The following is a 57,472-nucleotide window of genomic DNA, read 5'->3' as shown; positions in this document are numbered from 1 at the left end:
GCGGCGTCCAGCCGTTCGGACGCGCTGCGCAGCCCGCCGAACGCGTAGTCGCGGTAGGTCTTGAGGAACGTGCTGAGCGCACTGTCCGCAGAGGACAGTCGCACGATGTTCTCGCGAATGGACTCCAGGTCGTCGAACGACGTCGCGAGCTGCTCGACCATCGTCTGGTCCAGCGGCGGCAGGGCGTCGCTGAGGATCTGCTCCAGCTGGCCTTCCAACACCTTCAGGCCGACGTCCGGGTTGCGCAGCGTCCGCTGGAGGTGCAGCAGGTCGCCATACCGCGCCGCGGGCACGCCGTAGACGGCATCGGCGATCTTCGCGCGGAACGCCGGCTCCTCGAACATGCAGTCCGCGCCGATGAGATCACGCAGCTGCGCCGGGCCGTGCGGCACGCGTTCCGGGCCCGCGAGCTGCAGTTCCGTGCCGACGCGCATGGGCGTGACGAACCGCCACGAGTCCGTGATCGCCTGCGAGGTCTTCGACGCCTTCACGCCCAGGCCGCAGGTCAGGTACTCGTTGCCCGAGTGGTCGGCGGCTTCGCGGATCAGCTCGACCCACGCGTAACCGATGCGGTTCGGGCCGCCGTCGTAGTCGTCCAGCATCAGGCGCCGGATGCTGACCGTGTCGAAGCCCTTCGAGCCGAGCTGGCGCAGGTCGCCGTCCAGGCACAGCGGCAGCAGCAGCTCCAGCGTGCGGGACTTGCCGGAACCGTTGGTGCCCTGGAAGATCGCGCGGCCACCGGAGAAGTCGAACGTCTGCTCGGTGTACTGCCAGATGTTGACCACGCCGCCGCGGTGCAGCCGCCACCTGCTCATGAAACGTTCTCCTCGTCGAACAGGGACCAACTCGGTACTTCGGGCACCACAACGGGTTCCGGTTGTTCTCGCTCGGGATCGCCGTCGGGCGACGGCAGCCAGCGGTGCGCGGCCGCGCTGATGGACCACGCGCCGTCTTCGGCCGGGACAGCCAAACCCATGCGGCGAAGGAGTTCCGTCACCTCGGCGACCAGCCGGTCGAGGTCGTCGGTGAACTGCTTCGACCACGCGGCAGGGTAGTCCTCGACCAGCCCGGCGCAGACCTCGCGGATCCGTTCGGTCGCCACGACGTGCCGTGCGGGTGGGTCTTCGTCCTCGCTGTCGAGCAGGTCGGGCAGCGCGAGCAACGTGATGCGCGCGACCGTCGAGACGCCGGGGAACGACAGGTCGGTCAGGAAGTCCTCGGGGTCGGCGGCCAGCACGCCCTCGACGCGGCACTCGGTGTAGAGGCCGAACGCCTGCTCCAGCAACGCGGTTTCCTTGCGCTGGTTGCGGCGCAGCCACTCCGCCTGCTCGTCCGGCAGGTCCGCGTACAGCACCAGCGGCGTCTCGACGAGCTTGCGCCGCACGGCGTGCTCGATGCCGCGCGGGCCGGGGCGGGCGGCCAGTTCGATGAGGTGGGCCGGGTCCTGGGCCTCGCCGACCGGGCCCGTGACGAGCTGGCCCAGCAGGTCGGTGTCGATCGTGATCAGGGCTTCCTGGGGGAGCAGGTCCTGGGCGACCGAACCCTCGGTTTCTTGAAGTACGCCAAGGGAAACGAGGTGCCGCAGAGCTGCGGTGAGCGCACGCCGTTCGGTGACGTCGTCCGGTGCGTCGATGCCTGCTTCCACCGCGGCGGAACGGATGTCGGCGACCAGCCTGGAGAGCAGCGTTTGGCGGCCGATGCCGGTGAGGACCGCGAGGGTGAGGGCGAGATAGGCGTAGCCGCGCGGGGACATGCTGAGCACGCCGCGCGTGTCGTCGTTGCCGGGGCCGGACTTGTAGAGGCGCGCGAACCGGCGTTCCACGACCAGGCGGTAGCCGAGCAGGCCCGCGAACAGGTCCTGGAGCGTTGCCCGGTGCCGGTAGACGAGGCTGAGCAGCTCGCCGTCCGGTCCGTCCTGGCGGAGCAGGGGCCTGCGCAGCAACGTCCGGGCGCACCGCACCACGTTGGCGGCGTCGATGTCGGAGAGGTTGTCCAAGTGGTTCATTGCTTCAGGGCCACCGTCGCGTCGTGCAGGGTGAGCGTCCCGGCGGCCGACTTGATCTGCGTCGTCGTGCCGTGGGCGATCTCGAGTTTGAGGCCGCGCACGGGGTCGCTGGCCGATCCGCTGTCATTCGGCGAGTCGCGCTGGGCCATCGCGAGCGTGAGCAGTTCGCAGAAGACCTCCAACGCGCCGTGCGTCAGCGTCGTGTTCTCCAGGTTTCCGGCGGCCTTGGTCAGTTCCGCGACGTGCCGGGCGCGGATCTCGTCCGCCTCACGGGCTTCCGCCAGCAACGACTGCTCGGTCATCGGGTCGTCGAGGATCCGTGACGGCCGACCGCGCCCGCCGCGGTCGCCTCGGGATCGGACGCTGACCGTCACGTCGCAGACCGGGCCGTCGCGCCACGGCGTGCGCTCGTTGTCGGAGTCGTGTTCCGGCGCGGGGGAGAGGTGGCGGGCGCTGTAGAGACCGAACGCCGACGCGTAGATCTCGTGCGCTTCTTCTCTGGTCGAGTTGTCGAACCAGCTCGCGAGCTTCAGCAACTCGGCGCGTCGTCCGGGGAGCAGGCCGCCGCCGGAGGTCGCTCTCTTGACGCTCGCCAGGAGGCTGCCGATCGCGCGGGCCGTTGCTTCTCGCAGCGCCGTGACCTGGCTCGGGCGGCCGGGGCGGTCGACGAACCAGTCCGTGAGCTCCTGCCAGTCCTCGGGCGTGCGGCCGCGGGCGCGTTCGACGTTGAGGCCGAGGTCGGTGCCGAGGAGCCGCAGGAGTTCGGTGCGGGCTCTGGTGAGTGCGGCGAGGGCTTCCGCGATCGGGGGCGTGAACTTCAGGACGTCCTCGACGACCCGCTGGATGTACTCGACCAGCAGGTTCCGGAAGCCCGCGATCTCCTCGGGCGCCAGGTGGTTCCGCGTGACGACCTGGCCGAGGTAGGCGTAGAAGTCGCGGACGGTCGCCGCGAGCTCGGCGTGCTGCAGGAACAGCGTGGTGACGCGCTCGGCCAGGAGTTCCTTGGTCTTGTCGCCTTCGTTGAGCAGTGCGACGGAGAGGCTGCCGCCCAGCTCGTTGAGGCCGCGTTCGATGGCGGGGAGCAGTTCGCGGGAGACCTCGCGGGCGCCTTCGGGGACCCTGAGCAGCTCGTCGACGTCTCGCTGGACGCGGACGGCGAGCTTGGACACCTGGTACCGGACGCTGCCGTGCTGGAACTCGGCGATGCTCGCCGCGACGACCTCTCGGCGGCCCTGGACGAGGTTGCCCCACTCGACCAGCTGCTTGAGGCGGTTGATGACGTTCTCGATGCGGCTCTCGCCCTGGTCGACCTTGCCTTCGCGCTCCTGACCCGCGAGCGCCCCGGCGACCTCGCCCGCGGACAGGTCGGCGAGCAGCGTGGAGGTGAACAGCCGCATGATCGCCAGGTACGTGCGCTGGTGATCGCGCGCGTCCAGATAGGCGTACAGCTTCAGCCGCTTGTGCTCCACGACCGGCCACCCTAATGCGCGCGCTGGTGTGATGCGGCGCTACCGTGCCTTCGACGAGCTGGGGAGGATGCCGTGGGCGCGGGTCGCGCGTTGGGGTTGTTGCTGGGCGTGGCGGCGGACGCGGTGTTCGGTGATCCACGCCGATTTCACCCGGTAGCGGCATTCGGAAGCTCGGCCGCGGCCCTCGAGAAGCGCGTTTACGCCGATTCGCAGGCTGCCGGTGTGGCTTACACGGCCGTGCTGGTCGGTGGCACCGTGGCCGCTGGTGTGGCCGTTGAACGTCTCGCGCGCCGGCACTGGCTGGCACAGACGGTCACCACGGCGCTGGCGACCTGGGCGGTGCTCGGCGGCCGTTCGCTCGCTACCGAGGGCACCGCGATGGGCCGAGAGCTCGACTCCGGTGACGTCGAGGCCGCTCGGGCCCGGCTGCCGCACCTGTGCGGCCGTGACGCCTCCCGGCTGGACACGTTCGGCCTGGCCCGCGCGACCGTCGAGTCCGTGGCCGAGAACACGTCGGACGCGGTCGTGGCGCCGTTGGTGTGGGGTGCGGTTTTCGGCGTGCCCGGTTTGTTGGGATATCGCGCCGCCAACACGTTGGACGCGATGGTCGGGCACAAGTCTGCGCGTTACCGGCGCTTCGGCTGGGCTTCGGCGCGGTTGGACGATCTTCTGAACCTGCTGCCGTCGCGACTGGCGGCGTTGCTGACCGTGGGTGGCGCGCCGGTCGTGGGCGGGTCCGCCAGCCAGGCGCTGGAGACGTGGCGCCGTGATGCCTCCGCGCACCCGTCACCCAACGCCGGCCAGGTGGAAGCGGCGTTCGCGGGCGCGCTGGAGATCCGTCTGGGCGGCCGCACGGTGTACTCGCACGGCGTCGAGGAGCGGCCGGTGCTCGGTCACGGCCGCAACCCGGACTCAGGTCACGTGACGCGTGCGGTGGAGCTGTCCCGCGTCGTCGGCTTCGGGGCCGGCCTCATCAGCGCTTTCGTCGCTCTCTTCCGCAAGTAGCTCGGCGATCGACTTCTTGCGCTTGGTGCCCTCGTACAGCACGCCACCCGGCCGTGCCTCGCGGATCGTGAAGTACAGCCAGCCGCCGACCGCCATGACGCCGAACGCGATCCACTGCAGCGCGTAGGAGAAGAACGGCCCGGACTCGATCCGGGGCAGCGGCAACGTGTCGAGCGCCCCCGGCTGCTTCTCGATCAGCTGGTAGTAGCCGGGCTCGATGTTCGGGCCGACGGCGTTGTTGTTGATCGAGTAGATCTGCCTGCGGCCGTCCTGCTCGAAGGCGGGCTGCACGTTGGACTCGTTCGGCCTGGCCAGCCCGATGAGGGTGACTTCGTCCGTCGGCGGTGCGTCGAAGTTCGGCGGCTTGATGCCGTTGACGGGCCGCACGTAACCGCGGTCGATGAGCACCGTCTGGCCGTTGGTGGTCTGGAACGGCGTGATGACCTCGAAGGCGGCCTCGCCCTGGACGGTGCGCAGTCTGGCGAGCGCTTCGAGTTCGGGCAGGTAGCGACCCTTGATCTCGACCTTCTGCCACTCGTCGTGCTGGGCGCCGAAGGGGACCGGGTCGCTCTTGAGCGACTTGGTGATGGCGGAGTTCTGCGCCTGGCGTTCGTCGTTGCGGCCGAACTGCCACGGGGACAGGAAGTAGATGCAGGCACCCGCGAACACCCAGACGGCCAGGGTCAGCGCCAGCCAGCCCGGCTTGAGGAGGAACTTGAACCGCACCTCTTCACGGTAGATGCGTGAGCTGGACCTCGTGGAACTGGGTCACGAACCCCGCACCCTCGGGGCTCGCGGCCATGATCCCGACCTTGACCTCCTGCTCGGGCGGGAAGAACGCCTGACGCAGCACGTTCGTGGCCCCCTCGCCATCGACCCCGTACCGCACCCACACCGCGTCGCCCTTGCGTTCCGCGCTGATCGTGAACCGCTCGAACTCCCTGACCTCCGCCAGGTTCCAGTCCGAGAAACCCCTGGTCACGACCGTGCTGGCGCGCCGCTTCCCGTCGAACAGCTCGACCCCGGCCTTGATCCAGGTCTCGTCGTCGATCAGCAGCCCGACGCCCGCGTGGTCGTACTGGGCCGCGTAGGCGCCGCTGAAGGTCGCGGTGATGGTGAAGTCGCCGGTCAGGGTCACGCCGTAGAGGTGACCGCTGTCGCGGACGATGCCGTTGCCGGTGAGGCGCCAGAAGTCGCTGTTCGGGTCGGCGTGCACGGTCAGGGGATCGGTCGACCACTTCCGCGGCTCGTTCAGCCACGTCCACCCGGTGAGGTCCATGAACGTCATCCTCGCAAAGCAGCGGTCATCGCGGCCAAGGCTTCCGACCGATATCCACCGCCGAACATCACGGTGTGCGCCAGCAGCGGGAACAGTTGATGCAACGGCACGCGTGCCTGCCAGCCGTCGGCCAGTGGCGCTATCTCCTGGTAGGCACCGAGTACGTGGTCGAGGAACGGGCAGCCGAAGAGCTGGAGCATCGCGAGGTCGCTCTCCCGGTGTCCACCGTGGGCCGCGGGGTCGATCAGCCACACCTGGCCGTCGGCTCCCCACAGCACGTTGCCGCTCCACAGGTCGCCGTGCAGCCGCGCGGGAGGTTCCGCGGGGCCGGCCAGCTCGGCGATCCGGGCGCAGACCTCGGTCACGTCGATGTCGACGCGACGTGCGTACGGCTCGATTCGCTGTGATGCGAACCACCCGGGCCACGACGGCGCGGGCTCGTTGACCATCGGGGCCGTGCCGATGGTCGCCACGCGTGGGCCGCCAGGCGGTGGGGCACCGAACGCGGAAGCGCCGGCGAGGTGCAGGGCGGCCAGGCGACGGCCGAAGGTCACGGCTGCCTGAAGATTCGGCGTGCCGTGCGGGATCTCGTCGATCACCAACCGGCCCTCGGTCGCCTCGTGCACGAACGGGATCGGCGGGCCGCCGTCGACGCGCAGCCAGCGCAGGCCGGCCGCCTCGGCCGCGGTCGCCTCCGGTGACTGGTGTTTCGTCCTCAGAGCTGCTCGCGGACCCACGCGATCAACCCCGGCATCGCCGCCTCCGTCATCACGAGCACCTCGTCGAACCCCGCATCGTCGCCGTAGTAAGGATCCGGCACGTCCACGCCGTCGGCGTCCGGATCGAACGAACGGAGCAGCCGGACGCGGTCGGGATCGGCCATCCGGCGCAACGCGCGGGCATGTCCGGAGTCCAGCGCCACCAGCAGATCCGCGTCCAGATGAAGCGAGGACACCTGCGCCGCCACGTGGTCGGTGGGATATCCGTTGGCAGCCAACGTCTTCAGCGCGCGCGGGTCCGCGGGGTCGCCGACATGCCATCCACCGGTTCCGGCACTGGACACGGTGACGAAAGACGACAATCCTTCCCGGGACAGCCACTCTCGGAAAACGAGCGCTGCCACGGGGGACCGGCAGATGTTGCCGGTGCAGACGAAACTGACGTGGACCTGCATGTCGCGCAGCCTATGGGGTGCCGCCGCACGGTAACGCTCAACCGCTGTCACAAGATGTACGGACAAACGACATGGAGGCCGCCCATGCAGACAGGTACCGACGTGCCCCCGCAACGGGAGATCATCGGGTGTACCGACGCCCTCGGGCGCCGTCGTGCGTTCGAGGTGTACCTCAACGAGAAGGGTCGCGTCTGCTTCCGCACCCCGCCCGGTGAGTCGGCGCAGCTCGACGCCTTCCAGCTGGACGAGCTGATCAGCCACCTCACCGAGCTCCGCCGCTACATGCAATGACGCGGGGCTCTGCGCTGGTCGCCTAGAATCCGGGCGATGACCAGCCCAGACCTGCGCCACCACGGTGACGTCGACGCCGCACCAGGCCTTGCCGACTTCGCCGTCAACGTGCGGGTGCCGCACCCGCCCGATTGGCTGCGCGAACGGCTGGCCGCGGCGCTCGACGGCCTTGGCACCTATCCCTCGAAACTGGCAGAAGAGCGCGCCCGTGAGGCCGTCGCACGCCGTCACGGGCGCTCGCCGGACGAGGTTCTGCTGCTCAACGGTGCCGCTGAGGGCTTCGCGCTGCTGCCGAAGCTCGCGCCGCGCCGTGCCGCGATCGTGCATCCGGGCTTCACCGAGCCCGAAGTGGCGTTCCGCGACGCCGGAATTCCGGTGGAGCACGTGCTGCTCGACGGTGACTTCCAGCTCAAAAGCACGCACGCCGACGCCGATCTGACCGTCATCGGCAACCCGACGAACCCGACGTCGGTGCTGCACGAGGCCGTGAAGCTCAAGACTTTGCCCGGCCGGCTCGTCGTCGACGAGGCGTTCATGGACGCCGTGCCCGGCGAGCCGGAGTCGCTCGCGCACGATCCCGAGGTGCTCGTGCTGCGCAGCCTCACCAAGACGTGGGGCCTCGCCGGACTGCGGGCCGGCTACTTCCTCGGTGATCCCGAGACCCTGCAACGGCTCGCGCACGGCCGTCCGCACTGGCCTGTCGGCAGCCTGACGCTGGAGGCGATCACGGCGTGCTGCGAGCCGGAGGCGCTGGAGGCTTCGGCACGGTTCGCGCGAGAAGCGGAAGAACACGCCGCGTTCGCCTTGGAGCAGCTCCAAGACCTGGTCGTGGTTGCGCCGAAAGCGCCGTTCGTGCTGATCAGGGCGCCGAGGGGCACGCGGGAGGCGTTGCGGGACAAGGGGATCGCGGTACGCCGTTGCGACACCTTTCCCGGACTCGACGACACGTACCTGCGCGTGGCGATCAGGCCGCCGAAGGAGTTCGCGGTGTTCGTGGACGCGCTGCGGGTAGCGATGGAGGAACTGGCGTGAAGCTCGCCGACGTGATCGCGGTGCTGGAGTCCGCGTATCCGCCGAAGACCGCCGAGAAGTGGGACGCGGTCGGCCTGGTCTGCGGTGACCCGGACGAAGAGGTCACCAGGGTCCTGGTCTGCGTGGACCCGACGCAGTCCACTGTGGACGAGGCGGTCGAGGTCGGGGCGCAGCTCGTGCTCGCTCATCACCCGTTGCTCTTGAGAGGCGTCAACGGTGTTCCAGCCGACGACCCCAAGGGTTCGTTGGTGCACAAGCTGATCCGGAACCGCGCCGCCTTGTATTGCGCGCACACCAACGCCGACAACGCCTCGCCAGGAGTGTCGGACGCGCTCGCGGACGCCATCGGGCTCGCCGTCACCGGTCCGCTGGAGGTGTCCGACGACGTCGGCTCGGGCCGCATCGGCGAGCTGCCGGAGGCCGAACCGCTGCGGGTCTTCGTCCAGCGCGTGGCCGACGCGCTGCCGGCCACGGTGCAGGGCGTCCGCGCGGCGGGCGACCCGGAAAGCCTGATCAAACGGGTCGCTGTGTGCGGCGGAGCGGGCGACAGCTTCCTCGGCACGGTGCAGCGCGCCGGCGTCGACGCCTACGTGACGGCCGACCTGCGGCACCACCCGGCGAGCGAGCACCTGGAGTCCGGCGGACCCGCGTTGGTGGACGTGGCGCACTGGGCCAGTGAGTGGCCGTGGTGCGAGCAGGCGGCGGAGATTCTGCGGACGGCCTTCGGCGGTAGGGTCGACGTACTCGTCTCCACCCGCCGGACCGATCCGTGGACAGTTGGTGCGACGAGCGAAGCAGCAGGAGGACCTGAGTGAAAGCCGATCCCGCAGTGCAGCGCAGGCTGCTCGACCTCGCCGAGGTCGACGCCGAACTGGCGCGTGTCACCCACCGTCGCCGCACGCTGCCCGAGATCGCGGAGATCGCCGAGGCCGAGCAGCAGGTCCGCGCGAAGCAGGACGCGCTGGTGGCCGTCGAGACGACCCTCGGCGACCTCGACCGCGAGGTGAAGCGCCAGGAAACCGAGATCGACCAGGTCCGCGCCCGCGAGGAGCGCGACCGCAAGCTGATGCAGTCCGGCTCGGTCGGCGCCAAGCAGCTCACCGACCTGGAGCACGAGCTCGCCACGCTCGAGCGCCGCCAGGGCGTCCTCGAGGACGACCTGCTGGAGCTGATGGAACGCCGTGAGGCCGTGGAGGCCGACGTGTCGTTCGCCCGCGTGGAGCTCGACAAGGCACGTTCGACCCTGGAGGACGCCGCCAGTCGCCGCGACGCCGCTCTCGCCGACCTGGAGTCGACCGAGACCAGGCGCACCGCGGACCGCTCGGTGATGGCCAAGGGCTTCCCGGACGACCTGCTGAAGCTCTACGACCGCCAGCGCGAGCAGCGCGGCATCGGCGCCGCGGCGTTCCAGTCGCGCCGGTGTGGCGCGTGCCGGATCGAGCTGGACCGCGGCGCGGTGTCGAAGCTGCAGGAGGCGGCGGCGGACGAGGTCGTGCGCTGCGAGGAGTGCGGCGCCATCCTGGTCAGGATCGCGCAGCCGAAGGCCTGACCCGGCTCACCCGCGTGCGCCGCCCAGCTTGACGGTCACCGTGTCGACCTGGGGCAGGCCGAGTTGACGGTAGAGCACCAGCGCTCGCTGCCAGTGCTCAGCGGCCAGGTCGTGCTCTCCGGAGGCGGCGTGTGCGTCGCCGATGCCCTCGTGTGCTTGGGCGCGCTCGTGGAGGAGCCTGTCACCGTTCTTGTCGGAGAGCGTTTCGCGATAGACGCGGAGCGCTTCCGTCAGGTTTCCCGCGGCCGCGTGTGCGGCAGCCAGTTCGTTCAGCGTGGCGATGAACTGCTCGGTGTCGCCGACGGAGCGTGCTGTGTGCGCCGCCGAGTCGAGGTAGCGGATCGCCAGTTCGTGCTCGCCGGCATGGCGGTGAGCGACACCGATCGTGCGCATGGCGGCGCACTCCATGGGGCGGTGACTGGCCTGCCACGCGACGTTCAGGGCGAGGTGCGCGTAGCCCAGCGCCTGCTGCGGCTTGCCCTGCTCCGCGCAGATGTCCGCCATGCCGCACAAGGTGTTCGCCTCGACGGTCCGGTCTCCGCTGTCCCGTGAGATGGCCAACGACTGTTCCAACAGTGCGAACGCCTCGTCGCGTCGTCCCAATATGTGCAGGAGTCGTCCGTAGTTGAGGGTGGCCGACGCCATCAGGCGGTGGTTGCCGAGCTCCTCGTAGAGGTCCAACGCGCGGCGGGTGTACTCCGCGGCCTCGGCCTGATTCCCTTGTCGCCCGGTCACGACGCCGAGGTTGTTCAGCGTGGCCGCCTCCAGAGACCGATCGCCGACCTGCACGAACAGGGTCAGTGCGCGCTCGAGGTGATCGACGGTCTCCTCGATGAGGCCCGCGCGGAGCGTTGCGGCGGCCAGCACGCGCCGCGCGTTGGCTTCCGCAGCGGCGTCACCGAGTGTCTGGGCGGCGTGCAGGGCACGGGTGTGGAGTGCGAAGGCGTCGTCGTAGTACCCGCCCATGTGGAGGTAGCGCCACAAGGTGTTCGACACCTTGACCACGTGGTCGGGCTCGCCGTGCTGGGGGGTCGCGAGCAGGTTGACCCGCTCGCGGTCGAGCCAGCCGAACGCCGTGTCGTAGCTGTCGAACACCGGTGACTCGGCGTCCAGTGAGGCGACCTTCGGCCTGCGCTCGGTCTCGAACGGGGCGACGAGGTCCATGGCCGCGGACGCGGTGACGAGGTAGTAGTCGGACAGCCGGGTCAGTGCCGCGGCGCGATCGGGTGCGTCGTCGGTGGTGCCGGCCAGCTCCGCGGCATAGGCGCGCAGCAGGTCGTGCGGCTGGTACCGCCCGGCGGAGGGCTGGTCCACGAGGTGGGCGCGCACCAGCACGTCGAGCGCCCGGCGGGTCTCGCGCAGCCCGGTTCCGGCCATCGCCGCCAGCGCGTAGGTGTCGACGTCGTGCCCGTGGTGCACCCCGAGCAACCGGAACAGCCGGGCAACGGCGGGGTCGAGCCGTTGGTACGACCAGGAGAACACCGCACGGATCGCGGTGTGCGGGTCGTCGTCCGCGGCCAGCAGGTCCAGTGCGTCCTGGTGGTCGGCGAGTTCACCGGCCAGTTCGCGGATGGCCTGACCCGGCCGAGATCGCACAATCTCGGCCGCGATCCGCAGGGCCAGCGGCAACCGCGCGCATCGTTCTGCCAGCGCACCGACGGCCTCCGGTTCGCCGTCGGCGCGTGCGCCGAGCAGTTCGCGCAACAGCTCCGCCGCGTCGGCGGCGGGCAGCCGGTCCAGATCGATCCGATGCGCGCCGTACCGGGCGACGAGTCCCGCCAGCGAGTCGCGACTGGTCACCAGCGTGCGGCAGGACGAGCCGGCCGGCAGCAACGGGCGGACCTGGTCGACGGTGCGGGCGTTGTCCAGCAGGAGGAGGATCCTGCGCTGGTCGAGGAGGGTGCGGAAGCGAGCCGCCCGTTCGTCGAGATCGTCGGGAATCGCCGCCCCGTCGAGACCGAGCGCGCGCAGGAAACCCGCGAGCGCGTCCGCAGGTGCCACGGGTTCGTCGGGACCGTAGCCACGCAGGTCCACGTAGAGCTGGCCGTCCGGGAACCGGTCGCGGACCCGGTGCGCCCAGTGCACGGCGAGCGCCGTCTTGCCCACCCCCGCGGTGCCGGCCACCGTCGTGATCACCACCGGCGCCCCGGCGGACAGCACCTCCTCCAGCTCCGCGAGTTCGGCTTCCCGGCCGACGAACCCGCGGACGTCCACCGGGAGCTGGGCGGGGATCTCCTGGCGATGCGGGACGGGCTCGGGTGCGGACTCCGGTGTGGGCTCCGGTTCGGCGAGGATGCGGCGTTGCAGCTCGCGCAGTTCCGGCCCGGGCTCCAGACCGAGTTCGGCTACCAGCACCTGTCGCGCCCGGCGGTAGACCTCCAGCGCGTCGGACCGGCGTCCGGCCCGGTGCAGCCCGGTCATCAGCAGGCCGTGCAACCGCTCCCGCAACGGGTGTTCCCGCACCAGCTCGGTGAGCTCACCGAGGACCGCCTCGTGCAGGCCGCAGGCGAGCTCGGCCTCGTACAGCGCCTCGACGGCGGCGAGGCGACGTTCGGTGAGCCGGCGTGCCCAGTCGGCGAGCACCGGTGTCTCCACGTCCGCGAACGGGTTGCCCCGCCACAACGCCAGCGCCGCGCGCAGCGACTCGATCGCGCGCTGCGGCTCCTGGTCCGAGGCAGCCTTGACCAGAGCTTCGAACCGGACGGCGTCGACCTCGTCCTGCCCGGCCCGCAACCGGTAGCCAGCCGCGCCGAACGTCAGCCGCTCCGGGCTGTCCAGCACACCGCGCAGCCGATGCACGTGCAGCTGCAGCTTCTGCGCCGCCCGCGAATCCGGTCGATCACCCCACAACGCGTCGGTCAGCACGTCCACCGGCACCGGCTGGTTCGCCCGTGCGAGCAGCACACCGAGCAGGATTCGCTGGAGTCGTCCCGACAACACCTCCACCCGGTCGTCGCGCCGCACTTCCACCGGCCCCATCACCCGAAACTCCATGCGCCCCCTGTCGTCCGGTCATCCTCCCGGTCGCGAGTGTGACAGTTCGGGGAGAGCGCTTTCCGGCGTTCCGGACGTTCAGGGCGTGGCGGGGCGGCCCTTCCGCGCGCATCATCGTGCGATGGGTGCACGGTTCCGGCACCGCACCGTCCCCCTGGCCGTCACCCTCGTGGGCTGCCTGGCGATCTTCCACGTGCCGGTGCTCCAGACGAGCCGCACCGCGCCCGAGGTGATCTACCACGGCGGCGTCGTGCTCACGATGCAGGCGACCCAGCCGCGTGCCGAGGCGATCGCGATCCGGAACGGCCGGATCACGGCGGTCGGCACCGACGAACAGGTGCTGCCGCTGGCGGACCGGGTGACCCGTCTCGTGGACCTCGGTGGCCGGACGGTGCTGCCGGGTTTCATCGACTCGCACGCCCATTGGATCGGCGACGGCGAAATGGTCGGCCTCACGCCCGAGTTGGCGATCGAGGCGGCGTTGCGGCGCGGCTGGACCAGCATCAGCGAACAGTTCGTCAACGTGCAGCGACTGGACCGCCTGCGCGAGCTCGACACGTCCGGCAGCCTCCGGTTGCGGGTCAACGCCTACCTGCCGCTCAACTTCGAGGACGACAAGTTCTCCTGGTTCCTCGACCACGAGCCGCGGCACGTCTACAGCCCGCACCTGCGGCTGGCCGGCGTCAAGCTGTTCGTCGACCACGACTGGGGCACCCGCTTCCACTGGAGCCAGGTCGAGCTCGACAACTACGTCCTGACCGCCCACCGCAACGGCTGGCAGGTGACCGCGCACGCGATCAGCGCCGAGGCCCACGACCAGTACCTCACGGCGGTGAGCAGAGCGTTGGCCGCGCATCCCGCCCCGGACGCGCGCCACCGGGCGGAGCACGTGATCCAGCTGCGCGACGACCAGCTCGCCAGGATGCGCGAGCTGGGCATGATCGCGTCGATCCAGCCGGCCCTGCCAGGTGACGCTCCGGCGGAAGCAGGCTTCCCGGAACTGGTGGCGCGCGGCGAGATCGGGTGGATCACCCGCTGGCGGGACCTCGTGGACAGCGGCGTCCGCACGATCGGCAGCACGGACATGCCGTGGATCGTGCTCGTGCTGGGCGACCACGCCACCGACCTGCCGCACGGGTCACCGTTGGAGGCGGTGTTCCAGGCGGTGACCCGGCCGAGCTATCTCGGCCGCACTCCCGAGGACTGGCAACTGCGGCAGCGCCTGACGGTTGATCAGGCACTGCGGCTGTTCACCGCCGACGCCGCGTTCGGCACCTTCGAGGAGGACGTGAAGGGCACTCTCGCGCCCGGCAAGTACGCCGACCTCGTGATCCTGTCCGCGAATCCCACCGCGGTCGCCGTCGACTCGTTGCGGGACATCGAGGCGCTCGTGACCGTCGTCGGTGGCAAGGTCGAACACTGCGCCGACCCGGCGACCGGGCTCTGTTAGACGTCCAACGCCGAGCGCACGTACCGGGCGCAGGGGGTGACCGCCTGAGCAAGAGCTGCGCGTTCTGCACGTGTCGCCGGTTGGGAACCGCCGAACGTGCCCGTCCAACGGTCGTTGGTCTACCGCCGTTCGCTCGACTTCGATTACTCCTTTCTCCGGTATCGGCGCGAGTCTCGGTAATTATCATTCTCCGGTGTCTGTCCCATATCGGGAATTTCAAGGAGATATATTTTGTCGCGATTAGCTGCATTGGTGTGCACGACTCTGGCATTCGTCTGCGTTGCACCGCAGGCAAACGCCGCCCCGGACTTCCGGGAAGAGGTGGTCGCGCTCACCAACGCCGAACGCGCCAAGGTCGGCTGCGGCGCACTGGTGCGCCACGAGTCCTTGGACAAGGCAGCGCAGGGACACAGCGCGGACATGGCGGAGAAGAACTACTTCAGCCACACCGGCCAGGACGGCAGCAGCCCGTTCGACCGAATCGCGCGCGCGGGTTATCCGAAGAACACCGGTCAGGCCGAGAACATCGCGGCCGGGTATCCGACCCCGAGTGGAGTCGTGGTCGGGTGGATGAACTCCGCAGGGCACAAGAAGAACATGCTGAACTGCTCGTACAAGTCCATCGGCGTGGGCTACTCCCACAACGCGGGCGCGCAGTGGCGGCACTACTGGGTGCAGACCTTCGGCACCCGATGACAGCAGCCCCGAGCCGTTAATTCGCTGGCGGTAGGCGGCGAGTGGCTCGATGATCCCGTAGCAGTGCCGATGTGCCAGCGGGAGGTGACCGGTGATGTACCTCGCCGAGGGCGCCGAGGCCGAAGTGGTCCCCGGCGGCCATCTGCGCGAGCCGGCCCTGCTGGCCCTGGACGATCTCGTGGTGACCGCCTGGGCCGCCAGCGGCCCAGGCGGCTACGAGGACTACATGTTGCGGACGCACGGCAATTCGTGGTGGCTGTGGGCCGGAGGCGACGACTTCCGCTTCGACAACGCGACCGGGCTGCTCGAGAGCGTGTCGATGCACCTGCCCGAGACCAATCTTGCCGATCCCGGCGTCATCGGGCCGTGGCTGGAACTGACGCCAATGGCCGGCGTACTACACCGTGAAGACAAGAAGTTGTTCAGTTCCGAGGTGGCCGACGTGCGATGGTGTGCCGAGGACGGCGGCGTGCTCGTGGGTTTGTACGCCTCGGCCATGGCAACGGCGGCCGAGCCTCTGCGCCTTCGGGTGACCGACGAATTCGACCTGTTGTTCGCCAACGGCCGGCTGGCCGGTTGGCTGCTGGAGAACCCGGAGCAGCACCTCGTCGGCCCGGAGGACGACACGGTCGACGCACAACCGCCCGATCCCGAATTCGCGGTTCTGCTCAAGCATTACTTCGATCTCATCGACGATCCGCACATGGAGGAGCTCTTCGAAAAGGAGGACCCCGTGGGACGGCAACTGCTGGCAAGCCTGCGGGAACGCATCGCCCTCGACCGCGGGGCCACCCATCGCCGATCGGTGCTGTCGGAGAAGATCAGATCTCACGATGCCATGTGGTACGGCCCGCCCGGCGCGTGGTGATCGTCGGAGTCAGGTCTGGAGTGGACAGCGCGTCTCGCCCAGGGCTCGGCCCGCACAAGCAAAAAACCCCATGGGTTTGATGTCTCCATCAAACCCATGGGGTGATTAACGCTCGTGTCCGAGGGGGGACTTGAACCCCCACCCCCTTTCGGGGACTAGCACCTCAAGCTAGCGCGTCTGCCATTCCGCCACCCAGACTGATGGGATCATCGTACACGGCCCTCAGAGGCCCCCGAACGCGGGGCTACGATCGCCCGGTGAAGGTGATCGTCGAGGCTGATGGCGGGTCGCGGGGCAACCCCGGGCCGGCTGGGTACGGCGCGGTGGTGCGGGACAGGCTCAGCGGCGAGACCTTGGCCGAGCGCAAGGGTTTCATCGGGGTGGCGACCAACAACGTCGCCGAGTACCAGGGGCTCATCGCTGGGCTCAGGGCCGCGCAGGAACTCGGGGCCGCGGCCGTCGAGGTGCGGATGGACTCCAAGCTGGTCGTCGAGCAGATGTCCGGGCGCTGGAAGATCAAGCACCCGTCTATGCAGCCGCTCGCGCGGGAGGCGCAGGCCCTGGCGCGCCACTTCGGGGCCATCACGTACGAGTGGATTCCCCGCGAGCGCAACCGGCAGGCGGACCGGTTGGCGAACGAGGCCATGGACGACGAAAAAGCCGAGAAAGCCGAAAAAACCGAGGAAGGGGCCAAGCAGCCGCACTGGAGTGGTGCGGTGGGCGAGCCCACGCGGTTGATCCTGTTGCGGCACGGGCAGACCAGGCTGTCGGTGGACCGTCGCTACTCCGGGCGGGGTGATCACCCGCTCACGGAGTTCGGGCTGGAGCAGGCGGAGAAGGCCGCGGCCCGGTTGTCCAAAGTAGACGGGATCGAGGGCATCATCTCGTCACCGCTGGGCAGGGCGCAGCAGACGGCGGGCAAGCTCGCCGAGAAGACGGGGCTCGAGGTCGTCACCCACCAGGGGCTCATCGAGACCGACTTCGGCACGTGGGAAGGGCTGACGTTCGCGGAGGCGGCGAAGCAGGACCCGGAGATCCATCGGCGGTGGCTCGGCGACACGAGCGTGCAGCCACCGAACGGCGAGAGCTTCGACGAGGTCAACGCGCGGGTGCGCAAGGCGCGCAGCGAGATCATCGCGAAGTACGGCGGCAAGACGCTGGTGCTGGTGAGTCACGTCACGCCGATCAAGACGTTGCTGCGGCAGGCGCTCGACGTCGGGCCGCAGTTCCTGTTCCGGATGCACCTCGACCTGACCGGGGTGTCCATCGCGGAGTTCTATCCGGACGGGCACGCTTCGGTGAAGCTCGTGAACGACACCTCACATCTCAGCTGACCTTTCGCAGGCGTGGGGTCAGCGCCGAGGTGAACCGGTCGGCCGCCGCGTCCAACAAGGCGGCCGCGCCGGGGGTACCCACGTTCCGGTCCAGCACGAACTCACCGCGCACCACCTGGTCCGCGCCCTTCGTGGCGAGCAACGGGTGCAGCGCGTAGTCCATCGCCACCAGGAAGCCCTGGCTGCCACCCGTCGCCAACGGCAGGACCGCGCGGCCGCGCAACGCCTTCTTCGGCAGCAGGTCCAGCAACGCCTTCACCAGGCCGCTGTACGCGGCGCGGTACACCGGCGAGGCGACCACGACGCCGTCGGCGGAGAGCAGGCTGCTCACGGCGGCGCTGATCTCCGGATCGCGCAGGTCCTCGGTGAGCAGCGACAACGTCGGCAACGCGCGCACGTCGAGCAACGACACGTGGTGTCCGGCGGCTTGCAGCACCGCGGACACGTGTGAAACCACCAAGCCGGTCGGCGCGGCCGGGGACGGCGCGCCGGAGATGATCAGCAGGTTGGACATGACTGGGCACTCCCTGAGGTCGCGGTTGTGAGCAACTCAGCGGAGGCAACACAGGCTGGCTGCCACGCGGCCGTAGTCGACGTGGCGACGTCGTGTCATGGTGTGAGTCAAGCAACGTCCGGACCGGTGAACAACCGGTCTCAGCGGCTGGGATATCCTGGTGGGCGCGGATGAGTCGGCAGGGCGGCCGCGGCAGCCAGTGTCATTTGATGTTGGTAGTCGAGGAAAGTCCGGACTCCACAGGGCAGGGTGGTTGTTAACGGCAACCAGGGGTGACCCTCGGGACAGTGCCACAGAAAGCAGACCGCCCCGGCGAAAGCCGGGGTAAGGGTGAAACGGTGGTGTAAGAGACCACCAGCGCCCCAGGTGACTGGGACGGCTAGGTAAACCCCACCCGGAGCAAGGCCAAGAGGGCACGCGAGTGCCTGCGCGAGCGTTCGAGGACTGCCCGTCCGATGCTCGCGGGTAGGCCGCTAGAGCCTGCCGGCGACGGCAGGCCCAGATGGATGGCCGCCAAGTGGGACGCGAGTCCCATGAACAGGATCCGGCTTACATGCCGGCTCATCCGCCTTGATCGTTACATCGTCTGGCCCACCCTGACCGTACGTGTGCGGTACAACCGCGGCCTCGAAAGCGCGGTCATCGAGACGTTCGACGTCACCGGAGTCGTGGGCGACTACATGCCCATGCAGCAGTGCGCGGCCGATCCGAACTGCGGAACGGCGTGAGGGAGAGGTTCATGCCTGAGCAACCGTCACCGCACCGGCAGAAACATCGGCAGATGCAGTGGAGCATCGGGGTCCTCGGCGACTTCGTCTGGATGAACCTGCCGGAGGCCCGCCCGTTCCTCGCGGAACGGATCGCGGCCGAGGTCGAGGAAGCGATCGACCACGACCGGGAACTGCAGCCCATCCAGCCGATGGACACCGCCCGTGACGTCCTGTGGTACCCGCTGATCCAGCCGGCGCTCGACGCCGAACCGATGGACGAGGAGTGGGTGACGAGGCTGCTGCGGATCGTGCGCGAGGCGTGGGAGCTGGAGCCTCCTCCGTGGGAGGACACCAGGTACGGCCTGCGCGTGTACGTGCTGGAGAACCTCGACGTGCCGGACTACCTCCCGATCGTCGAGCGGCTTGATCCCGCTCTGCACGCCGTGATCAGGAACGTGATCGGTTCATAGCCTCACCGCACAACGGTGCCCCGGGCGGATCTCCGCTCGGGGCACCGTTGTGTGGTGAAGACGATCAGAACGTCGCGACGTTCAACAGCCGCTCGTGCGTGCTGTCGGGATCGGTCGTGGAGTTCCAGTTGGTCGTTCCCGCCGCCTGCAGGGCGGACTTCACGGCCGACGGGGACGCGCTCGGGTGGGTCGACTTGAACAGCGCCGCCGCGCCCGCGACGTGCGGGCTGGCCATGGACGTGCCCGAGATCGTGTTGTAGCCGCCGCCCTTCCAGGACGACAGGATGCACACGCCGGGCGCGATGATGTCCACGTCGGCGCCGTAGTTGGAGAAGTCGGCGAAGGTGTCGTCGACGTCCGCGCGGCACGTCGACGCCGCGCCGCCGCCCGGCTGGCCGTTGAAGTCGGCCAGCGCGCTGACCGTGATGACCTCTTCGTAGGTGGCCGGCACGAAGGTCGACGAGTTCTTCGCGCTGTTGCCCGCGGCCACCACGTAGGTCACGCCGGCGGACACCGAACGGCAGATCGCCTCGTGCATCGCGTCCTTGTTGGACCCGCAGGCGCTGTCGCTGCCGGACCCGCCGAGGCTCATGTTCGCGACCTCGATCTCGCTCGCGTGCGCGGTGACGTAGTCGATGCCGCAGATGATGGCCGAGAACGAGCCGCTGCCCTGGTTGTTCAGCACGCGGACCGGCCAGATGCGGGCGCCGGGAGCGACGCCGACGACGCCGGTTCCGTTGTCGAGCGCGCCGATGGTGCCGGCGACGTGGGTGCCGTGGCCGTTGCCGTCGTCAGCGCTGCGGCCGGTGGAGCAGTTCTTCGCTCCCGCGGTGTTGACGTTGAGGTCCGGGTGGTCGAGGTCGACGCCGGTGTCGATCACGGCGACGTCCACGTTCACGCGTTCGTCGGTGCCGTTGATCCGGGCGGTCGGACTCTGTTCGGCGTCGACGCGGTCGATGCCGGTCGGCTGGGTCTGCGCGGCGATCGACGCCACGCCGTCCGGCTGCACCAGCGCGACCCGCGGGTCACGAGCGAGTCGTGCGGCCGTGCCGGCGGTCATGCGGCCCGAGTAACCGCGCACCGCGGACTCGTACACGTTGTCGACCGTGACGCCGAGCAGGTTGGTCAGGCTGGACACGCTCGTGCCGTCCTTCAGCAGCACGATGTATCCGCTGGTAGCGGTGTCGGCGGTGGCTGGAGCGGCGGGAACTGCGGCGGCGAGCAGAGAAGCTGCGAACAGGGCCTTGACTGTGAGTCGTCGCATGGGCTCTCCTCAAGGGGCTGAGCAGGGACCACGATGCTCTCACCCGAACGGGGTGAAGCGTTAGTACTTTCGGGTGTAAATCCACGACCGGATTCGCCGGTATTGATGGAGCCGTGCTCTCCCATTTGGAATGCGCTCGCTGCGGACTGCGCCACGACGCCGACCAGGTCCAGAACCTCTGTCGCCAGTGCGCGTCACCGCTGCTGGCCCGCTACGACCTCACCCGCGTCGCCCGTCCCACCTCGGAAAACTCGCTGTGGCGCTACCGGGACGTCCTCCCGGTCCGCAACCCCGACCCCGCGTTCAGCCTCGGCGAGGGCATGACCCCGCTCGTGCCGCTCCCGGCGCTGAGCCGGGCACTGGACGCGAACATCCTGATGAAGGACGAGTCGCTCATCCCGACCGGTTCGTTCAAGGCCCGCGGCGCCGCCGTCGGGGTCGCGCGGGCGAAAGAGCTCGGCGTCGAGGGCATCAAGATGCCGACCAACGGCAACGCGGGCGCCGCCTGGGCCCTCTACGCGGCCCGCGCGGGCATGCGCAGCGTCATCGCGATGCCCGAGGACGCCCCGCTGATCACCCGCGAGGAGGTCGAGGCGAGCGGCGCCGAGCTCCGGATCGTCCCAGGCACCATCGCCGACGCGGCCGCGGCCATCAAGGACGTCGATCTCTTCGACGCCTCGACGCTCAAGGAGCCCTATCGCATCGAGGGCAAGAAGACGATGGGTTACGAGATCGTCGAACAGCTCGGCTGGCGCGTCCCGGACGTGATCATCTACCCGACCGGCGGCGGGGTCGGGCTGATCGGGATCCACAAGGCGCTAGGCGAAATGCGCGAGCTCGGCTGGATCGACGGACCTCTGCCGCGTCTCGTGGCGGTGCAGTCCACCGGCTGCGCGCCGATCGTGCGCGCCTACGACGAAGGCGCGGCCGAATCGACCTTCTGGGACAACGCCTTCACGAGCGCGTTCGGGATCAACGTGCCGAAGCCGTTGGGGGACTTCATCATCCTGCAAGCCATCAGCGAAACCAATGGCACCGCAACGGCAATCGATGACGAGCAGATCCAAAAAGACCGGGAGGAGTGCGCACGACGAGAAGGCGTGTTCCTCTGCCCGGAAGGCGCCGCCACGATCAGCGCGGTCCGGAAACTCCGGGAAACCGGTTGGCTCCAAGCGGATGACGAGGTCGTCGTGCTGAACACCGGAGCCGGCATCAAGTACCCAGCTGTCCGCCTCTAAGTAGCCGCAGTCCCTGGGAGCGTTACAGAATTTCGGCCGTTCGAGTGGTGCCGCCGTCGCAACACGCCCCCCTCGGTATCACGGCTCGAAACCCCCGATCCTCCTGTCAGACGGCCGGCCCCTGCAGCCGGTCGTCCCCAAGGGAGGGAAGAGACATGCAACGCAAGCTGACCGTGGTGCTGGCCCTGTCCAGCCTGGTCACCGCCGGAGCTGTCGGGGTCGCGACCGCCGACGCCACAGAGCTCCCCGTGTACGGGGTCACCAGCTCCGGCCTCGACCAGGAGCAGGCTCAGCGGCTGCAACGGGTGTTCGGCCTCAAGGACGTCCAGAGATCCGAGGCGGGCGCGGTGTCCTTCGCGGACGAGCAGCGCTACCAGTACCTGCCGACCGTCGACAAAGGACAGGGCAGACCCGACGAGGACGGCAACGCGACCACGCAGACCGCGCTCGACACCGAGGCCATCAAGCGGATCAAGACGATCCCGGCGGACGAGGCGACCAAGCGCGCTCAGGAAGGCCTGAGGGCAGCGGGCGTGTTGCCGGCGAACGCAACCGCCACCGCGCAGCACACGACGTTCGAGCTGTCGGACCCCAACGGTCGCAACGCACTCACGGCGAACCTGGACACGTCGGTGTCCTACACGTTCCAGCTCGGCGGCATCCCGCTGGAGGGTGAGGGCGCGAACATCCGCGTTTCGTTCGACGCGCAGGGCGTCACGGCGGTCAGCCACGCCGCGCGCACCTACGACAAGGCCGGCACCGCCAAGGTGAACGACCTCGCGTACGGCGCCAAGCTGTGCCAGAAGTACCTCGGCGCCTCGGTGAAGCCGGACGTCAGCTACGTCTACGTGGCGCCGCCGCTGGAGGACAAGGTCGACAAGATCGAGCCCTCGTTCCGCTGCGCCGGCCGCAACGACGACGGTGGCGCCCCGCAGGCCATCACCCTGCCCGCCGCGGTCGGTGCCGAACTGCCGCAGCCGGGACCTGGCCAGGAGCCCAGGCCCGATGCCCAGTTCAAGATGCAGGCGGTCGGCACCCAGGTCGGCAGCGAGGGCACCGGCAACTGCTCCGGCCTGCCCAACACCGCCGCCAACATCGGCACCTTCAACACCGAGGCGAGCAACCACGGCATCACCCGCGACTTCAGCTGGCTCGACGGCAACGCGTGGGAGAGCGACTTCAAGGACCCGATGTTCGCGGGCGGTGACGACACCAACTGGGCCGACGACGTCGACCTCACCTACTGGCAGGGCCACGGTTCGGGCACCGGCTTCTACTTCACCGGCTGCTCCAACCACACCGACGACAAGCTCGCGAACACCGACGCGCGCTGGGGCCAGAACGACGTCGAGTGGATGAGCCTCTTCACCTGCCTGATCCTCGAGGACACCACGGGCGGCCAGAACTGGGCGCAGCGCTGGGGCCAGGCCTTCCGCGGTCTGCACCAGATCAACAGCTTCACCACCGTCAGCTACAACTCCGCCAACCACGGCGGCAAGTTCGGTCACTACATGTGGCGCTCGCCGTTCCTGTGGTGGAACAACCCGATGAAGGTCCGCGACGCGTGGGCGCAGGCCAGCATCGACACTCAGCCCGCCTCCGTCCGCTGGGCGACCATGGGCGTCTACCTGCCGACGACCGGCGGGCTGGGCAACTACAACGACTACTTCTGGGGCAAGGGCTCCGTCGGCCCGGACTACGCCTCGACCGGCTGGTTCTGGCGGATCTCCGGCGCCTCCTAACCGAGGTCCCGGACCCTCAACCGCGCCATCCCGAGCGAACTGAAGAAGACAGCCACCGCCGCGAGCCCGAGCAGGGGCGCGGCGGTGAGCTGTTCCCCGGTCAGCACCCTCGGCAGGTAGTGGAACGGCGACACCAGGTTCGCGACGTCGTAGCCGATCCCCAGCGACGGTCCGACGATCTCACCGAACATGTTGACGGCCAGCCACACCACGAACGAGATCGCCGCGGCGGCACGGGGCGCGACACCCGCGGCGAGCATCGCCACGGCACCCACCACCAACGCGGCCGGCACCTGGAGCAACGCCGCGGTCAGCACGCGAAGGTCGCCACGACCGGCGGCGAGCCCGGCCGCGGTCATCATCGCCAGGGTCCCCGCCACGGCCACGAGCAGGTGCCCGCCGGCCCACCGCATCCGGCTCATGGCCGTCGACAACAACAACTCCGCCCGCCCGGACACCTCGTCCGCCCGCAGCCGCAACACCACGAGCACCGGGAACAACGCCGCCGTGCCACCCAGACTGATCATGATCATCCACAGCAACGTGTCCCCGAGCTCGCCGCTGCCGTAGCGCCGCAGGAACTCGCTCATCACCGCCGAACCGCCGTCGACCGCGCCCCGCATGCCGGCCGCGACGCCGCCCATGGTCGCTCCGGCCAGCGCGAACGCCGTCACCCAGCCGATCAGCTGCGTCCGGTGCACCCGCCACGGCAGGCTGACGTCACCACCGGTCCTGCCCGGCCGCGCGGGCACCACGCCCGCCCCGAAGTCGCGGCGCAGGTTCAGCCGGAACGCGACGACGGTCAGCAGCGCGGTGGCCACGAGGGGCACCACGAGCACCCAGCTCGACACCAGGAACAGGTGGCTCCACCCGTTGGGGGAGAACCAGCGCGCCCACAGCAGGCCGCTGCCGTCCGCCGCGAACCGCACGCCGTAGGTCAGGCCGAGCAGCCCGCACGCGATCAGGTGAGCGGTCGAGGACCGTTCGGTCAGCTGGGCGGCCACTCCCGCCACGGCCGCGAACACGAGGCCCGGCGCGGTCACCGCGAGCCCGAACCTCAGGCCGCCGATCATCGCCACCAGTACGCCGACCAGCAGCGAAGCTCCCATCGCCAGGCCCAGCGCGGACGCGAGCGGTGCACATCGGGACAGAGGCGTCGAGCGCAGCAGCTCCTGACGGCCGGACTCCTCTTCGGCCCTGGTGTGGCGCAGCACCGTGAGGATCGCCATCAGGGCGGTCAGGATGAACGCGACGTCGCCGATCTTCCAGAGGATCAGCCCCTGCAGCGTCGGCGCGGTCAGCTGTCCGGTGAACGCGGTGAGCGCCGTGTTGCCGGCGACGTCTCGGGCGAAGGAGAGCGCGGCTTCGGCGGTGGGGAACATGCGGCTGTACTGGGCGGTGACGCTGAGAACAACACCTGCGATGAGCGCGATCCAGGACCCCAGTACAACCCGGTCACGACGCAGCAGGAACCGTAACATGGTTCAGAAGCTACACAGGTTTCACAAAGTTGTGAAGACTCAGCGCTTGGCCGGGCGCCCCGAAGGCATCCTCAACACCGGCCGGAACGGCTCCCCGGCGTTGTAGAGCTCCTCCAACTCCGTCACGTACGCGAGCACCGCCGGATTGACGATGTCGGCCAGCGACCGCACCCCCGCCTGAGGCTCGTAGGAAGCCAGATAGGTGGCCGCCGCACGCGCTCGCTCCAGCACGGACCGGTCGAAGTTGATCGTCCGCTGGACCCGGCGCCGCGTTTGCGGAGCCTCCCCGGTAGGCTCGATCACGCCTGGAGCACTAGGGGAGGCTGTGATTCCGTCCACACTTCCGTCCGGCACGAGGTCAGGTTCGAGCATCGGCGAATCTCCTCGGAGTCGTCGCTCCGGACCGCACCCGCAGCGCCTTTCAGAGGGGTCGCGAACCGGCCGATCAGGGCGTTCACATGGGTGGACACGTGCTCATGTTTAAAGTTCACGCACTGTGTGTGACCAGGGCGTTCGCAGTCGGGTGAACCTTGGCGGCGACGGAGAGAATCTTGAGCCCGGTGTTCCCCACTGACGTCTCCTCAGTGATGATGTGTCGGCCAGATTAGACGTAATTCTCCCCAGGGGGAACGGCCAGATGATCTACCGCCAGCTCCAACAGCTTCACACGTCGTGACGAACTCGTGTTCTACTCGTAGCGCAAGCCCGAGCGCACTCTGGAGTACCTAATGACCGCCATGGACCTGGTGACACTCGCTCAGCAGCAGCCGACGGTGCCGGGCACAAGCAATGTCCGTGACTGGATCCTGGGCAACATCGTTCCGCTGCTGCTGCTGACCGTCGCGCTCCTCCTGCTCTGGCTGGGAGGTGGCAAAGGCGACAACGCGGGCGTGATGCGTCGCCTTGGCGGCGTGATCGTCGCGCTGGCCATCATCGGCCTCGCGGTGACGACCGACGCGGGGTCGAACATCGGCAAGTGGCTCGCCGGCTTGTTCGTCGGAGGCTGACACGTGCGGGTCCGCACTGACGACGAGGTCTACCGGGTCGACGCCGTCTGGCTCGGCCCGCCCAAAGCGACTTTTCCCTGGCGCGCGCGATACGTCGCGTGGGGCGTCGGGATCGTCGTTTTCCTCGTCGTACTCACGATCGAGCGGCAGATGGGCATCGGGTTCGGGTTCTTCTCGACCGCGTGGGCCCTCGTCGCGACGATCATCCTCACGCGCTTCATCACCCAGCGGATCAGCCATGAACGGCCGCTCACGGCCGTCATGTCGATGTGGGTCCGCGAGCTCACCGCACCTCGAGAGCGCACGGCAAGCTCCGGCGGAGCGGCCAGCGCCGCCCGGATCCGGGTCAGTCCGCAGCGGCCTCGTCCCAAGTTGAGCAAGAAACAACGGGCGAGACAGCAGGCCCAACGCCGGACGTCAGCCAGCCGTAAGAAGGAGGTTCGCGGTGTTCGGACGCCGGCGAGACCGTGACCGTCGCTCCGCCCAGCACATCGCCCAGCACGCCGCGGCCGACCCCCGCGAGCGTGACCGGGCCGCGTATTCGAAGCGCGGCCGTCGCCTGCCCGGCGAACAGGCCGTGCCGAGCTACACGCCGTCGATCGCCGCGCGCAGCATCGACGGACACCTGCTGCGCACCGGCCAGGAGGTCTACGCCTGGTACCGGCTCGCGCCGCAGCGCTGGTCGTTCCGCAGCGACTCGCAGCGCCAGGACCTGATCGCCGCGATCGCGGGCCAGTACGCCGAGCTGCAGGGCCGCTGGATGCACCTGCGGGTCACCACGCGGCCGTATCCCATCCGCATGTGGGCCGAGGCGCACGTGCACAACGCCGTCAAGCGCCTGCCGGACACGCCCGGCACGCTGTCGTTCGACGACTACATGATCGGCGAGCAGCAGCAGCTCATGGGCCGCTCGATGGCGGAGAAAGAGGTCTACCTGGGCGTCCAGGTGCAGACCCGCAACATGATGGACCGCGCCGTCGAACGCGCGGCCCCCGTGCTGCGCAAGGTCTTCCCGGATGCCGTCGACGCCGAACTGGTCGCGCTCGACTCCGAGGTCGAGCACCTCGACCAGGTGATCGGGTCCGCCGGTCTCGAAGGCCGTCCCGCGACGGCCGAGGAGATGTCCTGGCTGATGCACAGGTCGTGCTCGCTGGGCCTGCCCGCGCCGCGCAACCTGCCCGCCGTGCCCGGTGCCGCGTGGGAGCCCGAGGACCTGGCGTCCTTCACCGACGCCGCCGACTTCCACCAGGAGCCCTACTCGCCGACGGTGACCGTGCGCGGCCGCACCGGCTCGAACGCGGGCATCAAACGGCACGTCGCGGTGCTCACCGTCGGGCTGATGCACGGCCTGCAGATCCCCGAGGTCGACGACCCGTGGGTGCAGCGCGCGGACCGGCTCCCGGCGAGTGTCGAGTGGTCCGCCCGCATCTACGTGCGCAAGCCCGAGGAAGTCTCGGGCGAGCTGTCACGGCAGATGAGCAAGGTGCGCTCGCAGGTCCGCCACTACACCGACGAGCACGAGCTCGAACCGCCGCAGTCACTGGCCCGCCAGGCCGGTCGCGTGCTGGAGATCGACGACGAGATGACGTCGGGCTTCACCGCGCTCGGCACCCGGGTGCGCTCGTGGTGGCGGCTCGCGGTCAGCGGACCGACCGAGCGCGAGGCGCTGCGGCTCGCCCAGTCGTTGCTGGAGCTGTACAAGCCGAAGATCGCGATCGAACACCCCGAGGCCCAGTACGCGATCGCCCGCGAGTTCATCCCCGGTGAACCGCTGTCCAACGGCGCGTACCTGCGTCGCGGCAGCGTGTTGTGGGCGGCGAGCGCGGTTCCCACGGCCACGGCCGAGGTCGGTGACCGTCGCGGCATTCTCCTCGGCGAGACCGTCACGGCCACCCGCCGCCCGGTCGCGTGGGACCCGTGGATGGCGCAGGAACTCCGCGACGCCTCGGGTCTGACGGCGATGGTCGCGGGTCTGGGTGCCGGTAAGTCGTTCCTCGGCGGCGGCATGGTCTACAAGACGCTGCGGGCCGGCGCGCACTGGACGTTGCTCGACCCGTCCGGACCGCTGTCCGCACTCTGCGACCTGCCCGAACTGCGGCCGTACGCGCGACCGATCAACCTGCTCAACGCCCAGCCCGGCATCCTCAACCCGTACCGGGTGGTCGCCGAGCCGATGATCGAGCACTTCCTCGACGAGGACGACCCCGAACGCGCCTGGCGCCGCGAGAAGGCACTGGCGGCGGCGACCCGTCGTCGTCTGGTGCTGGACGTGCTCACGGGTCTGCTGCCGTTCGAGGTCGCGCGCCTGCCGCAGACGCGCATCGTGCTGCTGCGCGCGGTCCGCACGGTCGGTGGCCGCTTCGACGCCCACCCCGGTCTCGTCTTCGAGGCGCTGCGCCGGGACGCGTCCGAGCACCACGAGCACGCCGTCGTGGTCGCGGACTTCCTCGACGAGATGCGCGAGCGCATGTCGTTGCTCATCCCCGAGGAGGACCACGACCCGTACAACGAGGTGCGCGACGACCGGCTCACCGTCCTGACCATGGCGGGCCTGAACCTGCCCAAGGACGGCGTCGGCCGCGAGCACTGGACGGATGCGGAGTCGCTCGGTGTCGAGATGCTGAACCTCGCCGCCTGGCTCACCCAGCGCTCGATCTACGAAAAGCCGAAGGACCAGCGCAAGGGCGTCTGGATCGACGAGGCGTTCTTCCTCTCGGAGGTCCCGACCGGTCGCGTGCTGATGAACCGCTTCGCGCGTGACTCGCGAAAGTGGAACGTCCGCGTGCTGCTGTCGTCCCAGATCCCCGCCGACTTCCTGAAGATCCAGGGCTTCGTGGCACTGCTCGACTCGGTCTTCGTCGGCCGGCTCGACGACGACCAGGCGCAGGCGGACGCGTTGCGGCTGCTCAAGGTTCCGATCGCAGCCGGCTACGAGCAGGTCGTCGCGTCGCTCGGCCGCCGTCCCGGTGGCGAGCGCACCGCGACCGAACGCGACCGCGCCCCGCGGCAGTTCATCTTCGGCGACGGTGCCGGTGGTGTGGAGCGGATCCGCATCGACTTCAGCGGCCCGCACCTCGAACACCTGCGCAACGCCCTCGACACGACCCCGGATGCCAAGCGCGGCAACGCGAACGGCAACGGCGAGCTCGTGCCGACGGACGAGCACGCGGCTGCCCAGCCGCCCGCCTACGTGCCCGACGAGATCGACGACGAACTGGCGGCGGACATGGAACTCGGACTGACGGAGGACGAGGCCCATTTGGTGGGCCACGGTGACGGCACCAACCGCCACCACGGCGGCGCCGCATGACGGCGCTGACGATCGTGCTCGCGATCGCCGCCTTGCTCTGGGCAAGGCGGCGGTTCGCGCTGCGCACGTCAGCGAAGTCCCGCTCGGTGCTCGCGGTCTCGGTCATCCTCGCGCTGCAGGTGGTGATCGGTGCTCCGGCGCACGCGCAGGCCTGTGGCGACCCGCCGAACCCCGAACGTCCCGGCGCGGGCATGGTCGGCGCACTCGACCCGCCGGTCGGCAACGGCCTGCCCGGCTCGCCGTACCTCGACTACGGCTACGCGGGCATGGTCTGGCACTACTACCAGTCCAGCTGCACCATCCCGAACGCCAGCGCCACGCTCGACACGTGGGCGGGCAACGAGTTGTTCAGCGTCGGCAAGAACATCGTCGGTGCCACGAACGCGTTGCACTACACGGTGATGGGCCGCGGTCTGCTGGTGCCGCTGGACGACGCCGTGAAGAACGGCGTGCAGAAGGTCTACGACAACGTCTATCTGCGCTGGTTCGGACTGGTCGCGCTGATCCTCGCGATCCTGATGTTCCGGCAGATCTGGACGGGCGACTTCGCCGCGATCTCCAAACGCGGGCTTTGGGCGTTGGCGGCGATGTGGCTGGCAACGTCCACATTGGCCTTGCCGCAGTTCTACAACCTCCTCGACAACACGCTGGTCTCCAAAACCTCGGAGATCCAGGCGGGATTCATCGAGGCACCCGAAGAACAAGGCACACTTCACGTACTACCAACGAAACTGCACGACGCGGTCGTCTACCAGAGCTGGCTGCGCGGTGCGTTCGGCACACCTGAGGCACCGCAGGCCGCCGAGTACGGTCCGCGCATCCTCAAGGCCCAGGCCTGGACGACGGCGGAGATCGCCGAGCACAAGGACGCGGACCAGGCGGCGCTGACCGCGAAGAAGGCCGAGTGGAAGGCGCTGGAAGGTCAGCTCGGCACCGCGAAGGGCTACTTCGACGGCACCGACGGCAGCCGCACCGGCGCCGGGTTCCTGTCACTGCTGCAGGCCATCGCGTTCTCGCTGTTCCAGTTGTTCGCGAAGGCCGCGGTGCTGCTGGCCCAGCTGTTGCTGCGCATCCTCACGCTCGCCGGACCGCTCATCGGTCTCGTCGCGCTGATCCACCACGACCTGCTGCGCAAGGTCGCGCGGGCGGCCGCCGTGACGGTGTTCAACGTGCTGGTGCTCGCGGTCCTCGCGGGTGTCCACGCGCTGCTGCTGCAGGCGATCTTCAGTGCGACCGGGCTTTCGTTGCTCACCAGGACTTTGCTCGGCCTGATGCTGACACTGGTCTGCTTCGTCATCGGAAAACCGTTGCGCCGCATGTGGCAGATGGTCGAGATGTCCGTCGGCTCGGCGAGCAACGTCCTGCCGATGAGCGGCGGCATCTGGTCGAAGATGATGGGCAGGAAGAAGCCGACCGGCCCGACGCCGCAGGACGAGTTCTGGGATTCCGTGCGGGAGAACGACACCGACGGCGAACAGGTGCCGCAGCGCGGCCGCGGCCGGGTGCGCCCGGAGGCCTCCAGCCCGGTCATGGCGACGGCGCAACGGCTCGACCGCGACTCCCAGCCGGGACAGATCGTCAGTGGCGGGGACGGCTACGGCGTGCGCGCGGGTGCCTTGCCCGCCGGATCGGGCCCGGCGGCGTTGCCGGTCGGCCGGTCGCGCGTGGTCGACAGCCCGCCCGTCACGGATCGGCAGTGGGACCGGGTCGACGACTCGGTGCTCGTGCCGTCGCGTTCCAACGGTTATCAGGGACCGGTGCAGGAACCTCGCCGGGCCGAGACGGAAGTGGTGGCGGGACGTCCGGTGCACGTGATCTACCGACCTTCGCGCGGTTTCGAAGTCAGGGACAACTGAAGGGAGGCGTAGGTGCCGATCCGTACCAACCGCGGCCGTGCCGCGGTCTACCGCAGGCTGTGGGGCTGGCCGCTGCGCTCCCCGCGGCACCTCGCCGCCTCGATCATCATCTTCGTGGTGGTGGTCGTCGCGCTCGGCGTGATCATCCCGAGGGTGCTCGACCGCAAACCCGCCGGTCAGTCGGCCGCGGGCCAGCCCTCGACGTCGTCGCAGGGCACCCAGGTCGGACAGCTGCCGTCCAGCGGTGTCTCGCTGCCGACCAAGCTGCCACCGCCCACCAACGCCGCCTCGGCCGCGCCGACCGCTGCCGACGCGCAGCTGGTCGCCGAGCTGTGGGCGGAGAACTGGATCAAGCCGCCGCCCGACAACGACGTCAACAAGTGGCTCGCGCAGCTCCGTCCGTACACGACGGAGGAATTCCTCGCGCAGATGGCGACCATTGATCCGAAGAACGTGCCGGACAAGCTCACGCCGGGAGTGCGGCCGGTGCGGTCGACCGTGTCGTCGGCCGACTTCGAGGTGAGCACGGATCTCGGCAAGGTCGTCATCACGTTGATCAAGCTCTCGCCCAGCAACGAGTGGCGGGTCAACGGCTACACGAAGGCGGACTGACCATGCGGTGGATGCTGCTGCTCGGAGCGCTTGGTGCGGTAGTCGTGATCGCGGTGGCGACCTCCGGTGTGACGCAGGTGGTCAGCAACTCCACGAACCCCGCCGCCGGGGCGAACTTCATGCGGATGAGCTGCAACGCGGCCATCGGGCCGTGGGACGCGGGCGGCGGCGACAAGGGTCGGCACGACGCGTCGCGCCTCAACGACGAGCAGCGCAACATCGTGGCCCGCATCATCTCCATCGGCCAGGAGCGCAAGCTGCCGCCGCTCGCGTGGCAGGTCGCGATCCAGGCCGGCATGACCGAGTCGGGCCTGCGTCCGTTGAACTACGGCGACCGCGACTCGCTCGGCATCTTCCAGATGCGTCCGTCGATGGGCTGGGGATCACCCGACGAGGTCAAAGACCCGACGTACGCGATCAACAAGTTCTACGACGTGCTGCTGAAGGTGCCGGACTGGGAGAACAAGCGGCCCGGCGACTCCGCGCAGGCGGTGGAACGGTCGGCTTTCCCCGACCGCTATCACAACTGGGAGGCCATGGCGGCCTTCCTGCTGGGTGAGCTGGGGCAGATCGCCGACCCCGCCGGTTGCGGCTCGGGCGCGGGCCAGTTCCTGCTGGCGTCGAACGCGGCGGGCATCGCGATCCAGTTCACCAAGGAACAGCTGGGCGAGCCGTACCTGTGGGGCGGCAACGGCCCGGACGCGTGGGACTGCTCGGGCATCCTCGTGAAGGCGTTCGGGGCGGCCGGCGTGAAGATCCCGCGGGTGGCGAACGACCAGTACGAGAAGGGCGGTGCCCATCTACCGGTGCGCGAGGCCCAGGCCGGAGACCTGCTCTTCTGGGCCTACAACACAGCGGATCCACGATCTGTCCACCACGTCGGCATGTACCTCGGCAACGACGAGTACATCCATGCCCCCCAGACGGGTGACGTCGTGAAGATCTCCAAGATCAACTGGAATTATCAAGAGCTGATGCCGCTGGCCGTCCGGCCGGGCGTGTAGATCGCGGGGAGGCGCTGCATGTTCAACCACGACCCCATCCCGAGGCCTTCCGGACCGCCCGCGTCGAGCACACCAGTGCGTGACTACATGGCGGCTGGTGCTCCGGGTGTGTCCGCCGACTACGTGGTGATCCCGCGTGCGCTGGCGGAAGCCATGCCGTTGCCGTGGCAGCAGCACCTGACGCACCTGCTGGCCGATTTCCACCGCACCTACGGCCACCTCAAGTGGCCGATCTACCGGGTGGTGCCGTCCCGCTACGAGAAACTCGCCGACCTCGACGAGGAACAGCTGGCCGAGGTCGGCGCCATCATGGAGATCGACTCCGACGGTTCGCTGGTCTACCGTGACCGGTCCGGACGCAAGATCGAGAACGCCGAGGACCGGACCGTTCTGGTCTCGTGTTTGGATCCGATCCCCTCGGAGTACGCCAACGCCAACCAGTCGACGCCGCCGCGGGGATTCCCGGCGCCTTTGGGAGGCGAACGCGTATGAGTGACACGAGCGGTTGGTACTACTGCCTCACCCACCAGACGGTCGAGCAGGGCAAGGGCTGCAGGGGCGGGGACCGGATGGGCCCGTACCCGGACGAGGCCACCGCGGCCCACGCCCTGGAGATGGCCCGCGAGCGGACCCGTGCCGCGGACGAGTCGGACAAGAAGTGGCGCGGCGACGACGAGGACTGAACGTCTGAGTCCTTAGGCTGTGCGGGTGGCTTCTTTGGTGATCCGCACGGGCCGTGCTGACCTGGCCTTCGACGGCTTGCGGGACGAGTTCGGACTGCGGTCCGCGTTCCCCGCCGCCGTGCTGGCCGAGGCCGAGGCGGCGGTCTCCCGTTCGTTCGGAGACCGCCCCGACCTCACCTCCATTCCGTTGGTGACGATCGACCCGCCCGGCGCGAAGGACCTGGACCAGGCCCTTTGCGTGCTGAAGTCCGGCGACGGTTTCACCGTTCACTACGCGATCGCCGACCTCGGTGCGTTCGTGACGCCGGGTGGCGCGTTGGACGCTGAGGTTCGTCAGCGCGGTCAGACCATCTACCTGCCCGACGGCAACGTGCCGCTGCATCCGACCGTGTTGTCCGAGGGCGCGGCCTCTCTCTTGCCGGGCGTGACGCGTCCCGCGGTGCTGTGGACGTTCACCTGCTCGGCTGACGGCGTGCCCGTCTCGGTCGAGGTGCGGCGCGCTCTGGTGCGTTCGCAGGCCCAGTTCGACTACGCCTCGGTGCAGGCGAGTTTTGACGCCGGCAACCCGCACCCGTCCGTCGCGGCGCTGGCCGAGTTCGGCCCGTTGCGGCGCGAACTGGCCCGCGAGCGCGGCGCGATCGAACTCCAGCTGCCCGAACAGGAGATCGAGTCCAACGGCTCCGGCTGGAAGCTCGTCACCCGGCCCCGCGCGCTCGTCGACTCGTGGAACGCCGAGATCTCGCTGATGACGGGCATGGCGGCCGCGTCGATCATGCTGGAGGCCCGCTGCGGCATCCTCCGCACGCTGCCCGATCCGGACGCCCAGGCGGTGGGTTCGCTGCGCAGGTCCGCGGCGGCTCTGCAGGTGCCGTGGCCCGCGGACGTGTCGCCGGGTGCCTTCCTGGCCGGGCTGGACGCGTCGACCCCTGAGGCTCTGGCGCTGTTCACCGATGCCACACGGTTGTTGCGCGGCGCGGGCTACTCGGCGTTCAACGGGTCTGTGCCCGAGGTTGTGACGCATGCGGGCGTGGCCGCGTCGTACACACACGTGACCGCACCGCTGCGTAGGTTGGTCGACCGCTTCGCCACCGAGGCCTGTTTGGCGATCACGGCCGGTGCGGAGCTGCCTTCCTGGTTGGCCGAGGCGTTGCCGCAGCTCCCGTCGCTGATGGGCGCCTCGGACTCATTGGCCGCGAAGGTGGACCGGGCCGCCCTGGACCAGGTCGAGGCCTGGGTGCTGGCCGGACGCGTGGGGCAGGAGTTCGAGGCCGTCGTGCTGCGGGCGGGTGACAACGACGCCGAGGTGTTCATCGCGGACCCGCCGGTGCTGGCCAAGTGCGCCGGCAAACGCCTGCCGGAAGGCGAGCGGATTCGCGTCCGCCTGGACGAAGCCGACCCCGCTGAGCGGCGCGTCCGGTTCACCGCGGGGTGAGCATCGAGCGCAAGGTCACGTTGCGCAGCCCGCACTCGGCGAACCGTGTGAAGATGCAGGGGTGACAGACATTCGTGACCTCACCGTCGGCGTCCTGGGCGGAACCGGAGCCCAGGGCAAGGGCCTCGCGATCCGCTGGGCCAAGGCGGGCCTCAAGGTGATCATCGGGTCCCGCAGCGCCGAGCGGGCCGAGCTGGCGGCCAAGGAGATCGTCGAGGTCGCCGGCGGCGACGTGCGGGGCGCGGACAACTCCGACTGCGCGGCCGACTCCGACATCGTGCTGGTCGCGGTGCCGTGGGACGGTCACGGCGACCTGCTCGCGTCGTTGCGCGACCAGCTGGCCGGGAAGATCGTCATCGACTGCGTCAACCCGCTCGGGTTCGACAAGCAGGGTCCGTTCGCGCTGCCGGTCACCGAGGGCAGCGCGGCCCAGCAGGCCGAGCTCCTGCTGCCCGAGTCCAAGGTCACGGCCGCGTTCCACCACGTGTCCGCCGTGCTGCTCGCCGACCTGAACGTGTCCGAAGTGGACATGGACGTGCTGGTCCTGGGCGACGACCGCGAGGCCACCGACACCGTGCGCGAACTGGCCGAGCTGGTGCCGGGCTTCCGCGGCGTCTACGGCGGCCGGCTGCGCAACGCCCACCAGGTCGAGGCGTTCACCGCGAACCTCATCGCGATCAACCGCCGCTACAAGACCCACGCGGGCCTCAAGATCACAGGAGTCTGATGCTTCCCGTCGACGACCTCGGTGAGCCGGTTCCGCTCGACCAGCCCCAGCGCGTGGTCAGCCTGGTGCCGTCGATCACCGAGGCCGTCGCGGTCAGCGTGCCCGCATCCCTCGTGGGCGCAACGGACTACTGCACCCATCCGTCCTCATTGGACGTGCAGCGGGTCGGCGGCTCCAAGTACCCGGACGTCGACCAGGTCATGGCGCTGCAACCGGACCTCGTCATCGCGAACTCCGAGGAGAACCGCGCCGAGGACGTCGACCGGTTGCGCGCCAACGGCATCAGGGTCTGGGTGACCGAGGCGCCTGCCACCGTGCCGATGGCGCTGAAGTCGTTGCGCAGGCTCTTCGCCCTGGCCTGGGACCTCGAACCCGGCTGGCTCACGCAGGCCGAAGACCTGTGGCGCGAGACGAAACCGGCGAAGCTCACCGCGCTGATCCCGGTCTGGCGCCGTCCGTGGGTCGTCGTCGGCCGCGATACTTTCGCCACCGATGTGTTGCGGCGCTTGGGAATCGAGAACGTCTACGCCTCACACGAAGAGCGCTACCCGCGACCGAGCCTCGAAGAGCTCAACGACAAGCGCCCTGACCTGGTGATCCTGCCCGACGAGCCGTACCTGTTCACCCACTCCGACGGCCCGGAAAGCTTCCCCGGACTGCCCTATGCGCTGGTCAACGGCCGATATCTGACCTGGTACGGCCCGTCGCTGGTGGAAGCGAGAGCGAGCCTCGAACGAGCCCTGGACTACGGCCAGGGTTGACAACCACAGGTGGATTCGCGAAACCGGGACCGCTGCCAAGATCGTCGCCCATGGGGAAACTAGCCGCGATCATCGCGACCGCCGCCGCCGTCACGACCCTGACCGCCGTCCCGGCCTCGGCCGAGCCGGTCGTCATCTACCAGCTGTCCGGCACCAACCGCTGCCTCGCCGACACCGGCACCAACGTGGTCCTGAGGACCTGCGACCGGACGTCCGAAGCGCAGCGCTGGGTCGTGCCGATAACCGACAACGTCGACTGGCCGCACAACATGGCCACGGACAAGTGCCTCGGCGCCACCACCGCCGGCGACGTCCTCGGCCAGGCCTGCAGCGCCGGCACCACCCGCTGGCGCCGCGACCCGGTCACCGCCTCGTCCTTCCGGTTCCGCAACGTGGCCACCGGAAAGTGCCTGACCGCGTCGGTGACCGTCACGCCCTGCAGCACGTCGAGCGCGAAGTGGGTCGGCCTTCGTTAGTGGTGCGACACCGCTAATCGCGGAACCGGTCCGTCGCCTCCAGCAACGCGGCCAGGATGCCGGGCTCGTCGTACGCGTGCCCGGCATCCGGCACGATCACCAGCTCCGACCCCGGCCACGCCTTGTGCAGGTCCCACGCGGACACCGCGGGCGTGGCGATGTCGTACCGCCCCTGCACGATCACGCCGGGGATGTCCGCCAGCCGAGTGGCGTCCCGGATCAGCTGCCCCTCCTCGAACCACCCGTTGTTCACGAAGTAGTGGTTCTCTATCCGCGCGAACGCCAGCGCGTACTCCGGCACGGCGAACTCCGCCACCAGCTCGGGGCGAGGCAGCAGCGTGACCGTCGCGCCCTCCCACGTGCTCCACGCGACCGCCGCCGGTCCGTGCACCTCAGGATCCGGAGAGCTCAACAACTTCGCGTACAGCTCGACGGGATCGCCGTCGAGCCCGGCGATCGGCGCCGTGAACTTCTCCCACAGATCCGGGAAGAGGTTCGCCGCCCCGCCGCGGTAGTACCAGTCCACTTCGGACGAACGCAGCGTGAAGATCCCGCGCAGCACCAGCTCCGAAACGTGATCCGGATGCTTCTCGGCGTAGGCCAACGCCAGCGTCGAACCCCAGGAACCGCCGAACACCTGCCACCGCGAGATGCCCAGCGACTCCCGCAGCAGCTCCATGTCCGCGACGAGGTGCCAGGTGGTGTTCAACGACAGGTCGCCCGTCGTCGAAGCGTGCGGCAGCGACCGCCCGCACCCGCGCTGGTCGAACAGGACGATCCGGTAGGCGGACGGGTCGAACAGCCGGCGGTGCGAGGGCGAGCAGCCGCCGCCGGGGCCGCCGTGCAGGAAGACGACGGGCTTGCCGTCGGGATTTCCGCACTCCTCCCAGTACACGAGGTTGCCGTCGCCGGTGTCCAGGTGGCCTGACGTGTGGGGCTCGATCTCCGGGTACATGGGCCTATCGTCGGACACATGACGAAGCGGGCCCAGCCCCGGAGGTCTGGACCCGCTGACAGCAACCATGGGGGGCACATTCATGGACCTCAGGTCCATGAATGTGCCCCCCATGGTTCAGTGGAAGGTGTGCTCGGGACCGGGGAACTGGTGCCCGCGCACCTCGTTGGCGAACTCCGCCGCCGCGCCCAGCATGATGTTGCCGATGTCCGCGTAACGCTTGACGAACCGAGGCGCCCTGCCGCGGTTCAGGCCCATCATGTCCTGCCAGACGAGCACCTGGGCGTCGGTGTCCGGACCGGCGCCGATGCCGACGGTCGGGATCACCAGGTCGTGCGTGATCTGCTTCGCGACCTCGGCGGTCACCATCTCCAGCACGACCGCGAACGCGCCCGCCTCCTGCACCGCCAGCGCGTCCTGGACGACCACGTCGTGGTTCTCGTGACGGCCCTGCACGCGGTAGCCGCCGAGCTGGTGCTCGGACTGCGGGGTGAAGCCGATGTGCGCCATGACCGGGATGCCCGCCGCGGTGATCGCGCGGATGTGCGGCGCGAAGTAGGCGCCACCCTCCAGCTTGACCGCGTGCGCCTGGCCTTCCTTCATGAACCGGACCGCCGTCGCGACAGCCTGCTCGACCGACACCTGGTAGGAGCCGAACGGCAGGTCAGCGACCACGAGAGAGCGCTTGACCGAGCGTGACACCGCGCGTACGAGCGGTACGAGCTCGTCCACCGTGACCGGCAGCGAGGTCTCGTTCCCGTAGACGGTGTTCGAGGCGGAGTCGCCGACCAGCAGGACGGGGATACCGGCCTCGTCGAAGATCGAGGCGGTGAACGTGTCGTAGGAGGTGAGCATGGGCCACGGCTCGCCGCGTTCCTTCATCTCACGCAAGTGGTGGACGCGAACGCGCTTGGCGGGGGCCTTCTGGCCTGCTCCGTTGCCGTACGGCGCGGAAACTTCGGCAGTGGTCATCGTCGACCGGTCCTTTCCTCGAGGCCCGCCTTCGCGGGTCCCCGGGCGCTTTGTGCACGGTTGCCGAAGACCAGGGTGACACCGTTAGCCGGAAACGTGTCGTAGATGCGGTTACCGTCACACGCATGCCGGGAAGCCAGCTGCCGAAGAAACGTGCCGACTCGGTCGGCCTGTTCCGGCCTTCCCCAGGACGGATCGATTCCGCACCCGCGCACGGGCAGGAAGTCCCCACCCCCGCGCGGTCGGCCCGGTGGAACCAGAGCACTCAGTCCGGCTTCGAGGACAACGTGCTCACGCTGGTCAACGTGGTCCGCAAGAGGGCTGGTCTACCGCGGTTGAGCTGCGACGAACGGTTGCGGGTCGCCGCCAGGAACCACAGCAGGGACATGGCGGCGCGCGCTTTCTGCGCTCACGTGAACCCGGACGGCGTGACGCCGGCGGAGCGCATGAGCGCGGCCGGCCACCCGAGTCCCGGTGGCGAGAACGTGGCGCAGGGACAGAGCAACCCCCATGCCGTGATGACCGCCTGGATGGACAGCCCTCCGCATCGGGCGAACATCCTCAACGCGGAGTTCAAGACCCTCGGCGTGGGCGTCGAGCTGGGTGGAGCCGGGCCGTACTGGACCCAGAACTTCGGCTACTGAGCCTCACAGACCTCTGAGCACGTCCCGGACGGCCATGACCACGGCGTCCGGCCGGTCCATCTGGATCATGTGACGGCTGCCGGGCACGGGCACGTTGCGCCCCCACGGCACGAGGGCGGCCAACGACCGGTGCTCCGGCCACACCTTTCGTCCCGCCGTGAGCACGATCCACGGCACTTCGGGCAGCTCACGACGCTTGCGCAGCCGTTCCAGCGTCGCCACCTGACCTGGGTACGACGCGAGCTCCCACAGCGCCGCCCGCCCGACGCCGGGCCGCCGGTAGACGAGTTCGACCAGGTCAGCGGGTGCGGGATCGGTGACGCCCAGCGTCGACACCGCGGTCAGCAGGTTGCGCACGGCGTGCCCGTACCGCCGGCTGATCCGCGCGCCGAGCCAGCGGCTGCCGAACGCCCGCATGCCCTGCGCGATCAACGCCGCCGGGTCGAACGGGGCTCCCGCGCCCGGCGTCTCGGTGTCCGGGTCGAGCAGCACGACCCCGGCGACCCGATGGGGCCGCAGCCGGGCATAGGCCTCGACGTGCAGCGATGCCATCGAGTGCCCGACCAGGACCGCCCGCGGAACCCCGCGCATGACCGCGTCCAGCACGGCCACCTCGCGCGCCAGGGACGGCCCGCGCCGGGCCGGACCGCTCATCCCGAGGCCCGGCCGGTCGAACACGATCACCCGAGCGAGTGGTTCCAGCAACCGCACGGTCCGGTCCCAGTCGAACCAGGCCCCGCCGAGCCCCGAGCTCAGCACGACCACAGGCTGGTCAGGCCGCCCGGAGGAGGTGACGTGCAGCCGTCCTGCCGAGGAGGGGATCATGGCCGACACGTGCGGACCCCGGGAGTTGACGTGAAGTGGAAGATCGCGGGCGCGATCGCCACGGTCGTGCAGTTGGCCGCGGTGTTGTCGCTGCTCAGGGTGATTCTGCCGGAGGACAGCTGGTTCACCGGGGTCGCCGACCAGGTCGGATACCTCGTCGGCCTGCCGATCGACGGCAACCTCTTCATCGCCTTGGTGTTCTTCGTGCTGGGCGCCGCCCTGCGCAGGCACAAGCGAGCAGCGCTGTGGGTGTTGCTGCTGGTCCAGGTCATGGGCCTGGCACTGGTCAGTTTCACCATGGTCATCTTTGCCGTCGCGCCTGAAGAAGTCCTGGACGAGGGCGAGCGAGCGCCCTGGGTGTTCCTGAGCGTAGGGGTCGTGACCTCGCTGGTGTGCCTGGTGCTGCTGTGGGCTGTGCGCGAGGCGTTCCCGGCCCGGCTGGCCCGCGGCGCGTGGAAGCGCGCGCTGGCGTCGTTCGTGCTGGGCATGATCGTGCTGGTGCTCCTGGGCTGGGGTCTCACCGAGGTCTTCCCCGGCAAGCTGGTCGAGCAGACCGACAAGCTGGCGTGGGCGGCGAACCAGGCGACGGGTGAGGTCGTCCGGCTGGGCCGGCTCGACATCCCCGAGGGCCCGCAGTGGCTGAGCGTGCTGCTGGGGCTCGGCGGCACGGTCGTCGCGATCCACGCGATGTACCTGTTCTTCCGGGGCGTCCGGACGCAGAGCATGATCACCCCGGACGAGGAGCTGGACGTGCGCCGGCTGCTCGCCGCCGACGGTGAGCCGGACTCGCTGGGGTACTTCGCGACCCGGCGCGACAAGAGCGTGGTGTTCGCGGCTTCCGGCCGAGCGGCTCTGACGTACCGGGTGATCGGTGGTGTGACGCTGGCGTCGGCCGACCCGATCGGTGACGAGGAGGCCTGGCCCGAGGCCGTGCTGGCGTGGCTGTCCGAGGCGCGGACCTACGGCTGGATGCCCGGAGTCCTGGGCGCTTCCGAACGCGGCGCGCAGGTCTACTCCGCTGCCGGGCTGAAGGCGCTGGAGATCGGTGACGAGGCGATCCTGGACGTCCGCGAGTTCGTCCTGGCCGGTCCGGAACGCCGTGGCCTGCGGCAGGCGGTGTCCCGGGTGGAACGTGCCGGGTACACCGCGCGGGTCCGCCGGCACAGCGAGATCGCGCCGGACGAGATGTCGTCCATCCTGGACCTCGCGCAGGCCTGGCGCGGTGCCGAGACCGAGCGCGGGTTCTCGATGGCCCTGGGACGCCTGGGAGATCCGAGCGACGGCCGCTGTGTGATGGTCGAGGCTTACGACGCGTCCGGTGCGCTGCGCGGGTTGTTGTCGTTCGTGCCGTGGGGACGCCGTGGTGTGTCGCTGGACTTGATGCGACGTGACCGCGCGGCGGAGAACGGCCTGAACGAGTACATGGTGGCCCAGTTCGCTGCCGCGGCCGGACACCTCGGTGTGCACCGGATCTCGTTGAACTTCGCGATGTTCCGCGCGGTGTTCGAGGAAGGCGAGAAGATCGGGGCCGGCCCGGTGCTGCGGGCGTGGCGGCGGGTGCTGTCGCTCGCGTCGCGGTTCTTCCAGCTGGAGTCGCTGTACCGGTCGAACGCCAAGTACCTGCCGAACTGGGAACCGCGGTTCCTCTGCTACCAGCGGTCCCGGTCGTTGCCGCGGGTCAGCATCGCCGCGGGCGTGGCCGAGGGTTTCGTGCCGTCGCTGCGGTCGTTGCGCAAGCGGGCGTTGCAGAAGACCGACGTGAGTTCCGACTTCGCCCTGAAGGTCGCCGAGATCGACGCGATCCGCGTCGAACCCAAGGCGGTCCGGCGCCCGGAGCAGGTCCGGGTGCGGATCGCGAAGGTCCAGCGGCTGGTGGCCGCCGGTGTCGACCCGTACCCGGTCGGGTTCTCGCGCACGGACCTGCTGGCCGCGGCCAGGGAACGGTTCGGCGAGGACGTCTCGGTCACCGGCCGAGTGGTGGCGCTGCGGGAGATGGGCAAGCTGTGCTTCGCGCGGCTGCGGGACTTCAGCGGGGAGATCCAGCTGATGCTGTCGATCGACTCGCTCGGCGACGCGCTGTCGTCGTGGAAGTCGGACGTGGACCTCGGTGATCACGTCGGCGTGACCGGCCAGGTGGTCAAGTCCGACCACGGCGAGATCTCCGTGCTGGCCACCTCGTGGGTGATGACCGCGAAGTGCCTGCACCCGTTGCCGGACAAGCGGAAGGGCTTCACCGACCCGGAGGCCCGCGTCCGTCAGCGCTACCTGGACCTCGTCGTCAACCAGGACTCGGCGCACCTGTTGAAGCTGCGCAGCGACGTCATCCGCAGCGTGCGCGAGTTCCTGCACTCGCACGAGTACCTCGAAGTAGAGACGCCGATGCTGCAGGCGGTGCACGGCGGTGCGAACGCCCGCCCGTTCGTCACGCACATCAACGCCTACGACATGCGGATGTACCTGCGAATCGCGCCGGAGCTCTATCTGAAACGGCTGTGCGTCGCGGGGGTGGACCGCGTGTTCGAGCTGAACCGGAACTTCCGCAACGAGGGCGCGGACGCCACCCACAACCCCGAGTTCACCATGCTCGAGGCCTATCAGTCCTATGCGGACTACCAGGTCATGCTCGACCTGGTGCGCGCGTTGATCCAGCACGCGGCGCGCACGGCGTTCGGCGAAGAAGTGGCCATGCGACCGGAAGGCGCGTTCGACATCTCGGGGGAGTGGCCGGTGATTCCGGTCTACAGCGCGGTTTCCTCGGCTTTGGACGCCGTCGTCACGCCGGACACCTCGATCTCCGAGCTGCGCTCGCTGCTGGCCGGACGAGGTGTGGAGATCAACGACGACTGGGACCACGGACAGCTGGTGCAGGAGGCGTACGACTCGTTCGTGGAGGCTTCCACCGTCGGGCCGACCTTCTACATCGACTTCCCGACCTCGGTGTCACCGCTGACCAGGCAGCACCGCACCGATCCCCGGCTGGCCGAGCGGTGGGACCTGGTGGCGTTCGGTGCGGAGATCGGCACGGCGTACTCGGAACTCACCGACCCGCTGGAGCAGCGGCGCCGGCTGGAGGCGCAGTCGCTGAAGGCCGCGTCCGGCGACGTCGAGGCGATGGAGCTGGACGAGGACTTCCTGCGGGCACTGGAGCACGGCATGCCGCCGACGGGCGGGCTCGGCATGGGCGTCGACCGGTTGCTGATGATGCTGACGGGCACGTCGATCCGGCAGACCGTGCTCTTTCCGTTTGTGCGGCCGAGCTAGCTGAGCTTCGGCTCAGTGATCGAGATAGGCGAGCACCGCCTGCACTCGACGGTCACCGGCGCCGTCCTCGGAGTTGAGGCCCAGCTTGAGGAAGACGTTGCCGACGTGCTTGTGCACCGCGCCGGCGCTGATGACCAGCTGTTCGCCGATGGCGGCGTTCGACAGCCCTTGCGCCATCAGCCCGAGCACCTCGCGCTCACGCGGTGACAACACGCCGAGCGCGTCGTCCGCCCTGCGCCGCACCAGGAGTTGCGACACGACCTCGGGGTCGAGCGCCGTGCCGCCCTGCGCCACCCGGTGCAGCGAGTCGAGGAAGTCCGCGACCTTGCCGACGCGTTCCTTGAGCAGGTAGCCGACACCGCCGTTGGTGCCCGCGAGCAGTTCGTGCGCGTAGCTCTGCTCGACCCACGCGCTGAGGACGAGCACGGCCAGTTTCGGGTGCCGGCGTCGTGCCTCCACGGCTGCTTTGAGCCCCTCGTCCGTGAACGTCGGTGGCATGCGCACGTCGACCACGGCGATGTCCGGCTCGTGTTCCGCGACAGCTTCGAGGAAGTCGTCCGGGTTGTCCGCGGCCGCCGCCACTTCGAGGCCCTCGTTGCGCAACAACAACGTCAGTCCCTCGCGGAGGAGGGCGTCGTCCTCGGCGATCACGATGCGCATGGTCACTTCCCAATTGGTAGCACGACGGTGAGCACGGTCGGGCCGCCCTCGGGACTGCTGATGGCAGCGATGCCGTCCAACGCCGCCACCCTGCCACGAATCCCGTCCAACCCCGTGCCCTGCTTCTCGTCGGCGCCACCTTTGCCGTCGTCGTGGACGACCACGGTGAGCCTCGATCCGTCTGTGCCCAGAATGACCTTCGCGTGCCTGGCCCCGCTGTGTTTCGCCACGTTCGTGAGCGCCTCGGCCACCGCGAAGTACGCCGCTGCCTCGACTGCTGCCGGCATCCTTCCGAGGTGGTCGGCCTGGAGGATGCACGGGACCGGGCACCGCGCGGCGAGTGCCTGGATCGCGCCGTCCAGTCCCAGATCTTCCAGCACTGGCGGATGGATGCTGCGGACGACGTTGCGGAGTTCTTCCAGTGCGTCGCCTGCTGCGTCTTGGGCGCGGAGCAGCGCTTGCAGTGCGTTGTCGGGGTTCTGTTTGAGGGTTCGTTCGGCCAAACCGAGCATCATCACGACGCCTACCAGCTTGTTTTGCGTGCCGTCGTGGAGGTTTCGTTCGATCCGCCTTAGTTCGGCCCCGTGTGCTTGCAGGGCTGCTGCTCGGGTGGCTACGACCTCGGCCAGGCGCTTTTCCAGTGATGCTTTGGGGGGTGCTAGGAGTTTTTCTGCCCACTTGGCGTCCAGGGCTGCCAGTTTGGGCAGTTGGGTGACGATCAGGGTCAGGACTATCGCGATCGGGACGCTGAGCAGCGCTTTGAGCCAGGAGTCGACGTGGACGCCGAAGGAGTTTGCGAAGCCGCCTGGGATGGACCACCAGAGCAGTGGGACCAGTGGCTGTTGCAGCAGTGCGCCGGAGATGGAGATGGCGATTGCGCCGAACACCGTGCCGTACAGGGCGTGGGTGATCAGCCAGGTTCCGTCTTTGCGGCTGGCCGGGTCGGACAGGACTCGTTGGGCTCGGTGCAGCCAGGGACCGGTCAGGGGTTCTGGGGAGGGCAGGGTCTTGTTGGTGAAGCGGGCCAGGCGGCGGCGGTCCAGATCGACGATTCGGCGGATGGCCGGGGCTGTGATCGGTAGCAACGGCAGGACTACTACGGACAGCAGTAGCACGCCTAGCGCTAGCCAGGACGCTGTTGCTGTCAGCAGGCCGGTCGCCAGGTAGACGAACGCCGCCCAGATCCGTTTCATGAGGGGAACGTAGCTGGTGGGGTGGGTGGGCGCGGTGGAGCAGGCTCTACTCCTGGGGACCCCACCGCCGGGCTCGCTCAGTGCGGGGGTGGACTGCTCGGCTTAGCCTTCGCGCCAGCCGTTCGTGATCGGCAGCCGGCGGTCGCGGCCGAAGGCCTTGTTCGAGATTTTCGTGCCCGGTGGGTACTGGCGGCGCTTGTACTCGGCCTTGTCCACCATCCGCAGCACGCGGTCGACCAACTCGGGCTCGTGCCCTGCGGCCAGCAGGTCGTCGTAGCCCTTGTCGCCTTCGACGTAGTCGTCCAGCAGGTCGTCGAGGATCTCGTAGTCCGGCAGCGAGTCGGTGTCCACCTGGCCTGGGCGAAGCTCGGCCGAGGGCGGCTTGGTGATCGAGTTTTCTGGGATTGGTGGGGTTTCGCCGCGCTTTTCGGCCTCGGCGTTGCGCCAGCGGGCCAGGTCCCAGACCAGGGTTTTCAAGACGTCCTTGATCGGGGCGTAGCCGCCTACGGCGTCGCCGTAGATGGTTGAGTAGCCGACGGCCAGTTCGGACTTGTTGCCTGTGGCCAGGACCAGGTGGCCGTGCTGGTTCGACAGGGCCATCAGCAGCATGCCTCGGCAGCGGGCCTGGATGTTCTCCTCGGCCAGGCCGGTCAGGGCTAGTTGGCCTACGTAGGTCGACACCATGTCGCCGATTGGTTCGGTGGTGAAGTGCAGGCCGGTGCGCTGGGCCATGTCGGAGGCGTCTGAGCGGGAGTGCTCGGACGAGTAGGTGGACGGCATTGAGACGCCATAGACCGAGTCGGCGCCCAGGGCGTCTACGGCCAGTGCTGCTACTACGGCGGAGTCGATGCCGCCGGACAGGCCCAGCACGACGGAGCGGAAGCCGTTTTTGTGCACGTAGTCGCGCAGGCCGGTCACCAGGGCGTGCCACACCTCTGCCTCGTCGGACAGCGGTTCGAACACGCGTGGTGCGGGCAGGGGTTCGTAGGCGGGGATCGCGTCCGAGAGGAACACTCGGCGCACGTAGAACTCGCCGATCTGGCCCTGCTCGTACGAGCCGTCGCCCGGCAGGTCGAAGTCGACGAACATCAGGTGCTCTACGAACTGCGGCGCGCGGCCGATCAGGTGGCCGTCGGCGCCCACGATCAGCGAGTCGCCGTCGAAGACCAGTTCGTCCTGGCCGCCTACCAGGTTGCAGTAGGCGAGCGGGGCGCCTGCTTCGGCGGCGCGGCGGACTACCAGCGGCAGGCGTTGGTCGTCCTTCTTGCGCTCGTACGGGGAGGCGTTCGGGGAGACCACCAGGTCCACGCCGGCGTCACCGAGTGCGGTGATCGGGCCGCCGTCCTGCCACAGGTCCTCGCAGATCACCATGCCGACCTCGACACCGTTGATCCGCACGATGTCCAGGGACGAGCCGGGCTTGAAGTACCGCCGTTCGTCGAACACGCCGTAGTTGGGCAGGTGGTGCTTGCTCTGCCGGGCCACGACACGCCCGCCGTGCAGCACCGCCGCCGCGTTGCGCGGGCCGACGGAGTCGTGTTCCAGGTAGCCGACGTAGGCCGCGATGTCGCCGAGGCCTGCCTCGTTCAGCGACGAAGCCAGTGCTTCCAGTGCCGAGGCGGAGGCGCGGGCGAACGACGTGCGGATCGCCAGGTCCTCGACCGGGTAGCCGGTCAGCACCATCTCGGGGAACACCACGAGGTGCGCGCCGCCTTCACGGGCCTTGCGCGTCCACTCCACGACCAACGAAGCGTTGCCCTCAAGGTCACCGACAGTGGCGTTGACCTGGGCGAGCGCGATCCGAAGCTGCGGCATGCCCTCATCATCTCCCATACCATCGGGCTGTGGTCCGTCTCTTGAGCGTGTTGCTCGTCATTCCCCTTCTCGCGTCCTGCACGTCGATCATCGAGGGGGCGCCCAAGCCTGGCGTCTCCCTCGAGAAGGCAGGACCGGCCGGCACAGTCCCCGCGGGACTGGAGAAGTTCTACGGCCAGCAGCTCGGCTGGCAGGACTGCGCGCCGTTCGCCACGACCGGGTCGAGCCGGTCGGCGTACGGCAGCAAGCGCGACGTCGAGTGCACCCGGCTGCAGGTTCCGCTCGACTACGCCAAGCCCGACGGCGACACGATCACCATCGGTGTCCTCCGCTACAAGGCGACCGGGCAGAAGATCGGCTCATTGCTGATCAACCCCGGCGGGCCGGGAGCGTCCGGCATGGCGGCGGCCGCGGGGATGGTCTCGGACTACCGCAAGACCGAGCTCTCGAAACGGTTCGATCTCGTCGGGTTCGACCCGCGGGGCATCGGCGCGAGCGAGCCGGCGGTGAAATGTCTGACCGGACCCGAGCGAGATGCCGATCGTTTGGACCTTGACATCGACACGAGTCCGGCTGGAATCGCCCAAACGGAGCAAGAGAACAAGGCGTATGCCGAGAAGTGTGCCGCCGGTACAAAATTCGGGGCATCAATGCTCGCCAACTTGGGCACGCGGGACGTAGTTAAGGACATGGATGTCCTTCGCTCTGCGCTCGGCGACGCGAAGCTGAGCTATGTCGGCTACTCGTACGGCACCCGGATAGGTACCGAGTACGCCGAGACCTTCCCCCAGAACGTGCGCGCACTCATCCTCGACGGTGCCGTCGACCCGACCCAGGACCAGCTCGCGTCGCTGGTCGCCCAGGCCGCCGGCTTCCAGAAGGCGTTCGACGAGTTCGTGAAGTGGTGCCGTGAGAAGGGCGACTGCCCCCTTGGTGACGACGCCAACGCGAGCTTCCGTCAGCTCACCACCCCGTTGATCCAGAAGCCGGTCAACGTCAACGACCGCAAGCTCTCCTACAGCGACGCGATCACCGCCACGATCCAGGCGCTGTACTCGGAGCAGCTGTGGCCGTTGCTGCTGGACGGCCTCAAGGAGCTGAAGAACGGCCGTGGCCGCGTGCTGATGACCCTCGCCGACGCGTACCTCGACCGCGATGACCAGGGCAACTACTCGACGATCACGGATGCGTTCAACGCCGTGCACTGCGTCGACGACCAACGGCTGACGGACAAGAACGCCCTGTTGGAGACCGCGAAGAAGTACAAGGAGGCGGCGCCGTTCCTCGACGACGGCAACCCTCCGGGCGCGGCACTCGACTCGTGCGCCTTCTGGCCGGCCCCGGTCACCGCGCGCACGGGCACGCCCAAGGCCGACGGCATCCCACCGCTGCTGGTCATCTCCACGACCGGTGACCCGGCGACGCCGTACGAGGCCGGCGTGAACCTGGCCAAAGCGCTCAACTCGCGGCTGCTCACGTACGAAGGCGTCCAGCACACGGTCTTCCTGCAGGGCGTGGCGTGCGTGGACGACGCCGGCGTGAAGTACCTGATCGACCAGACATTGCCCGCCGACGGAACCCGGTGCGCCTAATGACGAAGAGGCGTTCCCGGATCACTGCGGCGTTGTTCGCTTTGATCGTTGTGCTCAGCACGTCCACGTCCTACGCGCGCATCGACGGCTCGCCCGTCGCCGCGCGCAAGGGCTTGGCGCGCTTCTACGAGCAGGTGTTGTCGTGGGGCCCGTGTCAGCCCTACGCGACGGACACGAAGAGCAAGGGCCTGTTCGAGCGCGAAGGCATCCAGTGCGCACGACTGCAGGTTCCGCTCGACTACGAGAATCCGGACGCCGGGACGATCAGCGTCGGACTGTTACGCCGGCCCGCCGCTGAACAAGGGCGACGGGTCGGTTCTCTGGTGGTGAACCCCGGCGGTCCCGGTGGTTCGGGCATGGCGCACGTCGCGAACATGCAGCCGAACAACCCGGTCAGCAAGCGGTTCGACGTGGTGGGCTTCGACCCGCGCGGTGTCGGCGCGAGCCAGCCTCGCGTGCAGTGCCTGACCGACGCCGAACGCGACGCGCAACGCCTGCGTCCCAAGGGCGAGACGGCGAACGCAGTGGAGACGGAGAACAGGTTCTTCGTCGAGAAGTGCGCGGAACGCAGCGGCATCGACCTGCTCCGCAACGTCGGCACCCGTGACGTCGTACGGGACGTGGACGTGCTGCGCGGGGCGTTGCGGGAGAACAAGCTGACCTACCTCGGCTACTCCTACGGCACGCGCATCGGCACGTTGTACGCCGAGATGTACCCGCGCAACGTGCGCGCGATGGTGCTCGACGGAGCGGTGGAGGCCAACGCCGACAAGGTGGCCGCGTCGGCACGTCAGGCGCAGGGCTTCGACGAGTCGTTCCAGCGGTTCGCGGGCTGGTGCGCTCAGCGCGACTGTCCCATCGGCAGGGACACGAGCACCGCCGAGTCCAAGTTCCGGCAGATGATCGAGCCGCTGAAGAAGACGCCGCTGCAGGTCGGCGACCGCAAGCTGTCCCACTCGGACGCGAACACCGCCATCATCCAGGCGATGTACACGGACCGGCTGTGGGAGACCGCGTTGAAGGGCCTGCAGGAACTGAAGCAGAACAAGGGCAACACCTTGCTCCAGCTCGCGGACCAGTACCTCGGCCGCGCCCCGGACGGCACCTACAGCCGCATCCAGGACGCGTTCGTGGCCATCCGCTGCGTCGATGAACCGCCGATCAAGGACCGCGCCACCCTGGAGTCCAACCGTCGGAGGCTGTTGGAACTGCTGGGCAACGACACCATCCCGACCGACGAGACCGCGCTCGGCCCGTGCGCGTTCTGGCCGGCCCCGCACACGTCGGAACCGCATCCGCCGAACGTGAACGGGCTGCCGCAGGTCCTGGTGATCTCGACGACCGGTGACCCGGCCACGCCGTACCAGTCCGGCGTGGACCTCGCGACCGCGCTCGGGGCGCGTTTGCTGACGTACAACGGAAACCAGCACACGGCGTTCCTGGCCAACATCGGTTGCGTGGACAACGTGGGCACGAACTACCTGGTGGATCTGAGACTGCCGGAGACCGACTCGGTCTGCTGACGAGGGCGAACGCTCGGCTGGGACTCCCCAGCCGAGCGCCTCGTCGATCAGTCGGTCTGTTCGAGCACCACGTCGTCGACCTGAACCCTCGCCCTGCGCCTGATCCCCGGCAGCAGGATCGAGCCCAGCGCTCCGACCGCGCAGATCACCGCTGTGACCAGGAAGATCTCGTGGTACTCGGTGAGCAGCGCCTCGGTGAGCCTGCGCTGGTACTCGGCCATCTGCTGTTCGTACACGGCCTTCTCGACGCCGAACGGCACCGGCGTGTTCAGACCGGCCGTGAGCTCGCGGAACCGGTGGAGTCCCCACGCGGACAACGCCGCCACACCCACGAGCATGCCCGTCATGCGTGCGACGACGACGAACGCCGACGCCACGCCGTGACGCACTGACGGCACGACACGCAGCACAGCACCGGACAACGGCGCGATGACCAGCCCGAGTCCGAAACCGGCGATGGCCAGGTCCCGCGTGAGCACCAGCCCGCTGACGTCAGCCGGCCACTGCGCGATGAACACGTACGACACCGACGCGATTGCGAGCCCGCCGAACGACACCCAGCGGTCGCCGAACCGCGACGCCAGCCATCCACCGAGGACAGCGCCGATCGGCAAGGCGATCAGGAAGCGGGTGAGGAGCGTCGCGGCAGCAGCGGAGTCACGACGCAACACCGTCTGCGCGAATAACTCCACGTCGACCAACGTCACCATCAACGCCGCACCGGCCGCCAGCGACACCCCGAGCACCGCCCAGAACGGCCGCCACTGCACACCCTCGGGATCGATGAGCCGCACAGCAGCACGGCGTTCCCACAAGAAGAACGCCACGAGAACTACCAACGCGGTGATGAGCAGCGGCCAGCCCCACGACGGCAGCACGGACTCGACGGGCTTCGGGTTGTAGAGCGCCACCACCAGCAACGACAGCGCCAACGCGAGCAGCACCCCGCCGACGACGTCGATGCGCACCTCACGACGTGTGTTCGGCACGGTCCGTTGCACGATCACCATCGCGATGACCGCCAACGGGACGTTCACCCAGAACACCCACCGCCAGCTCTGCGGCTCCCACGCCTCGAACAACGGCAACGCGTTGAACAGCGACGCGACGCCGATGCCGTACAGCGTGCCGAGGACAGACCCCAGCTCCTGCGCGGCACCGACCGTCCCCAGCGCGGTCGACCGCCGGTTCTCCTCCCACAGGTCCGCGACCAGGGCCATCGTGACCGGCAGCAACGCGCCGCCGGCGAGACCCTGCAGCACCCGGCCGGCGACCAGCAGCGGCGACTCCGCGGCCAGCGCCGTGATCACCGAGCCGACCAGGAACCCGAGCAGCGACACCTGCAGCACGAACCGGCGTCCGAGCCGGTCCGAGAGCTGCCCGAGCAACGGCATGCCCGCGACGTAGCCGAGCAGGTAGCCGGTGACGATCGGCGTCGCCTGCTCCAGCTCGTTCACCGCGATGCCGAGGTCGCGCACCATGTCCGTGAGGACACCGACGACGACGTACGCGTCCAACGCCCCGAGAAGCACGGCCGCGCCGGACGCGGCGAGAGCGACCTTTCGCATTAAGCAGGCGCCGTGACCGTGACGGGCTTGTCGAAGTCGGTCAGTCCGATGTCGACCTTCTGACCACCGGGGAGCTCGAACAACGCGCTCTTGAGCTTGTTGTCCTTGTCGATGGAGAACGTGCTCTTCACATCGGCGGAGATGCCCGGCACCAGCCCGGCCGCCACGTCCTTCGGCACGGTCGCCTCGACCACCGACACGTCACCGGACGACTTGGTCTTCGCGTCCTTCGCGCTGGCCAGGACCTTGGCCACGCCCTTGTCCGGGTTCAGGATCGCGGACGGGTCGTACACCTGGCCGGCGAACGCCGCCGGCAGCTTCGTGAAGCCACCCGTCGGGCCCTTGAAGTGCAGGTTTCCCCCGGTCAGCACGTACTCGATGGACAACAGCTGCCCGCCGAACGTCACCTTCGCGGTGCCCTTGGAGTCACCGGCCGAGGTGAGGTCGCCGTCGGCCTCCTTCACCGGCACGTCCGGCAGTTCACCGTCCACCTTGATGGTGAAGTGGACCGTCTTGACCGAGCGCATCGACTCGGCCGACTTCGAGAGCAACGTCGCACCATCGGGGAGATCTCCACCGGACGTGCAGCTCGTGAGCAGGGCGAGTGCGCAAACCAACAACCAACGGGCGGACATGCGTTGATCGTAGAGAGTCCCGAGCCCTTAAGCTGCGCCCTATGGACCGCCAGCAGGAGTTCGTGCTCCGCACGCTCGAGGAACGCGACATCCGGTTCGTCCGGCTCTGGTTCACCGACGTCCTGGGCTTCTTGAAGTCCGTGGCGGTCGCACCGGCCGAGCTCGAAGGTGCCTTCAGCGAGGGCATCGGGTTCGACGGCTCGGCGATCGAGGGCTTCGCCCGCGTCTACGAGTCGGACATGGTCGCGAAGCCGGACCCCGCCACCTTCCAGGTGCTGCCCTGGCAGACCCCGGACGGCAGCAACTACTCGGCGCGCATGTTCTGCGACATCACCATGCCGGACGGCGCCCCGTCGTGGGCCGACCCGCGGCACGTGCTGCGCAGGACCCTGTCGAAGGCCAGCGAGGCCGGGTTCACCTGCTACGTGCACCCCGAGATCGAGTTCTTCCTGCTCAAGGACCTGCCGGGCGACGGCAGCGAGCCGATCCCCGCGGACAACGGCGGCTTCTTCGACCAGACCTCGCACGAGACCGCCACGCACTTCCGCCGCCACGCCATCGAGGCGCTGGAGGCGATGGGCATCTCCGTCGAGTTCAGCCACCACGAGGGCGCGCCCGGTCAGCAGGAAATCGACCTGCGCTACGCCGACGCGCTGACCATGGCGGACAACGTCATGACGTTCCGCTACGTGGTGAAGGAGGTCGCGATCACCCAGGGCGTGCGCGCCTCGTTCATGCCCAAGCCGTTCTCCGACCAGCCGGGCTCGGGCATGCACACGCACTTCTCGCTGTTCGAGGGCGATCGCAACGCGTTCCACGACGAGGAAGACCCGTTCCAGCTCAGCGACATCGGCAAGCAGTTCGTCGCCGGTGTGCTGAAGCACGCGCGCGAAATCTCCGGCGTCACGAACCAGTGGGTGAACTCCTACAAGCGGCTGATCGTCGGCGGTGAGGCCCCCACGGCCGTGTGCTGGGGTCACGCGAACCGTTCGGCATTGGTCCGTGTGCCGATGTACTCGCCCGGCAAGTCGTCGTCGCGCCGCGTCGAGATCCGGTCGCTCGACTCCGCGTGCAACCCGTACCTGGCCTACTCGGTGATCCTGGCCGCCGGGCTGAAGGGCATCGAGAAGGGCTACGAGCTGCCGCCACCCGCCGAAGACGACGTGTGGTCGCTGACGGACCGGGAGAGGCGCGCGGCCGGCTACGCGAACCTGCCGCAGAACCTCGGTGAGGCGCTCACCGAGATGGAGAACTCGGAGCTGCTCCCCGAGGCGTTGGGCGAGCACGTCTACGACTTCTTCCTGCGCAACAAGAGGACGGAGTGGGACGCGTACCGTCGAAGCGTCACTCCGTACGAGTTGCGCACTCTTCTTCCCGTGCTGTGAGGCCGCTACGTTGCTCTCCGTGACAGAGGTACCCGAGTTCCAGCCGACGATCTGCGCGTGCACGGTCGCCACGGCGGCGGAACTGCCCGCGGTCAAGGTCCTGTCCAGCTCGTTTCTCGCCGAGCACCCCGAGGGCCGGTTCGTCGCGCTGATCGTCGACGCGCAGCCGGAGCACGCGGGACCAGGGCTGATCACGCCGCTGGAGATCGGCGTGTCCGAGGTCGAGCTGCACGTGCTCGCGACCTCGCTGGACGCCGACGCGCTGAAGGCCGCGATCCTGCCGCGGCTGCTGGAGGCGCTGCTGTCGCAGGGCATGCCCGTGCTGTACCTCGACCCGTGGGTCCAGGTCTTCGGGTCGCTCACGAAGCTCGTGCTGGAGGCGCTGCGCAACGCACCGGTGGCGCTGCTGCCGCGCACGTTGCGGCCGTTGCCGTCCGACGGCTTGCAGCCAGGGCCCGCCGAACTGCACGAACTGGGTGCGTTCGACCCCGGTTTCATCGCGGTGGCCGAGGGCGCCGAGCCCTATCTGGGGTCGCTCGACATGCCGGCGATCGTGCCGCACTTCGTCGTGCGTGACGCACGGGTCGGTGTGTCGGTGTGGAACGTGGCGGACCGGCCGCTGCACCGCACCGATTCCGGGGCGCTGGCCGTGGTCGGGCAGGACCTGCTGACCGTGCACTTCCGCGGGTTCGACCCGCGTCGTCCGTGGCTGCTGTCCGCCGATTTCGCCGAACGGCCACGCGTGCTGCTGTCGGAGCACGCCGAGGTCGCCGAGCTGTGCACCGCCTACCGCGCTGAGCTGGTGCGATGCGGCTGGAGCGTGCAGCCCGTGCCGTACCGGTTCGACTCCCTGGTCGACGGGACGCAGATCCCGTCCGAGCTGCGCGCCGACTACCGGGCTGCGTCGCCGACACCTTTGCCGGCGTTCGGCGAAGACGGTGGTGGTGGCTTCCTCGTCTGGGCGTGCGAGCAGACGGAGAACGGTGGCACGCGCTGGGCAGACGCCGTGTGGCGTGCTGACTCGTCGTTGCAGGAGCAGTTCCCGGCGCCGTTCGGTGCGGACGCGGACGCCTGGCGCGAGTGGTGTGCCGGGGTGGGCGTGGCTTCCGGGCGGTTGCCCGCGCCGGCCGTGCCGCAGCCCCGGGAAGAGGGACCCGCGCTGCTCGACCAGCTCGGCGTGTCCGTCGTGGGCTCGGGGCCGTTGGCGGAGCTGATGCTCGCCGCGGCGCGGGCGTCCGGGCTGCCGGTGTCGACTTCCGCTGGCTATCCCGTGGTCATTCGGACGTCCGCCGCGGACGAGGTGCCCGCTGGACGGTTCGTCGTGGAGGTGGCGTTGGATGCCACTGCTGCGGACGACCGCACGGGCGTTAACGAGCTTTGGCTCTCGTCTGACGTGTCGCGTGCCGCTGCCGAACGCATCGGCGGACCCATCGTCCGTGTGGTGCCTGTGCCCGTGCACGACGTTGGCGCGCGTGAGCACTCGGCAGGTGAGGTGGTGGTGTTCGCGGCGATCGCGGACCACTCTCTCGACCGGCCCGGCAACGTGCTGGGCGCGGTGTCGGCGTTCTTGAGCGCGTTCCCGGACCGTTCGGACGTCGAACTGCGGATCGCGGTGTCCGGGGCGTTCGAACACCCGGAGGCCGCCGAGCGGTTGCGCCTGGCTACGGCCTCTGACCAGCGGATTTCGCTGGTGGAGGACGAGGACGTGTGTCTGACGGCCGATGCCGTGGTGTCGCTGCACCGCGGTGGGGCGGATGACCGGATCGCGTTGCGCCTGGCCTCGCTGGCCGTGCGCGGGGTGCCCGTGGTGGCGTCCGACCACGGCGCCGTTGCGGAGCTGTTCGGCAAGACGGCTGTTCTCGTGCCGTGTCACCAGGGCGCCGAACCCGATGTGCAGGCGGCCGCGAAGCTGCTGCGCTCGTTGGCCGACGACCTGCCCACGGCGGCTGCTTTGGGTGCCGCCGGACGTGAGCACGTGCTGTCGGTGCGGTCGGTCACGCGCGTGAGCGAGATCCTCCGCGAGCGCGTCGAGCACTCGTACCGGGGATGGCGGGCCCGCCGGCCGAAGCCGAAGCCCGAGGTCGACCCGATGCTCGCGCTGCAGTCGGCCAAGCACGCGTTACTACGTCAGCCCAACGTCGACGGCCCTCATCGGACGCCGATGGCACCCGCGTTGCGCAAGGTCGTGCTGCGCGCGTTGGACCACTACGACAACCACATGCGCCAGGTGCTGCACACCCTGATCGACGGGGTCGAGCGCACGGTCTCCGAGCTGGTCAACCGGCAGGACGCGCTGAAGGCGGGGGTCGGCGCGGGCGAGCTGGAGCTGCTGCGCGCCGAGGTCGAGCAGGTCGCGGAACGGCAGTCGCACTTCGGTGACCAGCTGGTCGGCGTCGACGACGGGGTCGTGCGCGTGCGCGCGGACATGGCCGGTCAGGGACGCCGGTTGCGGGACATCGAGGACGCGGTCATCGGTGAGGCGACCAAGCGCGCGAAGGCGACGGACGTCCTGGCCGAGCGGATCGACAAGCTGACCGTGGCGCTCGATCGGACGTTGGACCGCATCGACACGTTGGAGTCCAAGGTCGTCGAGGTGTTCCGCGAACGTGACTCGCGGTTGGACTCCGCTATCCGTGCCGCTTCACACGCGCAACAGACCGCAGACGCGTTGCGGCGCGTGGTGGTGCGTCAGCACGAGGCATCGGGTGACGCACCTGAAGTGCGTTCGTCGTTGGTCTTGTGCGACGCGGGCATGATGCGGCTGCCTTCAGACGACGCGTTCATGCTTCCACTGTTGTCGTCCAACGGCGTGTGGGAACCAGACCTCGCAGCACAGCTCGACTCGGTGCTGGAACCGGACGGCATCTTCCTCGATGTCGGCGCGTACGTCGGGTATCACTCGATCAGGGTGTTGTCGCGGCTCGGCCTGATGGGCGCGGTCGTCGCCGTCGAGCCGGACGCTTCCGCCGCAGCGCTGTTGAGGCACAACGTGTCGGCGAACCTGCCTGCCGCTGTCGCCGCTCGTCTGACCGTGATCGAGGGTGCGGCGTGGGAGAGCGCTGGTGAGCTGGCCGTCGCACCGACGTTGACCGGTGGTGTGTCCGTGTCGCCGTTGGCCGCGGATGCCGGTGAAGACGTCGCACGGGTGAAGTCGGTGCGCCTGGACAAGGAGCTCGAAGAGATCTCCTTGGTACAAGGCATGAAGCTTTCCGTTGTACGGGTGGACACGCCTGGACGTGGGCATCGTGCGCTGGCCGGCCTCGTACGGCTGTTGCGTCGTGACAGGCCACAGGTGTTCCTCGAGTTCTCGGCCACCGCCACGGCGGACTTCGGTGACGATCCGGTGACGGTCCTGAAGGAGTTCGGTGTCTGGGGCTACGACCTGGTGCCGTTGGCGACCGGTCAGGCGGCTTCGGCGGACCAGATCGTGAAGGCGATGGAGGGACTTCGTTCCATCACCCTGTGGCTCCGGCCGCGTCCGGTTGGGGCCAAGCCGGCTGCTCCGTCTCCGTCCGTGCCGATCAAGCAGCCCGCTGACCAGGCGATTTGACTTTGAACCTCCCCGTCAGTAACTTTCTCCAAGTCGCAAGCGAGACCCCGGAACGAGCGGTTGACACCGCGGATCGGGCCGGGTAAAGTCTCACGGCGTCAAACCCCCAGAAGTAAATAAGCGGCCTAACGTGCTGTCCGGGATCTGAAAATGACCCCGATTTGACACCGGGAAAGCCACTCAGATAACTTCTGAACAAGCCAAAAACTGAATGCGAAGCGAGTTTGCGCGGAGCCTGAATCGCCGAAACGGCCGATTTGACAAAGCGAAAACGAACTGGCTAAGCTTTCAACACAAGCCCCGAGAGAAAGCCTCCGGAAACGGAGACTGGAACCGGTGAGCGCGTGTTCTTTGAGAACTCAACAGCGTGCCGAAACACAGCCAGTAATATATGAATTACCTCCTCGTCGAGGTAGTTCCTTTGAGAGTAATACCAGATTGCCAGACATATTCCGTCTGGA

Annotated in this window: 50 protein-coding genes, 1 tRNA gene and 1 other RNA gene (1 of these 52 cut by a window edge); 31 read left to right on the top strand and 21 right to left on the bottom strand. The window is 68.8% G+C overall.

Going from position 1 to position 57,472, the window contains the following annotated elements; translation table 11 throughout:
- The 3 genes in view from G7043_RS45450 to G7043_RS45440 are tightly spaced (each overlapping or abutting the next) and all read right to left on the bottom strand, a layout consistent with a single transcriptional unit that may run on beyond the window.
- On the bottom strand, window positions 1-815 hold the 5' end (the start) of the coding sequence (locus tag G7043_RS45450) for a TIGR02680 family protein (protein ID WP_166055614.1). 3,301 nt of this gene lie to the left of the window's left edge; 815 of the gene's 4,116 nt are visible here — the first part of the coding sequence; the start codon lies at window positions 813-815; the stop codon falls past the left edge of the window.
- Window positions 812-2,005 (bottom strand): TIGR02678 family protein, encoded by a 1,194-nt coding sequence (locus G7043_RS45445; protein WP_166055612.1) that lies wholly within the window; start codon window positions 2,003-2,005, stop codon window positions 812-814. The genes G7043_RS45450 and G7043_RS45445 overlap by 4 nt, the downstream gene beginning before the upstream one ends.
- Entirely contained in the window at window positions 2,002-3,474 is a 1,473-nt protein-coding gene (locus G7043_RS45440) for a DUF2397 domain-containing protein (RefSeq protein ID WP_166055610.1), read from the bottom strand. Before G7043_RS45440 ends, G7043_RS45445 begins: the two co-directional genes overlap by 4 nt.
- Window positions 3,475-3,546: 72 nt before the next feature.
- Here G7043_RS45440 and G7043_RS45435 point away from each other — a divergent pair, with 72 nt between their 5' ends.
- Entirely contained in the window at window positions 3,547-4,479 is a 933-nt protein-coding gene (locus G7043_RS45435) for a cobalamin biosynthesis protein (protein WP_166055608.1), read from the top strand.
- On the opposite strand, the gene G7043_RS45430 is transcribed toward G7043_RS45435, so the two are convergent.
- From G7043_RS45430 to G7043_RS49095, 4 genes are read right to left on the bottom strand one after another with little or no spacing between them, the layout of a single operon-like run.
- Window positions 4,387-5,205, bottom strand: coding sequence for an SURF1 family cytochrome oxidase biogenesis protein (locus G7043_RS45430; RefSeq protein ID WP_166055606.1), 819 nt, complete (start codon window positions 5,203-5,205; stop codon window positions 4,387-4,389). The genes G7043_RS45435 and G7043_RS45430 overlap by 93 nt on opposite strands.
- Window positions 5,206-5,209: 4 nt before the next feature.
- Window positions 5,210-5,758 carry a DUF1349 domain-containing protein gene (locus G7043_RS45425; protein WP_242643405.1) on the bottom strand — a complete coding sequence of 183 codons (549 nt, stop codon included), beginning with the start codon at window positions 5,756-5,758 and terminating at the stop codon, window positions 5,210-5,212.
- A gap of 5 nt (window positions 5,759-5,763) precedes the next feature.
- The gene (locus G7043_RS45420; RefSeq protein ID WP_313888414.1) at window positions 5,764-6,495 is read right to left on the bottom strand and encodes a fructosamine kinase family protein; all 732 of its coding nucleotides are present in this window, start codon (window positions 6,493-6,495) and stop codon (window positions 5,764-5,766) included.
- Window positions 6,474-6,932 carry a low molecular weight protein-tyrosine-phosphatase gene (locus G7043_RS49095; RefSeq protein WP_242643404.1) on the bottom strand — a complete coding sequence of 153 codons (459 nt, stop codon included), beginning with the start codon at window positions 6,930-6,932 and terminating at the stop codon, window positions 6,474-6,476. The genes G7043_RS45420 and G7043_RS49095 overlap by 22 nt, the downstream gene beginning before the upstream one ends.
- Before the next feature lie 84 nt (window positions 6,933-7,016).
- Here G7043_RS49095 and G7043_RS45415 point away from each other — a divergent pair, with 84 nt between their 5' ends.
- Genes G7043_RS45415 through G7043_RS45400 form a run of 4 tightly spaced genes read left to right on the top strand, consistent with a single transcriptional unit; the run spans window position 7,017 to window position 9,804 of the window.
- Window positions 7,017-7,223, top strand: coding sequence for a hypothetical protein (locus G7043_RS45415; RefSeq protein ID WP_030472678.1), 207 nt, complete (start codon window positions 7,017-7,019; stop codon window positions 7,221-7,223).
- A 36-nt stretch (window positions 7,224-7,259) separates the two neighbouring features.
- A complete protein-coding gene (gene cobC / locus G7043_RS45410) occupies window positions 7,260-8,255 on the top strand; it encodes an Rv2231c family pyridoxal phosphate-dependent protein CobC (RefSeq protein WP_166055600.1) in 996 nt (331 codons plus the stop codon).
- Complete coding sequence (locus G7043_RS45405; protein ID WP_166055598.1) at window positions 8,252-9,070, top strand: Nif3-like dinuclear metal center hexameric protein; 819 nt, start codon at window positions 8,252-8,254, stop codon at window positions 9,068-9,070. The genes cobC and G7043_RS45405 overlap by 4 nt, the downstream gene beginning before the upstream one ends.
- A complete protein-coding gene (locus G7043_RS45400; protein ID WP_166055596.1) occupies window positions 9,067-9,804 on the top strand; it encodes a zinc ribbon domain-containing protein in 738 nt (245 codons plus the stop codon). The genes G7043_RS45405 and G7043_RS45400 overlap by 4 nt, the downstream gene beginning before the upstream one ends.
- A 6-nt stretch (window positions 9,805-9,810) precedes the next feature.
- On the opposite strand, the gene G7043_RS45395 is transcribed toward G7043_RS45400, so the two are convergent.
- Window positions 9,811-12,798 carry an AfsR/SARP family transcriptional regulator gene (locus tag G7043_RS45395; RefSeq protein WP_207312597.1) on the bottom strand — a complete coding sequence of 996 codons (2,988 nt, stop codon included), beginning with the start codon at window positions 12,796-12,798 and terminating at the stop codon, window positions 9,811-9,813.
- Between the two features lie 121 nt (window positions 12,799-12,919).
- Here G7043_RS45395 and G7043_RS45390 point away from each other — a divergent pair, with 121 nt between their 5' ends.
- The 3 genes from G7043_RS45390 to G7043_RS45380 all read left to right on the top strand — a co-directional run bounded on the left by G7043_RS45390 (window position 12,920) and on the right by G7043_RS45380 (window position 15,812).
- The gene (locus G7043_RS45390; RefSeq protein ID WP_207312596.1) at window positions 12,920-14,248 is read left to right on the top strand and encodes an amidohydrolase; all 1,329 of its coding nucleotides are present in this window, start codon (window positions 12,920-12,922) and stop codon (window positions 14,246-14,248) included.
- A gap of 252 nt (window positions 14,249-14,500) precedes the next feature.
- The gene (locus G7043_RS45385) at window positions 14,501-14,944 is read left to right on the top strand and encodes a CAP domain-containing protein (RefSeq protein ID WP_166055592.1); all 444 of its coding nucleotides are present in this window, start codon (window positions 14,501-14,503) and stop codon (window positions 14,942-14,944) included.
- Between the two features lie 94 nt (window positions 14,945-15,038).
- Window positions 15,039-15,812, top strand: a complete 774-nt coding sequence (locus tag G7043_RS45380) for a hypothetical protein (RefSeq protein WP_166055590.1) — start codon at window positions 15,039-15,041, stop codon at window positions 15,810-15,812.
- 115 nt (window positions 15,813-15,927) lie between these two features.
- On the opposite strand, the gene G7043_RS45375 is transcribed toward G7043_RS45380, so the two are convergent.
- Window positions 15,928-16,010 (bottom strand) — tRNA-Leu (locus tag G7043_RS45375).
- Between the two features lie 65 nt (window positions 16,011-16,075).
- Between G7043_RS45375 and G7043_RS45370 the strand changes: the two genes are divergently transcribed.
- A complete protein-coding gene (locus G7043_RS45370) occupies window positions 16,076-17,146 on the top strand; it encodes a bifunctional RNase H/acid phosphatase (RefSeq protein WP_313888423.1) in 1,071 nt (356 codons plus the stop codon).
- Here the strand turns inward: G7043_RS45370 and G7043_RS45365 are convergent.
- Entirely contained in the window at window positions 17,139-17,660 is a 522-nt protein-coding gene (locus tag G7043_RS45365) for an NAD(P)H-dependent oxidoreductase (protein WP_166055587.1), read from the bottom strand. The two genes, G7043_RS45370 and G7043_RS45365, sit on opposite strands and share 8 nt — an antisense overlap.
- A 171-nt stretch (window positions 17,661-17,831) precedes the next feature.
- Between G7043_RS45365 and rnpB the strand changes: the two genes are divergently transcribed.
- Window positions 17,832-18,228: RNase P RNA component class A (gene rnpB, locus G7043_RS45360), an RNA gene on the top strand.
- 171 nt (window positions 18,229-18,399) lie between these two features.
- Complete coding sequence (locus G7043_RS45355; protein ID WP_166055585.1) at window positions 18,400-18,840, top strand: hypothetical protein; 441 nt, start codon at window positions 18,400-18,402, stop codon at window positions 18,838-18,840.
- A 64-nt stretch (window positions 18,841-18,904) separates the two neighbouring features.
- Here the strand turns inward: G7043_RS45355 and G7043_RS45350 are convergent, their stop codons facing one another.
- Window positions 18,905-20,104 carry a S8 family peptidase gene (locus G7043_RS45350; protein WP_166055582.1) on the bottom strand — a complete coding sequence of 400 codons (1,200 nt, stop codon included), beginning with the start codon at window positions 20,102-20,104 and terminating at the stop codon, window positions 18,905-18,907.
- A 113-nt stretch (window positions 20,105-20,217) separates the two neighbouring features.
- On the opposite strand from G7043_RS45350, the gene G7043_RS45345 reads away from it, so the two are divergent.
- Both G7043_RS45345 and G7043_RS45340 read left to right on the top strand, forming a co-directional pair.
- Window positions 20,218-21,342, top strand: a complete 1,125-nt coding sequence (locus G7043_RS45345) for a threonine synthase (RefSeq protein ID WP_313888413.1) — start codon at window positions 20,218-20,220, stop codon at window positions 21,340-21,342.
- A 155-nt stretch (window positions 21,343-21,497) separates the two neighbouring features.
- Window positions 21,498-23,084, top strand: a complete 1,587-nt coding sequence (locus G7043_RS45340; protein ID WP_166055580.1) for a DUF6345 domain-containing protein — start codon at window positions 21,498-21,500, stop codon at window positions 23,082-23,084.
- On the opposite strand, the gene G7043_RS45335 is transcribed toward G7043_RS45340, so the two are convergent.
- Window positions 23,081-24,565, bottom strand: a complete 1,485-nt coding sequence (locus G7043_RS45335) for an ABC transporter permease (RefSeq protein WP_166055579.1) — start codon at window positions 24,563-24,565, stop codon at window positions 23,081-23,083. The two genes, G7043_RS45340 and G7043_RS45335, sit on opposite strands and share 4 nt — an antisense overlap.
- Window positions 24,566-24,604: 39 nt before the next feature.
- Window positions 24,605-24,868 carry a hypothetical protein gene (locus G7043_RS45330; RefSeq protein WP_313888412.1) on the bottom strand — a complete coding sequence of 88 codons (264 nt, stop codon included), beginning with the start codon at window positions 24,866-24,868 and terminating at the stop codon, window positions 24,605-24,607.
- Window positions 24,869-25,293: 425 nt separating this feature from the next.
- On the opposite strand from G7043_RS45330, the gene G7043_RS45325 reads away from it, so the two are divergent.
- From G7043_RS45325 to G7043_RS45270, 12 genes are all read left to right on the top strand, one after another.
- On the top strand, window positions 25,294-25,572 hold the full coding sequence (locus G7043_RS45325; RefSeq protein WP_166055575.1) for a hypothetical protein: 279 nt from the start codon (window positions 25,294-25,296) through the stop codon (window positions 25,570-25,572).
- 3 nt (window positions 25,573-25,575) lie between these two features.
- The gene (locus G7043_RS45320; RefSeq protein WP_166055573.1) at window positions 25,576-26,043 is read left to right on the top strand and encodes a hypothetical protein; all 468 of its coding nucleotides are present in this window, start codon (window positions 25,576-25,578) and stop codon (window positions 26,041-26,043) included.
- Complete coding sequence (locus G7043_RS45315; RefSeq protein WP_166055571.1) at window positions 26,018-28,882, top strand: ATP-binding protein; 2,865 nt, start codon at window positions 26,018-26,020, stop codon at window positions 28,880-28,882. The genes G7043_RS45320 and G7043_RS45315 overlap by 26 nt, the downstream gene beginning before the upstream one ends.
- Window positions 28,879-30,738, top strand: coding sequence for a hypothetical protein (locus tag G7043_RS45310; protein WP_166055569.1), 1,860 nt, complete (start codon window positions 28,879-28,881; stop codon window positions 30,736-30,738). Before G7043_RS45315 ends, G7043_RS45310 begins: the two co-directional genes overlap by 4 nt.
- A gap of 12 nt (window positions 30,739-30,750) precedes the next feature.
- Window positions 30,751-31,350, top strand: coding sequence for a hypothetical protein (locus G7043_RS45305; RefSeq protein WP_166055567.1), 600 nt, complete (start codon window positions 30,751-30,753; stop codon window positions 31,348-31,350).
- Window positions 31,351-31,352: 2 nt separating this feature from the next.
- Window positions 31,353-32,354, top strand: coding sequence for a C40 family peptidase (locus G7043_RS45300; RefSeq protein ID WP_166055565.1), 1,002 nt, complete (start codon window positions 31,353-31,355; stop codon window positions 32,352-32,354).
- 18 nt (window positions 32,355-32,372) lie between these two features.
- Window positions 32,373-32,846, top strand: coding sequence for a hypothetical protein (locus G7043_RS45295; protein ID WP_166055563.1), 474 nt, complete (start codon window positions 32,373-32,375; stop codon window positions 32,844-32,846).
- A complete protein-coding gene (locus G7043_RS45290; RefSeq protein WP_166055561.1) occupies window positions 32,843-33,037 on the top strand; it encodes a hypothetical protein in 195 nt (64 codons plus the stop codon). Before G7043_RS45295 ends, G7043_RS45290 begins: the two co-directional genes overlap by 4 nt.
- Window positions 33,038-33,062: 25 nt before the next feature.
- Entirely contained in the window at window positions 33,063-34,469 is a 1,407-nt protein-coding gene (locus G7043_RS45285) for an RNB domain-containing ribonuclease (RefSeq protein WP_166055559.1), read from the top strand.
- Between the two features lie 61 nt (window positions 34,470-34,530).
- The gene (gene npdG, locus G7043_RS45280; protein WP_166055557.1) at window positions 34,531-35,196 is read left to right on the top strand and encodes an NADPH-dependent F420 reductase; all 666 of its coding nucleotides are present in this window, start codon (window positions 34,531-34,533) and stop codon (window positions 35,194-35,196) included.
- Window positions 35,196-35,957, top strand: coding sequence for a helical backbone metal receptor (locus tag G7043_RS45275; protein WP_166055555.1), 762 nt, complete (start codon window positions 35,196-35,198; stop codon window positions 35,955-35,957). The genes npdG and G7043_RS45275 overlap by 1 nt, the downstream gene beginning before the upstream one ends.
- A 50-nt stretch (window positions 35,958-36,007) precedes the next feature.
- The gene (locus G7043_RS45270; protein WP_166055553.1) at window positions 36,008-36,433 is read left to right on the top strand and encodes an RICIN domain-containing protein; all 426 of its coding nucleotides are present in this window, start codon (window positions 36,008-36,010) and stop codon (window positions 36,431-36,433) included.
- A gap of 13 nt (window positions 36,434-36,446) precedes the next feature.
- Here the strand turns inward: G7043_RS45270 and pip are convergent, their stop codons facing one another.
- On the bottom strand, window positions 36,447-37,388 hold the full coding sequence (gene pip / locus G7043_RS45265) for a prolyl aminopeptidase (protein ID WP_166055551.1): 942 nt from the start codon (window positions 37,386-37,388) through the stop codon (window positions 36,447-36,449).
- A gap of 117 nt (window positions 37,389-37,505) precedes the next feature.
- Window positions 37,506-38,360 (bottom strand): 3-methyl-2-oxobutanoate hydroxymethyltransferase, encoded by an 855-nt coding sequence (gene panB / locus G7043_RS45260; RefSeq protein ID WP_166055549.1) that lies wholly within the window; start codon window positions 38,358-38,360, stop codon window positions 37,506-37,508.
- A 125-nt stretch (window positions 38,361-38,485) separates the two neighbouring features.
- Between panB and G7043_RS45255 the strand changes: the two genes are divergently transcribed.
- Window positions 38,486-39,004 (top strand): CAP domain-containing protein, encoded by a 519-nt coding sequence (locus G7043_RS45255; RefSeq protein ID WP_166055547.1) that lies wholly within the window; start codon window positions 38,486-38,488, stop codon window positions 39,002-39,004.
- A gap of 3 nt (window positions 39,005-39,007) precedes the next feature.
- Here the strand turns inward: G7043_RS45255 and G7043_RS45250 are convergent, their stop codons facing one another.
- Window positions 39,008-39,829: an alpha/beta hydrolase gene (locus tag G7043_RS45250; protein WP_166055545.1), complete on the bottom strand. Its 822-nt coding sequence runs from the start codon at window positions 39,827-39,829 to the stop codon at window positions 39,008-39,010.
- Window positions 39,830-39,859: 30 nt separating this feature from the next.
- On the opposite strand from G7043_RS45250, the gene lysX reads away from it, so the two are divergent.
- The gene (gene lysX, locus G7043_RS45245) at window positions 39,860-43,090 is read left to right on the top strand and encodes a bifunctional lysylphosphatidylglycerol synthetase/lysine--tRNA ligase LysX (RefSeq protein WP_313888411.1); all 3,231 of its coding nucleotides are present in this window, start codon (window positions 39,860-39,862) and stop codon (window positions 43,088-43,090) included.
- Window positions 43,091-43,102: 12 nt separating this feature from the next.
- On the opposite strand, the gene G7043_RS45240 is transcribed toward lysX, so the two are convergent.
- The 3 genes from G7043_RS45240 to G7043_RS45230 form a co-directional block, all read right to left on the bottom strand.
- Window positions 43,103-43,750, bottom strand: a complete 648-nt coding sequence (locus G7043_RS45240) for a response regulator (RefSeq protein WP_166055774.1) — start codon at window positions 43,748-43,750, stop codon at window positions 43,103-43,105.
- A gap of 2 nt (window positions 43,751-43,752) precedes the next feature.
- Complete coding sequence (locus tag G7043_RS45235; protein WP_166055541.1) at window positions 43,753-44,943, bottom strand: sensor histidine kinase; 1,191 nt, start codon at window positions 44,941-44,943, stop codon at window positions 43,753-43,755.
- A 102-nt stretch (window positions 44,944-45,045) separates the two neighbouring features.
- Window positions 45,046-46,758, bottom strand: coding sequence for an NAD+ synthase (locus G7043_RS45230; protein WP_166055539.1), 1,713 nt, complete (start codon window positions 46,756-46,758; stop codon window positions 45,046-45,048).
- 29 nt (window positions 46,759-46,787) lie between these two features.
- Here G7043_RS45230 and G7043_RS45225 point away from each other — a divergent pair, with 29 nt between their 5' ends.
- Complete coding sequence (locus tag G7043_RS45225; protein ID WP_166055537.1) at window positions 46,788-48,350, top strand: alpha/beta hydrolase; 1,563 nt, start codon at window positions 46,788-46,790, stop codon at window positions 48,348-48,350.
- On the top strand, window positions 48,350-49,873 hold the full coding sequence (locus G7043_RS45220) for an alpha/beta hydrolase (RefSeq protein ID WP_166055535.1): 1,524 nt from the start codon (window positions 48,350-48,352) through the stop codon (window positions 49,871-49,873). The genes G7043_RS45225 and G7043_RS45220 overlap by 1 nt, the downstream gene beginning before the upstream one ends.
- Before the next feature lie 47 nt (window positions 49,874-49,920).
- On the opposite strand, the gene G7043_RS45215 is transcribed toward G7043_RS45220, so the two are convergent.
- Together G7043_RS45215 and G7043_RS45210 are read right to left on the bottom strand one after the other, a co-directional pair.
- Complete coding sequence (locus G7043_RS45215; RefSeq protein WP_166055533.1) at window positions 49,921-51,441, bottom strand: MFS transporter; 1,521 nt, start codon at window positions 51,439-51,441, stop codon at window positions 49,921-49,923.
- The gene (locus tag G7043_RS45210) at window positions 51,441-52,076 is read right to left on the bottom strand and encodes an LppX_LprAFG lipoprotein (RefSeq protein WP_166055531.1); all 636 of its coding nucleotides are present in this window, start codon (window positions 52,074-52,076) and stop codon (window positions 51,441-51,443) included. The genes G7043_RS45215 and G7043_RS45210 overlap by 1 nt, the downstream gene beginning before the upstream one ends.
- 41 nt (window positions 52,077-52,117) lie before the next feature.
- Here G7043_RS45210 and G7043_RS45205 point away from each other — a divergent pair, with 41 nt between their 5' ends.
- Together G7043_RS45205 and G7043_RS50265 are read left to right on the top strand one after the other, a co-directional pair.
- On the top strand, window positions 52,118-53,461 hold the full coding sequence (locus G7043_RS45205; RefSeq protein ID WP_166055529.1) for a glutamine synthetase family protein: 1,344 nt from the start codon (window positions 52,118-52,120) through the stop codon (window positions 53,459-53,461).
- 19 nt (window positions 53,462-53,480) lie between these two features.
- Window positions 53,481-57,011, top strand: coding sequence for an FkbM family methyltransferase (locus tag G7043_RS50265; protein WP_166055527.1), 3,531 nt, complete (start codon window positions 53,481-53,483; stop codon window positions 57,009-57,011).
- Window positions 57,012-57,472 lie beyond the last annotated feature (461 nt).

The sequence above is a fragment of the Lentzea alba genome (assembly GCF_011067745.1).
GTDB classification, from domain to species: Bacteria; Actinomycetota; Actinomycetes; order Mycobacteriales; family Pseudonocardiaceae; genus Lentzea; species Lentzea alba.
Note: the sequence above shows the minus strand (reverse complement) of the source record. Positions and strands in the feature narration are given on the sequence as shown.

Bases quoted from the DNA above. Each gene is read 5' to 3' on its own strand.
- G7043_RS45275 (WP_166055555.1), top strand. From the start codon at position 35,196: ATGCTTCCCGTCGACGACCTCGGTGAGCCGGTTCCGCTCGACCAGCCC.
- cobC (WP_166055600.1), top strand. From the start codon at position 7,260: ATGACCAGCCCAGACCTGCGCCACCACGGTGACGTCGACGCCGCACCA.
- G7043_RS45415 (WP_030472678.1), top strand. From the start codon at position 7,017: ATGCAGACAGGTACCGACGTGCCCCCGCAACGGGAGATCATCGGGTGT.
- pip (WP_166055551.1), bottom strand. From the start codon at position 37,388: ATGTACCCGGAGATCGAGCCCCACACGTCAGGCCACCTGGACACCGGC.
- G7043_RS45395 (WP_207312597.1), bottom strand. From the start codon at position 12,798: ATGGAGTTTCGGGTGATGGGGCCGGTGGAAGTGCGGCGCGACGACCGG.
- G7043_RS45235 (WP_166055541.1), bottom strand. From the start codon at position 44,943: ATGAAACGGATCTGGGCGGCGTTCGTCTACCTGGCGACCGGCCTGCTG.
- G7043_RS45335 (WP_166055579.1), bottom strand. From the start codon at position 24,565: ATGTTACGGTTCCTGCTGCGTCGTGACCGGGTTGTACTGGGGTCCTGG.
- G7043_RS45270 (WP_166055553.1), top strand. From the start codon at position 36,008: ATGGGGAAACTAGCCGCGATCATCGCGACCGCCGCCGCCGTCACGACC.
- G7043_RS45390 (WP_207312596.1), top strand. From the start codon at position 12,920: ATGGGTGCACGGTTCCGGCACCGCACCGTCCCCCTGGCCGTCACCCTC.
- G7043_RS45220 (WP_166055535.1), top strand. From the start codon at position 48,350: ATGACGAAGAGGCGTTCCCGGATCACTGCGGCGTTGTTCGCTTTGATC.
- G7043_RS45350 (WP_166055582.1), bottom strand. From the start codon at position 20,104: ATGCGACGACTCACAGTCAAGGCCCTGTTCGCAGCTTCTCTGCTCGCC.
- G7043_RS45230 (WP_166055539.1), bottom strand. From the start codon at position 46,758: ATGCCGCAGCTTCGGATCGCGCTCGCCCAGGTCAACGCCACTGTCGGT.
- G7043_RS45380 (WP_166055590.1), top strand. From the start codon at position 15,039: ATGTACCTCGCCGAGGGCGCCGAGGCCGAAGTGGTCCCCGGCGGCCAT.
- G7043_RS45310 (WP_166055569.1), top strand. From the start codon at position 28,879: ATGACGGCGCTGACGATCGTGCTCGCGATCGCCGCCTTGCTCTGGGCA.
- G7043_RS45255 (WP_166055547.1), top strand. From the start codon at position 38,486: ATGCCGGGAAGCCAGCTGCCGAAGAAACGTGCCGACTCGGTCGGCCTG.
- G7043_RS45325 (WP_166055575.1), top strand. From the start codon at position 25,294: ATGACCGCCATGGACCTGGTGACACTCGCTCAGCAGCAGCCGACGGTG.
- G7043_RS45425 (WP_242643405.1), bottom strand. From the start codon at position 5,758: ATGGACCTCACCGGGTGGACGTGGCTGAACGAGCCGCGGAAGTGGTCG.
- G7043_RS45205 (WP_166055529.1), top strand. From the start codon at position 52,118: ATGGACCGCCAGCAGGAGTTCGTGCTCCGCACGCTCGAGGAACGCGAC.
- G7043_RS49095 (WP_242643404.1), bottom strand. From the start codon at position 6,932: ATGCAGGTCCACGTCAGTTTCGTCTGCACCGGCAACATCTGCCGGTCC.
- G7043_RS45250 (WP_166055545.1), bottom strand. From the start codon at position 39,829: ATGATCCCCTCCTCGGCAGGACGGCTGCACGTCACCTCCTCCGGGCGG.
- G7043_RS45290 (WP_166055561.1), top strand. From the start codon at position 32,843: ATGAGTGACACGAGCGGTTGGTACTACTGCCTCACCCACCAGACGGTC.
- G7043_RS45300 (WP_166055565.1), top strand. From the start codon at position 31,353: ATGCGGTGGATGCTGCTGCTCGGAGCGCTTGGTGCGGTAGTCGTGATC.
- G7043_RS45355 (WP_166055585.1), top strand. From the start codon at position 18,400: ATGCCTGAGCAACCGTCACCGCACCGGCAGAAACATCGGCAGATGCAG.
- G7043_RS45215 (WP_166055533.1), bottom strand. From the start codon at position 51,441: ATGCGAAAGGTCGCTCTCGCCGCGTCCGGCGCGGCCGTGCTTCTCGGG.
- G7043_RS45365 (WP_166055587.1), bottom strand. From the start codon at position 17,660: ATGTCCAACCTGCTGATCATCTCCGGCGCGCCGTCCCCGGCCGCGCCG.
- G7043_RS45210 (WP_166055531.1), bottom strand. From the start codon at position 52,076: ATGTCCGCCCGTTGGTTGTTGGTTTGCGCACTCGCCCTGCTCACGAGC.
- panB (WP_166055549.1), bottom strand. From the start codon at position 38,360: ATGACCACTGCCGAAGTTTCCGCGCCGTACGGCAACGGAGCAGGCCAG.
- G7043_RS45240 (WP_166055774.1), bottom strand. From the start codon at position 43,750: ATGCGCATCGTGATCGCCGAGGACGACGCCCTCCTCCGCGAGGGACTG.
- G7043_RS45340 (WP_166055580.1), top strand. From the start codon at position 21,498: ATGCAACGCAAGCTGACCGTGGTGCTGGCCCTGTCCAGCCTGGTCACC.
- G7043_RS45295 (WP_166055563.1), top strand. From the start codon at position 32,373: ATGTTCAACCACGACCCCATCCCGAGGCCTTCCGGACCGCCCGCGTCG.
- G7043_RS45445 (WP_166055612.1), bottom strand. From the start codon at position 2,005: ATGAACCACTTGGACAACCTCTCCGACATCGACGCCGCCAACGTGGTG.